44 protein-coding genes (2 of these 44 cut by a window edge) are annotated in these 57,671 nt (G+C 70.6%); 20 read left to right on the top strand and 24 right to left on the bottom strand.

All coding sequences use genetic code 11. The features are described from left to right. Both ABMQ42_RS17855 and ABMQ42_RS17850 read right to left on the bottom strand, forming a co-directional pair. Positions 1 to 843: the 5' portion of an aspartate aminotransferase family protein gene (locus ABMQ42_RS17855; RefSeq protein WP_349724373.1), read on the bottom strand. The gene continues 555 nt to the left of window position 1, outside the view; only the first 843 of its 1,398 coding nucleotides appear in the window; its start codon is at positions 841 to 843; its stop codon lies off the left edge, out of view. Then, on the bottom strand, positions 840 to 1,304 hold the full coding sequence (locus ABMQ42_RS17850; RefSeq protein WP_349724371.1) for an Lrp/AsnC family transcriptional regulator: 465 nt from the start codon (positions 1,302 to 1,304) through the stop codon (positions 840 to 842). Before ABMQ42_RS17850 ends, ABMQ42_RS17855 begins: the two co-directional genes overlap by 4 nt. A gap of 115 nt (positions 1,305 to 1,419) precedes the next feature. On the opposite strand from ABMQ42_RS17850, the gene ABMQ42_RS17845 reads away from it, so the two are divergent. Then, positions 1,420 to 2,775: an NAD(P)/FAD-dependent oxidoreductase gene (locus tag ABMQ42_RS17845; RefSeq protein WP_349724370.1), complete on the top strand. Its 1,356-nt coding sequence runs from the start codon at positions 1,420 to 1,422 to the stop codon at positions 2,773 to 2,775. A 233-nt stretch (positions 2,776 to 3,008) separates the two neighbouring features. Here ABMQ42_RS17845 and ABMQ42_RS17840 read toward each other — a convergent pair whose 3' ends face one another. The 3 genes from ABMQ42_RS17840 to ABMQ42_RS17830 are packed head-to-tail and all read right to left on the bottom strand — an operon-like array spanning position 3,009 to position 7,379. Beyond that, the gene (locus ABMQ42_RS17840; protein WP_349724447.1) at positions 3,009 to 4,427 is read right to left on the bottom strand and encodes an aminobutyraldehyde dehydrogenase; all 1,419 of its coding nucleotides are present in this window, start codon (positions 4,425 to 4,427) and stop codon (positions 3,009 to 3,011) included. A gap of 2 nt (positions 4,428 to 4,429) precedes the next feature. Beyond that, a complete protein-coding gene (locus tag ABMQ42_RS17835) occupies positions 4,430 to 5,797 on the bottom strand; it encodes an aspartate aminotransferase family protein (RefSeq protein WP_349724369.1) in 1,368 nt (455 codons plus the stop codon). 10 nt (positions 5,798 to 5,807) lie between these two features. After that, positions 5,808 to 7,379 (bottom strand): CoA-acylating methylmalonate-semialdehyde dehydrogenase, encoded by a 1,572-nt coding sequence (locus ABMQ42_RS17830; RefSeq protein ID WP_349724368.1) that lies wholly within the window; start codon positions 7,377 to 7,379, stop codon positions 5,808 to 5,810. A gap of 191 nt (positions 7,380 to 7,570) precedes the next feature. On the opposite strand from ABMQ42_RS17830, the gene ABMQ42_RS17825 reads away from it, so the two are divergent. Continuing rightward, the gene (locus tag ABMQ42_RS17825; protein WP_349724367.1) at positions 7,571 to 9,172 is read left to right on the top strand and encodes a PucR family transcriptional regulator; all 1,602 of its coding nucleotides are present in this window, start codon (positions 7,571 to 7,573) and stop codon (positions 9,170 to 9,172) included. A gap of 299 nt (positions 9,173 to 9,471) precedes the next feature. On the opposite strand, the gene ABMQ42_RS17820 is transcribed toward ABMQ42_RS17825, so the two are convergent. The 5 genes from ABMQ42_RS17820 to ABMQ42_RS17800 all read right to left on the bottom strand — a co-directional run bounded on the left by ABMQ42_RS17820 (position 9,472) and on the right by ABMQ42_RS17800 (position 13,295). Then, positions 9,472 to 9,819: a cupin domain-containing protein gene (locus ABMQ42_RS17820; protein ID WP_349724365.1), complete on the bottom strand. Its 348-nt coding sequence runs from the start codon at positions 9,817 to 9,819 to the stop codon at positions 9,472 to 9,474. Beyond that, the gene (locus ABMQ42_RS17815) at positions 9,816 to 11,252 is read right to left on the bottom strand and encodes an NAD(P)/FAD-dependent oxidoreductase (protein ID WP_349724363.1); all 1,437 of its coding nucleotides are present in this window, start codon (positions 11,250 to 11,252) and stop codon (positions 9,816 to 9,818) included. The genes ABMQ42_RS17820 and ABMQ42_RS17815 overlap by 4 nt, the downstream gene beginning before the upstream one ends. A gap of 149 nt (positions 11,253 to 11,401) precedes the next feature. Beyond that, positions 11,402 to 12,175 carry a DNA-formamidopyrimidine glycosylase family protein gene (locus tag ABMQ42_RS17810; RefSeq protein WP_349724361.1) on the bottom strand — a complete coding sequence of 258 codons (774 nt, stop codon included), beginning with the start codon at positions 12,173 to 12,175 and terminating at the stop codon, positions 11,402 to 11,404. Then, on the bottom strand, positions 12,168 to 12,932 hold the full coding sequence (locus tag ABMQ42_RS17805; protein WP_349724360.1) for a class I SAM-dependent methyltransferase: 765 nt from the start codon (positions 12,930 to 12,932) through the stop codon (positions 12,168 to 12,170). Before ABMQ42_RS17805 ends, ABMQ42_RS17810 begins: the two co-directional genes overlap by 8 nt. A 150-nt stretch (positions 12,933 to 13,082) precedes the next feature. Further along, complete coding sequence (locus ABMQ42_RS17800; RefSeq protein ID WP_349724359.1) at positions 13,083 to 13,295, bottom strand: hypothetical protein; 213 nt, start codon at positions 13,293 to 13,295, stop codon at positions 13,083 to 13,085. A 273-nt stretch (positions 13,296 to 13,568) separates the two neighbouring features. Here ABMQ42_RS17800 and ABMQ42_RS17795 point away from each other — a divergent pair, with 273 nt between their 5' ends. Further along, positions 13,569 to 13,823 carry a hypothetical protein gene (locus tag ABMQ42_RS17795; RefSeq protein ID WP_502884764.1) on the top strand — a complete coding sequence of 85 codons (255 nt, stop codon included), beginning with the start codon at positions 13,569 to 13,571 and terminating at the stop codon, positions 13,821 to 13,823. Positions 13,824 to 13,872: 49 nt separating this feature from the next. Here the strand turns inward: ABMQ42_RS17795 and ABMQ42_RS17790 are convergent, their stop codons facing one another. Next, positions 13,873 to 14,406, bottom strand: a complete 534-nt coding sequence (locus ABMQ42_RS17790) for an AAA family ATPase (protein ID WP_349724355.1) — start codon at positions 14,404 to 14,406, stop codon at positions 13,873 to 13,875. A 106-nt stretch (positions 14,407 to 14,512) separates the two neighbouring features. Continuing rightward, entirely contained in the window at positions 14,513 to 19,123 is a 4,611-nt protein-coding gene (locus ABMQ42_RS17785) for an ATP-dependent helicase (RefSeq protein ID WP_349724354.1), read from the bottom strand. A gap of 89 nt (positions 19,124 to 19,212) precedes the next feature. Here ABMQ42_RS17785 and ABMQ42_RS17780 point away from each other — a divergent pair, with 89 nt between their 5' ends. Further along, on the top strand, positions 19,213 to 19,623 hold the full coding sequence (locus ABMQ42_RS17780; protein ID WP_349724352.1) for a GreA/GreB family elongation factor: 411 nt from the start codon (positions 19,213 to 19,215) through the stop codon (positions 19,621 to 19,623). 10 nt (positions 19,624 to 19,633) lie between these two features. Here ABMQ42_RS17780 and ABMQ42_RS17775 read toward each other — a convergent pair whose 3' ends face one another. From ABMQ42_RS17775 to ABMQ42_RS17765, 3 genes are all read right to left on the bottom strand, one after another. Then, the gene (locus ABMQ42_RS17775) at positions 19,634 to 19,816 is read right to left on the bottom strand and encodes a PspC domain-containing protein (RefSeq protein ID WP_349724351.1); all 183 of its coding nucleotides are present in this window, start codon (positions 19,814 to 19,816) and stop codon (positions 19,634 to 19,636) included. A 179-nt stretch (positions 19,817 to 19,995) separates the two neighbouring features. Beyond that, positions 19,996 to 21,648 carry an ABC-F family ATP-binding cassette domain-containing protein gene (locus tag ABMQ42_RS17770; protein ID WP_349724349.1) on the bottom strand — a complete coding sequence of 551 codons (1,653 nt, stop codon included), beginning with the start codon at positions 21,646 to 21,648 and terminating at the stop codon, positions 19,996 to 19,998. A 255-nt stretch (positions 21,649 to 21,903) separates the two neighbouring features. Next, the gene (locus ABMQ42_RS17765; protein ID WP_349724347.1) at positions 21,904 to 23,169 is read right to left on the bottom strand and encodes a TetR/AcrR family transcriptional regulator; all 1,266 of its coding nucleotides are present in this window, start codon (positions 23,167 to 23,169) and stop codon (positions 21,904 to 21,906) included. A gap of 121 nt (positions 23,170 to 23,290) precedes the next feature. On the opposite strand from ABMQ42_RS17765, the gene ABMQ42_RS17760 reads away from it, so the two are divergent. Beyond that, positions 23,291 to 24,595, top strand: a complete 1,305-nt coding sequence (locus tag ABMQ42_RS17760; RefSeq protein WP_349724346.1) for an MFS transporter — start codon at positions 23,291 to 23,293, stop codon at positions 24,593 to 24,595. Positions 24,596 to 24,597: 2 nt separating this feature from the next. Further along, positions 24,598 to 26,355: a glycoside hydrolase family 3 protein gene (locus ABMQ42_RS17755; RefSeq protein ID WP_349724345.1), complete on the top strand. Its 1,758-nt coding sequence runs from the start codon at positions 24,598 to 24,600 to the stop codon at positions 26,353 to 26,355. 49 nt (positions 26,356 to 26,404) lie between these two features. Here ABMQ42_RS17755 and ABMQ42_RS17750 read toward each other — a convergent pair whose 3' ends face one another. Next, positions 26,405 to 27,070 (bottom strand): alpha/beta hydrolase, encoded by a 666-nt coding sequence (locus ABMQ42_RS17750; protein WP_349724344.1) that lies wholly within the window; start codon positions 27,068 to 27,070, stop codon positions 26,405 to 26,407. A 91-nt stretch (positions 27,071 to 27,161) separates the two neighbouring features. On the opposite strand from ABMQ42_RS17750, the gene ABMQ42_RS17745 reads away from it, so the two are divergent. Further along, a complete protein-coding gene (locus ABMQ42_RS17745; protein ID WP_349724342.1) occupies positions 27,162 to 27,809 on the top strand; it encodes an NUDIX hydrolase family protein in 648 nt (215 codons plus the stop codon). 147 nt (positions 27,810 to 27,956) lie between these two features. Then, positions 27,957 to 29,540, top strand: coding sequence for a coiled-coil domain-containing protein (locus tag ABMQ42_RS17740; RefSeq protein ID WP_349724340.1), 1,584 nt, complete (start codon positions 27,957 to 27,959; stop codon positions 29,538 to 29,540). Positions 29,541 to 29,807: 267 nt separating this feature from the next. Here ABMQ42_RS17740 and ABMQ42_RS17735 read toward each other — a convergent pair whose 3' ends face one another. The 4 genes from ABMQ42_RS17735 to ABMQ42_RS17720 form a co-directional block, all read right to left on the bottom strand. After that, positions 29,808 to 30,875 carry a threonine aldolase family protein gene (locus tag ABMQ42_RS17735; RefSeq protein WP_349724339.1) on the bottom strand — a complete coding sequence of 356 codons (1,068 nt, stop codon included), beginning with the start codon at positions 30,873 to 30,875 and terminating at the stop codon, positions 29,808 to 29,810. A 24-nt stretch (positions 30,876 to 30,899) separates the two neighbouring features. After that, positions 30,900 to 31,322 carry a hypothetical protein gene (locus ABMQ42_RS17730; protein WP_349724338.1) on the bottom strand — a complete coding sequence of 141 codons (423 nt, stop codon included), beginning with the start codon at positions 31,320 to 31,322 and terminating at the stop codon, positions 30,900 to 30,902. Between the two features lie 140 nt (positions 31,323 to 31,462). Continuing rightward, positions 31,463 to 32,149 carry an SDR family NAD(P)-dependent oxidoreductase gene (locus ABMQ42_RS17725; RefSeq protein WP_349724337.1) on the bottom strand — a complete coding sequence of 229 codons (687 nt, stop codon included), beginning with the start codon at positions 32,147 to 32,149 and terminating at the stop codon, positions 31,463 to 31,465. Between the two features lie 181 nt (positions 32,150 to 32,330). Beyond that, positions 32,331 to 33,773, bottom strand: coding sequence for a DUF6421 family protein (locus tag ABMQ42_RS17720; RefSeq protein ID WP_349724336.1), 1,443 nt, complete (start codon positions 33,771 to 33,773; stop codon positions 32,331 to 32,333). A gap of 104 nt (positions 33,774 to 33,877) precedes the next feature. Between ABMQ42_RS17720 and ABMQ42_RS17715 the strand changes: the two genes are divergently transcribed. From ABMQ42_RS17715 to ABMQ42_RS17700, 4 genes are all read left to right on the top strand, one after another. Further along, a complete protein-coding gene (locus ABMQ42_RS17715) occupies positions 33,878 to 34,357 on the top strand; it encodes an Lrp/AsnC family transcriptional regulator (protein ID WP_349724335.1) in 480 nt (159 codons plus the stop codon). Between the two features lie 243 nt (positions 34,358 to 34,600). Then, entirely contained in the window at positions 34,601 to 37,402 is a 2,802-nt protein-coding gene (locus tag ABMQ42_RS17710) for an aconitate hydratase (protein WP_349724334.1), read from the top strand. A gap of 68 nt (positions 37,403 to 37,470) precedes the next feature. Beyond that, on the top strand, positions 37,471 to 38,640 hold the full coding sequence (locus tag ABMQ42_RS17705) for a sensor histidine kinase (RefSeq protein WP_349724332.1): 1,170 nt from the start codon (positions 37,471 to 37,473) through the stop codon (positions 38,638 to 38,640). Next, positions 38,637 to 39,275 (top strand): response regulator, encoded by a 639-nt coding sequence (locus ABMQ42_RS17700; RefSeq protein ID WP_349724331.1) that lies wholly within the window; start codon positions 38,637 to 38,639, stop codon positions 39,273 to 39,275. Before ABMQ42_RS17705 ends, ABMQ42_RS17700 begins: the two co-directional genes overlap by 4 nt. A gap of 154 nt (positions 39,276 to 39,429) precedes the next feature. Here the strand turns inward: ABMQ42_RS17700 and ABMQ42_RS17695 are convergent, their stop codons facing one another. Then, positions 39,430 to 40,395, bottom strand: coding sequence for an acetylxylan esterase (locus tag ABMQ42_RS17695; RefSeq protein ID WP_349724329.1), 966 nt, complete (start codon positions 40,393 to 40,395; stop codon positions 39,430 to 39,432). 412 nt (positions 40,396 to 40,807) lie between these two features. On the opposite strand from ABMQ42_RS17695, the gene ABMQ42_RS17690 reads away from it, so the two are divergent. The 5 genes from ABMQ42_RS17690 (at position 40,808) to ABMQ42_RS17670 (ending at position 47,693) form a co-directional block, all read left to right on the top strand. After that, complete coding sequence (locus ABMQ42_RS17690; protein ID WP_349724328.1) at positions 40,808 to 42,256, top strand: GH1 family beta-glucosidase; 1,449 nt, start codon at positions 40,808 to 40,810, stop codon at positions 42,254 to 42,256. Then, positions 42,253 to 43,719, top strand: coding sequence for a glycoside hydrolase family 43 protein (locus ABMQ42_RS17685; RefSeq protein WP_349724327.1), 1,467 nt, complete (start codon positions 42,253 to 42,255; stop codon positions 43,717 to 43,719). Before ABMQ42_RS17690 ends, ABMQ42_RS17685 begins: the two co-directional genes overlap by 4 nt. 265 nt (positions 43,720 to 43,984) lie before the next feature. Further along, positions 43,985 to 44,974 carry an ABC transporter permease gene (locus tag ABMQ42_RS17680; protein WP_349724325.1) on the top strand — a complete coding sequence of 330 codons (990 nt, stop codon included), beginning with the start codon at positions 43,985 to 43,987 and terminating at the stop codon, positions 44,972 to 44,974. Between the two features lie 13 nt (positions 44,975 to 44,987). Continuing rightward, on the top strand, positions 44,988 to 45,908 hold the full coding sequence (locus ABMQ42_RS17675) for a carbohydrate ABC transporter permease (RefSeq protein WP_349724324.1): 921 nt from the start codon (positions 44,988 to 44,990) through the stop codon (positions 45,906 to 45,908). A gap of 30 nt (positions 45,909 to 45,938) precedes the next feature. Beyond that, positions 45,939 to 47,693 carry a type 2 periplasmic-binding domain-containing protein gene (locus ABMQ42_RS17670; protein WP_349724323.1) on the top strand — a complete coding sequence of 585 codons (1,755 nt, stop codon included), beginning with the start codon at positions 45,939 to 45,941 and terminating at the stop codon, positions 47,691 to 47,693. 352 nt (positions 47,694 to 48,045) lie between these two features. Here ABMQ42_RS17670 and ABMQ42_RS17665 read toward each other — a convergent pair whose 3' ends face one another. The 3 genes from ABMQ42_RS17665 to ABMQ42_RS17655 are packed head-to-tail and all read right to left on the bottom strand — an operon-like array spanning position 48,046 to position 51,980. Then, entirely contained in the window at positions 48,046 to 48,651 is a 606-nt protein-coding gene (locus ABMQ42_RS17665; protein ID WP_349724321.1) for a DUF624 domain-containing protein, read from the bottom strand. A gap of 3 nt (positions 48,652 to 48,654) precedes the next feature. Then, positions 48,655 to 49,626 carry a LacI family DNA-binding transcriptional regulator gene (locus tag ABMQ42_RS17660; RefSeq protein ID WP_349724320.1) on the bottom strand — a complete coding sequence of 324 codons (972 nt, stop codon included), beginning with the start codon at positions 49,624 to 49,626 and terminating at the stop codon, positions 48,655 to 48,657. Continuing rightward, positions 49,620 to 51,980: a glycosyl hydrolase family 95 catalytic domain-containing protein gene (locus ABMQ42_RS17655; RefSeq protein WP_349724319.1), complete on the bottom strand. Its 2,361-nt coding sequence runs from the start codon at positions 51,978 to 51,980 to the stop codon at positions 49,620 to 49,622. Before ABMQ42_RS17655 ends, ABMQ42_RS17660 begins: the two co-directional genes overlap by 7 nt. A gap of 87 nt (positions 51,981 to 52,067) precedes the next feature. Here ABMQ42_RS17655 and ABMQ42_RS17650 point away from each other — a divergent pair, with 87 nt between their 5' ends. The 3 genes in view from ABMQ42_RS17650 to ABMQ42_RS17640 are tightly spaced (each overlapping or abutting the next) and all read left to right on the top strand, a layout consistent with a single transcriptional unit that may run on beyond the window. Then, positions 52,068 to 54,080, top strand: coding sequence for a beta-galactosidase (locus ABMQ42_RS17650; protein WP_502884763.1), 2,013 nt, complete (start codon positions 52,068 to 52,070; stop codon positions 54,078 to 54,080). Further along, positions 54,077 to 56,383, top strand: a complete 2,307-nt coding sequence (gene yicI / locus ABMQ42_RS17645) for an alpha-xylosidase (protein ID WP_349724318.1) — start codon at positions 54,077 to 54,079, stop codon at positions 56,381 to 56,383. Before ABMQ42_RS17650 ends, yicI begins: the two co-directional genes overlap by 4 nt. After that, a protein-coding gene (locus tag ABMQ42_RS17640) for a glycoside hydrolase family 3 C-terminal domain-containing protein (protein ID WP_349724317.1) crosses the window boundary here: on the top strand, positions 56,380 to 57,671 show its 5' portion. It continues 1,210 nt past the right edge of the window; 1,292 of the gene's 2,502 nt are visible here — the first part of the coding sequence; its start codon is at positions 56,380 to 56,382; its stop codon lies beyond the right edge, outside the window. Before yicI ends, ABMQ42_RS17640 begins: the two co-directional genes overlap by 4 nt.

The following is a 57,671-nucleotide window of genomic DNA, read 5'->3' as shown; positions in this document are numbered from 1 at the left end:
GCACGCGAAGTAGTCGCCGATGCGGCCGAACGCGCAGATCACCTCGTCGGAGACCAGCAGCACGTCGTACTTGTCGCAGATCTCGCGCACCCGCTGGAAGTAGCCGGCCGGCGGCGGGAAGCATCCGCCCGAGTTCTGCACCGGCTCGAGGAAGACGGCGGCGACGGTGTCGGGCCCTTCGAACTGGATCATCTCCTCGATGCGGTTGGCGGCCCACAGTCCGAACTGCTCGGGGGTTCCGCCGGGGAAGCCCATCTCGTCGGCGCGGTAGAAGTTCGTGTTCGGCACGCGGAAGCCGCCCGGCGTCACCGGCTCGAACATGGCCTTCATGTCGGGCAGTCCGGTGATCGCAAGGGCGCCCTGCGGTGTGCCGTGATAGGCGATGAACCGCGAGATCACCTTGTGCTTGGTGGGCTTGCCCTGCAGCTTCCAGTAGTACTTCGCGAGCTTGAAGGCGGTCTCGACGGCCTCGCCGCCGCCGGTCGAGAAGAACACGTGGTTGAGGTCGCCGGGCGCGTAGCCGGCGAGCCGGTCGGCGAGTTCGATCGCCGAGGGGTGCGCGTACGACCAGATCGGGAAGAACGCGAGCTGCTCGGCTTGGCGGGCTGCAGCATCCGCCAGTCTCTTCCGACCGTGCCCCGCGTTGACGACGAACAGGCCGGAGAGCCCGTCGATGTACTTCTTGCCCTGCGAGTCCCAGATGTGATGGCCCTCGCCGCGCGTGATGATGGGCACGCCGGGCCCGTCGGTCATGACGGACTGCCGCGCGAAGTGCATCCAGAGATGGTCGCGCGCCATCGCCTGCAGTTCGGCCTCGGTGCGGGTGGTGCTCGTGGTGGTCATCGTGTCCCCCAGTCATAGAGCTGTTTGTGGAGTTTGAGGTAGACGAACGTCTCGGTCGATGAGACGGCGGAAAGACCGCGGATGTCGTGATTCAGGATGCCGATCAGCTCGTCATCGCTGGTGCAGACGACCTCCACCAAGAGGTCGAACGAGCCCGCCGTCATCACGACGTAGCTCACGCTCGGAAGCTCGGCCAGCGCGTCGGCGACCGCGCCGATGTCGCCGGACACCTTGATGCCGATCATGGCCTGGCGGGCGAAGCCGAGCTGCATCGGGTCGGTCACCGCGACGATCTGCATCGCGCCGCTCTCGGTCAGCCGCTGCACGCGCTGGCGCACGGCGGCCTCGCTGAGGCCCACGGCGCGGCCGATCTCGGCGTACGAACGCCGGCCGTCGGCCTGCAGCTGCTCGATGATCGCCTTCGATGTGTCGTCGAGCGGGGCGCGCGGTGGTTGCGGCATCCTTCATCTCCTCGCTTGACTCGACGATATCAGCGGTCATGATCGCTGTTCAAGAGGGAATCCGCATCGTAAACTGGATAGAAGCTACGGAAAACGTATCGGCAAGGGAGTCGACGTGCGCAACGGGGATGTCTCGTTCTGGTGGAACCAGATCGGCCTGCCGCAGCCGCGGCCCGCTCTCGACGGCGACCTCGACGTCGACGTGTGCATCGTGGGCGCGGGCTTCACCGGGCTGTGGACGGCGTACTACCTGCGACAGCTCGATCCCTCGGTGCGCGTCGCCCTCGTCGAGGCGCGGTTCGCGGGCTTCGGCGCATCGGGCCGCAACGGCGGCTGGCTCACGAACTCGGTCACCGGCGGACGCGAGCGGTACGGACGCGACGGCGGCATCCGGCAGCAGGCGGCGCTCAACGACGCGGTCGACGAGGTGATCCGGGTGGCGGATGCCGCGGGCATCGACGCCGACATCGCCCAGGGCGGTGAGCTCAACGTCGCCTACAACGACGCGCAGCTCGCGCGCATGCGGGCGTTCGCCGCGGCCGAGGTGGAGTGGCCGGGTGCGGACGTCGTCACGCTGGGCCCCGCGGAGACCGCGGCGCGCGTGGGTGTCGCTTCGCCGCGAGGGTCGGTGTGGCACCCGCACTGTGCGCGCGTGCATCCGGCCAAGCTCGTGCGCGGGCTCGCCGAAGCCGTCGAGCGGGCGGGCGCCGTGATCTACGAGAACACACCGGCGCTGGCGTTGTCGCCCGGTCGTGTGGAGACCACGCGGGGAGTTGTGCGCGCGGACCATGTGATCCGCGCGACCGAGGGCTTCACCGCGAACCTGCGCGGCGAGCACCGCACCTGGCTGCCGATGAACTCGTCGCTGATCGTCACCGATCCGCTGCCGGATGCGGTGTGGTCGGTGATCGGCTGGGAGCACGCCGACACGTTGGGCGATCTCGCGCACGTGTACACCTATGCCCAGCGGACCGCCGACGGTCGCATCGCGTTCGGCGGTCGCGGCATCCCGTATCGCTACGGATCGCGCGTGGACACCGACGGCCGCACGCAGGACCGGACGGTCGCGGGGCTGACGCGGCTGCTGCACACGGCGTTCCCCGCCGCCGCGGACGTGCCGATCGCCCACGCGTGGTCGGGCGTGCTGGGTGTGCCGCGCGACTGGGCGGCGACCGTCGGCTACGACCGCGTGACCGGGCTGGGCTGGGCCGGCGGATACGTCGGCACCGGCGTGACGACCACGAACCTCGCGGGGCGGACGCTCGCCGACCTCGTGCTCGGGCGTGACACCGACCGGGTGTCGCTGCCGTGGGTGGGGCATCGCGCGCACCGGTGGGAGCCCGAGCCGCTCCGCTGGCTCGCGGTCAACGCGATCTACGCGGCGTACGGCCTCGCCGACCGGCAGGAGTCCCGCGGTGGCGCGCGCACGGCGGCCGTCGCGCGGGTGGCCGACCTCATCTCGGGGCACTGAGTTCCGGCGCCACGGGGCGCGGCATCCGCCTCTCCCGCGGCATCCAGCCCTCCGGTTCAGCAGGCGATTTCTGCGACCGATCTCGCGCGAGACCTGCATGAAGTGACTGTTGAACAGGAGGGGCCGGGTTCAACAGTCGATACTTACCGGTCGGGGTCATGGCGACCCGCATTTGGTGACTGTTGAACAAGAGAGAGGGCCGTGTCCAGGGGCAGACGGCGCGGCCGAGCGCCCTACTCCAGGCTCGACATCACGTGCTTGATGCGCGTGTAGTCCTCGAAGCCGTAGATCGAGAGGTCCTTGCCGTATCCCGACTGCTTGAAGCCACCGTGCGGCATGTCCGACACGAACGGGATGTGCGCGTTGATCCACACGCAGCCGAAGTCGAGCACCCGGCTCATGCGCATCGCGGTGGCGTGGTCGGTCGTCCACGTCGAGGCAGCCAGGGCGTAGGGCACCCCGTTGGCGAGGGCCACGGCATCCTGCTCCGTTGCGAACGTCTGCACGGTCAGCACCGGGCCGAACACCTCGGACTGCACGATCTCGTCGTCCTGCCGCACGCCGGTCACGACCGTCGGCTCGAAGAAGAATCCCGCGGAGCCCTGTCGGCGTCCTCCGGTCTCGACCGTCGCGTGCTCCGGCAGCCGTTCGATGAACCCCGCGACCCGCTCGAGCTGCCCGGCGTTGTTGAGCGGCCCGAAGAACGCGCCCGAGTCGGGCGCCCCGGTGGAGATGTTCGCCCGCACGTACGAGACCAGCTCGCGCACGAACGCGTCGTGCACCGACTCGTGCACGATCACGCGGGTGGCGGCGGTGCAGTCCTGCCCGGCGTTGAAGTACGCGGCCTCGGCGATGCCCGCGGCGGCCCGTGCGAGGTCGGCATCGGCGAACACGACCGCGGGCGCCTTGCCGCCGAGCTCGAGGTGCACGCGCTTGAGCTGCGTGGCGGCGGAGGATGCCACGGCCATCCCCGCACGCACCGATCCGGTGATCGCGACGAGCGCGGGGACCGGATGTGCGGTCAGCAGCGCCCCCGTGTCGCGATCGCCGAGCACCACGTTGAACACACCCGCGGGCAGGATCTCGGCGGCGAGCTCGGCAAGGCGCACCGTCGTCGACGGGGTCGTCTCGCTCGGCTTGAGCACGATCGTGTTGCCGGCGGCCAGGGCCGGGCCGATCTTCCAGATCGCCATGTTCAGCGGATAGTTCCAGGGCGTCACCTGCGCCACGACGCCGATCGGCTCGCGCCGCACGTACGACGTGAACCCCTCGGCGTACTCGGCGGCGGCGCGGCCGTTCAGCTCGCGCGCGGCTCCCGCGAAGAAGCGCAGCTGGTCGACCGACTGGTCGATCTCATCGGCCACGAGCGTTGCGCGCGGCTTGCCGGTGTCGAGCGACTCGAGGTCGGCGAGCTCCTCGGCGTGCGCGGCCAGCGCATCGGCCAGCCGGAACAGCGCCAGCTGCCGCGTCGCCGGCGTCGCATCGCGCCAGGCGGGGAAGGCGCGGGATGCCGCGGCGAACGCCGCATCGACGTCCTCGGCCGTCGACACCCCGGCCTGTCCGTACACTTCCCCGGTCACCGGCGACACAAGGTCGAGCAGCGGGCCCGACGGCGCGACCGCGCGACCGTCGATGATGTTGTGCAGGGTCATGGTCACAGGTACTCGTCCGCGGCGTGCAGCGCGCCGTCGATGACGTCGAGCCCGCGGACGAGCTCGCTCTCGTCGATCACGAGGGGCGGCGCCACATGCACGCGGTTGAAGTGGCTGAACGGCCACACGCCGCCCTTCTTGGCCGCCGCCATCACGGCGGCGACGGGCGCAGCATCCGCCCCCGCCGCATTGAACGGCACGAGCGGCTCGCGCGTCTCCTTGTCGCGCACGAGCTCGATGGCCCAGAACAGTCCGCGTCCGCGCACGTCGCCGACCGACGGGTGGCGGCGGGCGATCTCCTGCAGCGCCGGCTCGACCACGCGCGATCCGAGGTCGCGCACCCGCTCGAGGATGCCGTCGCGCTCGAACACCTCGAACGTGGCCACACCGGCCGCGCACGCGAGCGGGTGCCCCGAATAGGTGAGCCCACCGGGGAACGTCACGGTGTCGAAGTGCGCCGCGATGCGGTCGGAGATCACCACGCCGCCCAGCGGCACGTACCCCGAGTTCACGCCCTTCGCGAAGGTGATGAGATCGGGGACCACGTCGAACGCCTGGAACGCGAACCATTCGCCGATGCGGCCGAAACCGACCATCACCTCGTCGGCGATGTAGATGATGCCGTACTTGTCGCAGATCTCGCGGACGCCGGGGAGATATCCCGGCGGGGGCACGAGCACCCCGTTGGTGCCGACGACGGTCTCGATGATGACCGCCGCGATCGTCTGGGCGCCCTCGAGCACGATCGTCTGCTCGAGGTGCTCGAGGGCCCGGGCGGTCTCCTGCTCGGGCGAGTCGGAGTGGAACGGCGACCGGTACGGGTACGGCCCGAAGAAGTGCGCGACCGACCCGTCGCCGGGCTCGTTCGCCCAGCGGCGCGGGTCGCCGGTCAGCGAGATCGCGGTGGTCGTGTTGCCGTGGTAGCTGCGGTACATCGACAGGACCTTGCGGCGCCCGGTGACCTGGCGCGCCATGCGCACGGCGTTCTCGTTCGCGTCGGCGCCGCCGTTGGTGAAGAACACCTTCTCGAACCCGTCGGGTGCCACCTCGCTGATGCGCCGCGCGAGCTCGCCGCGCACGTCGTTGGCCATCGAGGGCTGGATGGTCGCGAGGCGCCCGGCCTGCTTCTGGATGGCTGCGACGAGATCGGGATGCTGGTGCCCCAGGTTCAGGTTCACCAGCTGGCTCGAGAAGTCGAGGTAGCTGTTGCCCGCGTAGTCCCAGAACGTCGACCCCTCGCCACCGGCGACCGGCAGCGGGTCGATGAGCGCCTGGGCGCTCCACGAGTGGAAGACGTGCCCGCGGTCGTCGGCGCGCACGGCGGCGTCGGCGGCGAGGTCGACGGGGGCGGAGGTGAGGGTGTCGCTCATGATGCTCGTTTCAGTTGTTCTGGGGGAAGCCGAGGTTGATGCCGCTGTGAGAGGCGTCGCCGCGGGTGGCGGGGTCGATCCAGCGGGCGGTGACGGCCTTCTCGCGGGTGAAGAAGTCGAAGCCGTGGCGGCCGTAGGCCTTCGCATCGCCGAACAGGGAGTTCTTCCATCCGCCGAAGGAGTGGTAGGCGACGGGGACGGGGATGGGCACGTTGATGCCGATCATGCCCACGTGCACCTCGGACTGGAACCGGCGGGCGGCACCGCCGTCGTTGGTGAAGATCGCGGTCCCGTTACCGAACATCCCGGAGTTGATCAGCTCCACGCCCTGATCGAACGTGTCCACCCGCACGATGGAGAGCACGGGGCCGAAGATCTCCTCGGTGTAGGCGCGGGAGCTGGTCGGGATGTTATCGATCAGGGTGGGTCCGAAGAAGAACCCGTCTTCGTGCCCGTCGACGGTGAACCCGCGCCCGTCCACGACGATCTCGGCTCCGTCGGCCTCGGCGGCATCGACGTAGGAGGCGACCTTGTCGCGGTGCGCAGCCGAGATCAACGGTCCCAGGTCGGGCTCCGCGGCATCCTGCCCGTTCCCCACCCGCAGTTTCGCGATCCGCTCCGCGATCTTGCCCTGCAGCGCGTCGGCGACCCCGCCGACCGCGATCACGACCGACACGGCCATGCAGCGTTCGCCGGCCGCTCCGTACCCGGCGTTCACGGCCTGGTCGGCGACCAGGTCGAGGTCCGCGTCGGGCAGCACCAGCATGTGGTTCTTCGCCCCGCCCAGCGCCTGCACCCGCTTGCCGTGGCGGGAGGCGGTCTCGTAGATGTACTGGGCGATCGGGGTCGATCCCACGAACGACACCGACTGCACCACCGGGCTGGTCAACAGCCCGTCGACGGCCTGCTTGTCGCCCTGCAGCACGGTGAACGCCCCGTCGGGAAGCCCCGCCTCCTGCCACAGTGCCGCCATCCACAGGGCGGCGGACGGGTCCTTCTCGCTGGGCTTGAGCACGACCGCGTTGCCGGTGGCCAGTGCGATCGGGAAGAACCACAGCGGCACCATCGCCGGGAAGTTGAACGGGCTGATGATCGCCGTCACCCCCAGCGGCTGCTTGAGCGTGTACACGTCGATGCCCGTGGACGCGTTCTCACTGAACCCGCCCTGCGTCAGCGTGGGGAACCCGCACGAGAGCTCGACGACCTCCAGCCCCCGGGCGATCTCACCCATCGCATCGGACAGCACCTTGCCGTGCTCGGCCGAGATGATCGCGGCCAACTCGGCCCGCCGCGCGGAAAGCAGCTCACGGAACGCGAACAGCACCGCCTGCCGCTTGGCGATGGAGTACCCGCCCCACACCCGCTGACCGGCCGCAGCCGACGCCAGCGCCGCCGCGATCACATCGTCATCGGCCAGGGCCACCTCGGCGGTGACCTGCCCGGTCGCCGGGTTGAACACGGGGGCGGTACGCCCACCCGCCGGCGCCACCACGGCGCCGTCGATCCAATGGCCGACCACGGGCGCCCCCTCGGTCGCCTGGTCGATGAGCTCGGTCTGCGCTGTGGTCTCGACGCTGGTCATGCACGGTCCTTTCCGAAGTGTCCGGCCGCGGCATCCGGACAGATCGACCGGGCGCGGCGCTGGTGGGTCGCTCCCAGTGTCGCAGCGCGTGTGGTGCGATCGAAGAGCCGGTCCGTCGCGAACCCGGGTTCGGATCGGACGCACTGTCCGGGCTATGCTGGGGCATCCCCGCGACCCGAGGAGGGGAATCGATGCCGATACCCGCTGCGGCGCCCGAACGCCGCGACAGCGACCCGCACGCCGCGCTGCCGACCCTGCGCGAGCTGCTGCGCCTCGACGCCGTGGCCGAGGGGCGGCCCGAGGTGCTCAGCGGCGCCGAGAGCCTCGACGCGCGCGTGCGGTGGGTGCACGTCTCCGACTCGGCCGGCGTCGCCCGGCTGCTCAACGGCGGCGAGCTGCTGCTGTCGACGGGGTCGGGGTGGCCCGCCGAGCCCGACGCCCTGCGCGCGTTCATCGCCGGGCTCGTCGAGGTCGGCGTGGCCGGTCTCGTGCTCGAGCTGGGCACGCACTATCGCTGGGCGCCCGCGGTCATCGTCGAAGCGGCCCGGGCGCACGGGCTCGTGCTGGTCGTGCTGCATCGCGAGGTCAAATACGTCGCGATCACCGAGGCCGTGCACCGGCTGATCATCGACCGGCAGTGGATCGCACTGCGCGCCCGCGACGAGGTGCGCGACCGGTTCACGGCGCTCACGCTGCGCGGATCACCGGCCGACTTCGTCGTGCAGCAGCTGGCTTCGACGCTCGACGCACCGGTCGTGCTCGAGAACCTCGCGCACGAGGTGGTCGCGGCGCAGGTGCCGCCCGCGCAGGAGGAAGAGCTGTTCGCCGCCTGGGAGCGCCGCTCGCGCGCGGTGCACGACGCGGCCGGATGGCTGGTCGTGCCGGTCGAGGCGCGCGGCATCCGCTGGGGGCGGCTGATCGCGCTGCCGGGGCCCGAGCATCCCGCCGGACGCGAGGGCGTGCTGCAGCAGGGCGCGATCGCGCTCGCACTGGGGCGGCTCGCCGACGGGCCCGTCGACGAGTGGGAGCGCCAGGCGCGGCGCCGCCTGCTCGACCGGCTGCTGGCCGGCCGCTTCGCCAGCGTCTCGGGTGCGGCGGCGCGGCTGGGTGCCGCGGGCCTGCCGGTGCAGGGGCGTGTGCTGTACGGGATGGTCGTCACGCGGGCCGCGCTGGAGACGGAGGGCGTGGATGCCGCGGCCCGCGCCCTCGGCGGGCGGGCGCTGGTCGGTGCGGCCCCCGCCGGCACGCCCTGGCCCAGTGCGACGGTGCTGCTGTCGCTGCCGGAGGACGCGCCGTTCGACGACCGGGCTGCGGAGGCGTTCGCGAGCGCGGCGCTCGGGGAGGCATCCGATCGCGCGGCGATCTCGATCGGGTCGCCGGCCGCGGGGCTCGACGAGGGCCTGGTGTCGCTGCAGGAGGCCATCGACCTCTCGCACGGTGGGCTGCGCGGGGATGCTCGCGGCGCGCGGATCCGCCGCGCCGACGCGCGGCCGCTCGTGCGCCTCGTGACGAACCTGCGCGACGACCGCCGGCTGCTCGAGCACGGCGAGCGCATGCTCGCGCCGCTCATCGAGTACGACATGACGCGCGACGGCGACCTGCTCGACGTACTGGGTGCCGTGCTCGCACACCCCGCGAACCGCACGGCGGCGGCTGCGGCATCCCATCTCTCCCGGTCGGTGTTCTACCAGCGCATCGCCCTCATCGAGCGGCTGCTGGGGATGGACCTCGACGACGGCGAGAACCAGACCGCCCTGCACCTCGCGCTGCTCGTGCGCCGCAGCGCGCCGTAGCCCCGCGCGACCTCGCGAAGATGCGTGCGACCTCGCGAGGTCGCACCGGATTTCGCGAGGTCGCACGGGATGTCGCGAGGTCGCGCGGGATCTCGCGAGGTCGCACCGGATGTCGCGAGGTCGCACCGGATGTCGCGAGGTCGCACCGGATGTCGCGAGGTCGCGCGGGATCTCGCGAGGTCGCACCGGATGTCGCGAGGTCGCGCGGGATCTCGCGAGAACACATGCGACCTCGGCGCGGGGGAGCCCGGCGGCAGCGAGCCCGGCGGGGCAGCGAGCGCCAGCGACCGGCGGCGGCCCTACGCCACGTACACCTTGCGCAGCGTCTCGCGGATCGCCCAGACCGTCTGCATCCCCTCGGTCAGCCGCACGATCACCCCGGGCCGCAGCTCGACCGGCGGCAGCGCCGGCTCGGTGAACTCGAGCGTGCCCGAGCCGGCCACGACCACGAACACCTCGTCGGCTTCGACGTCGGTCGAGACACCCGGCGTGTGCTCCCACACTCCGATCGTGCGCTCGCCGGTCTCGTCGAGGTCGATGTACCCCGTCCGCGGCGAACCCGCGTGCACCTGCGACGCGTCGACCGCGTCGGAAGGAAGGACGAGGGATGCCGCGACAACGGCGGCTCCGGCATCCATTCTGCTCATGAGTCGAACCCTAGTCCCAGGGCGTCGAGGGTCTTCAGCAACAGGTTGCGCTTGCCCAGGTTGTGGTCGGCGCGGTCCATCGACCAGCGGGTGGCGTTGATGCCGATCGCGGCGGCCGGCTCGGGCGGGAACGGCACCGGGCGCTTGCGCACCATCTCGAGCGCGGTGCGCTCGTTCTTCTCGCCCGCGAGCAGGTCGAGCATGACGTCGGCGGCGAAGCGGGTCGATCCGACGCCCAGGCCTGTGAAGCCGGCGGCATAGGCGACGCGGCGCTTGCGAGCCGTGCCGAAGAACGCCGTGAACTGCGTGCTCGAGTCGATCGCACCGGCCCAACGATGGGTGAACCGCAGCGCCTCGAGCTGCGGGAACGTCGTGAAGAAGTGGCTCGCGAGCATCTCGTGCGAGGTCATCCGGTCTTCATACTCGGCGCGCACCTTGCGGCCGAAGTGGTAGACGGCGTCGTATCCGCCGAACAGGATGCGGTTGTCGCGCGTGAGCCGGTAGTAGTGGAACTGGTTGGCCATGTCGCCGATGCCCTGCCGGTTCTTCCAGCCGATCGAGGCCATCTGCTCGGCCGACAGCGGCTCGGTCATGAGCACGTAGTCGTACACCGGCACGGTCATCAGCGTGTTGCGCTTGAGCAGCGACGGGAACACGTTCGTCGCCAGCACCGCCTGCTTCGCCTTCACACGACCCCGCTCGGTGACCACGGTCACGTCGTGGTCGGTGGTCTGCAGGTCGGTCACCCGGCTGCGCTCGAAGATCTCGACGCCGCGCGCTTCGACCACGCGCGCCAGCTCTGCGGCGAGGCGGGCGGGATGCAGCATCCCGCACTCTTTCGTCTCCCACATGCCGGCGAGATAGGTCGGCGAGGCGACCTCGGCGCGCACGGCCGCCTGATCGAGGTACACGACGTCTTCGTCGTCGGCGGTCTCGTCGCGCCAGTCGCGCAGCCACTGCAGCTGATGAGGCTCGACGGCGGGGGCGAGCTGCCCGGTGCGCTCGAAGTGGAAGTCCATGCCGTATGTGGCCTCGGATGCCTCGATCGCGTCGAGGTTCTCCCTCCCCAACCGCTCGAGCGTGGGCATCTCGTCGGGCCAGCGCGCCAGCCCGTTCTCGCGGCCATGGGTGAGGCTCGATTCGCAGAACCCGCCGTTTCGGCCGGATGCCGCCCAGCCCACCCGCTGCGCCTCGAGGAGCACGATACGCGCGCCCGGCATGCGCTCACTGGCTTCGAGAGCCGTCCACAGTCCGGTGTATCCGCCGCCGACGATGACGAGGTCGGCGACGTGTGCGGCGCGCAGCGCGGGCCGGTCGGGCAGCAGGTCTGCGGGCAGGTCGTCGCGCCAGAACACCGACAGTTCGGTGTCGGCCAACGAGTGGGCGACGATGGATGCCGCGGGCCGTGCCCGCTCGAAGACCGTGGTTCCCACGGGTATCACTCCCTGTTCGGTGGCGCACGCCACCCCTGGTTCGATTCAATCCTGCGGGCGGGGCGGGTGCAATCGGCGCGGCGCGGGAACGGACGGATCCGCCGGGGCTCGCGGGCGGCCGCACAGACTGTCCGGGGTGGTGTCGTGGATCAGCGCTGGCAGTTCGGGCACCAGAAGACGATGCGCTCCTGCGTCGGGTCGGCGCCCAGGTCGGTGCGCTCGATGAGCGTGCCGCACCGCCGGCAGGGCTGGTGCTCGCGCCGATAGACCCAGCGATCGCGGCCGCGATGCGCATCGCCGGTGAAAGTGCGGACAGGCCGGTCGCGGTTCGCGCGCAGCATCCTCGCCGCCGTCTCGACGAGTGCGGCGGTGTCGACCTCGTTCGCGTTCTTCTGAGGGTGGATGCCGCGGACGAAGAGCACCTCGTTCGCGTATTCGTTGCCCAGCCCGGCGAGATTGCGCTGATCGAGCAGCGCCACGTGGATCGGGCGGGTGTCGGTCGCGAGGTTCTCCGCGGCTCGTGCCGGGTCCCAGTCGGGCTGCAGCGGATCGGGTCCGAGATGCCCGACGAGGGTGTGCTCGCCGCGGGTGGGGACGACCTGCACCTGCGCGATGTCGAACCCGACGGCCTCGAAGTCTGCCGTCTGAAGGATCGCTCGCGCGGTGTGGGCGGGGCGCCGCCAGCGGGCGCCGGCGGGGTGCACGTCCCACACGCCCTCCATCTTGAGGTGCGAGTGCAGGGTGAACTCGCCGGCCCGCAGCAGCAGGTGCTTGCCGCGGGGGACGACCTCGCGGACGGTCTGTCCGGTGAGGTCGAGCGTCGCCTGCCGTGGCACGCGCAGTTCGAAGCGCGTGAGCGTCTTGCCCGCGAGCGCCTCGTGAAGCCGCCGCGCGGTCTGCCAGACGGTGTCGCCCTCAGGCACGGGGTTTCCGCTCGGTCGGTGCGACCCACGACGCGGTGTACCGCCAGAACAGGCGGCGACGCATGCGGACACCTGGAAGCACTTCGCGCGCAACGTCCCGGATCTCGTCGAACGATTCTGCGGGATCGGCCGTCGGCGCCTGCATGTTCTGCGGGCGCGCGTCGGCGCGTCGCCGATGTCGGAGAAGACCCATGACGGGGTTCAGCGCGAGCGATACCAGGGAACGCCATCTGTCAGACGGCGCCTCTCGTGCGAGGCCGACGATCACGATGCGCCCGCGCGGGCGCAGCGCTGTTCGCGCTTCATGGAGAGTCGCGTGCAACGGCATGTGATGGAGCGAGGCGACGAACACGATCAGGTCGTACTGCCGTGGTGCTTCGTCGGCGAACGGCCGCTGATCGATGTGTACGGCGCTCGACGAGCGGAAGCGTTCTGAGGCGATCGCCGCCACCTCGCGATCGGGCTCGATCCCGACCACGACAGGGAGGAAGGCCGACAGCCGACCCACGAGGTTGCCCGTGCCGCACCCGACGTCGGCGGCCCTCGTTCCGCCAGCCCTTCGCACCGCGCGAGCGTGCCTGAGCACGAACGCCGCGAACGCGTCATTGTGCGACCACGGATGGGCGGCGTTGAAGCGGCCGAGCGCGGCGAGGAGCGCGATCGTTGGGCGCCGAGGCGGTCGCGCGGCGGGCTCAGAGGTAGTTCGGGTCACGGAGGCTTCGCGCGTGCTTCGCGAATCACTCGCTTCAGGCCGCATAGATATCCCGCGCGTCGCTGAGTGCTGATGCCCTGAAGAAGGGGGTCTGCACCGCGCGTTCCATCACGAGATCGACCGGTGATTCGCTCCGGTTGGGCTTTGAGATCGGATGTCTTCCATTGCGTCTCGGCTCACGGTCGCTCGCGAGGCTCACTCTGCGCATTCAATGCCGTGTTTGGTTGCTTCGTGTAGCTCCGGCGTGAACCGGTGCGCGGTGATTCGAGCGACAAGGCGGCGCCGGGATTCGATGCCGAGCGCGATGTCCGGTGGGAGGTCAGCGGTGGTGCGATCGCTGACCGAGCCCATGAGTTCTTTGAGTTGACGCAGCTTGGTGGCGTCGGCCGTTACTTTCGTCGTTCCCATTGCGGTCCCATCCCTATGCCGATCGTACGGTGGCTCAGCTCTGTGCGGAACAGCTCACGCTCGGCCGGAGGCATCTGCGAGAGTTGCAGGGTGACCGGTTTTCATCATGCCCGATCACTACGCGGGCTGGCTGGAGAACTCGGCGGGATTCAAGGTCGAGATTATCGGCGACAAGGTCGCATAGAAGCGCACATACGTCGGAGGGGAGACTGAGCTGTGCCTCAACGGCCTGAGATTGTCTGCATCTGTGGCTCCGCCCGGTTCATCGAGGAGATGCGTGAGATCAACCGCCAGTTGACGCTTGCGGGGGTCATTGTTGTCGCGCCCACCGAAGTGTCCGACGACATCACGGCCGAGCAGAGAGCTCTGCTCGGTGAGTTGCACTTGCGAAAGATCGATCTGGCCGACCGCGTCGTAGTCGTCAACACGGGCGGGTACATCGGCGACTCGACGAGCAGGGAAATCGGGTACGCCCGAGCCGCGGGCAAGCCTGTCGCTTTCACGGGCCCGTCGTACGGCCAGCCCTAGGGCGCGTCTCCCATTCGGGGGATGGGGCGTTGGAGTCTGGCGGTGAGGCTCAGTCGACGATCGTGGTGAGGATCTCCTGCGCGACGTTCGCAACGGGCTTGTCGGTCGTGTCGATCCGTAGATCGTTGATGAAGCCCGCTCGATCGAGGATGTCCGCCAGTTCGGGGTGACGCTGGGCGTGCCAGCGCAGCGCGGTCTCGTCGTCGTCGTGCCGTCTCGTCAGCCGGGAAAGGACCGCGTCTGGTGATGCGGTCAGGCGAACGTGCAACATGCTCCTCGCGGCCAGTGCTGCAGCCGCGCGTTCGAGTTCATCTTCGGATTCGACGACGTGTGCGACCACGATCAGCCGTGCTCCTGCGCGGCGAAAGTTCGCGGTGATCGCCTGCATGTTCTCCATTGCCAGCGTGGACTGAAACGGGTCGCCGGCCGGTGAGGGCCACGATCGGCGTAGCCAGTCCACGTCGATCACCGCTCCGGGGATGCCGCGCTGCCTGACCATGCCGCCGAGCATCTCGGCAGTGGTCGTCTTGCCCGTGCCGACGCTGCCGTTGATCAGCACGGTGTCGAACGTCGCTCTGGCCATTGCTCCACGGTATCGTGCGTCAGCGCGCGCGGTTCGAGACCCGAGCCCAGGAGAGGATTGCGCAGAAGGTCACGCCGGCCCGGATGCTCTCGACCACACGGCGGTGTCAGCCGCGCGGCGCCTTGCGCAGCGTCAGCCCGCGCGTCGACTCGACGAAGCCGGCCTGGCGCAGCGCGCGGCCGACGGCCGTGCCGTAGACGATCTCGCCGTTGACCTGCTCGATCGTCAGGGTCTCGAGGCGCCGCGTCTTCGCGGTCTCGGCGAGGCTGCGGCATCCCGCCGCCAGCGTCTCGTCGTCGCTCGAGAACGCGAGCGCGGTCTTGCCCCCGCGCTCGAGATACAGCACGAGCGCGCCGTCGACCAGCACGACCACCGCGCCCGCCTTGCGCCCGGGCCGGTGCGCCGATCCCTCGAGCGCCGGCCAGGCCAGCGCCGCGCCGTACGGGTTGGCCGGGTCGGTGGCGGCGAGCGTGATGCCCGCGCGCGGCGGCGGATCGGCGAGTCCCGAGAACTCGCGCAACCGGTCGATGGTGGTGGATGCCGCGAACTGCGCCGCCCCCAGCTTCTCGATCACGTACCCACGGCGGCAGTGCCCGGCCTCTTCGAAACCGGCGAGCGTGCGGTAGACCTGCGCGAACCCGCCGGGTACCTGCTCGGCCTGCACGGATCCGCGTGTGACGACGCCGTAGCGGTCGAGCAGCAGGCTGCCGGTCGCCGTCGCCCGCACAGCCGGGTCGCCTTCGGGCTCGGGCAGCAGTGACCACCGCCCGCCCAGCGTCGGCGGACGCGGGGGTGAGCTCGGCCGCGGCAGTGACATGCCCCGGTACAGCCGCGCCCGCGGTGTGCGTCGCGCGGCCTTGTGCGCCTGTGACCCGCCCGAGGTCAGAGCCCGCAGCGGCGCGAACGTGTCGTTCGTCACTCGGCCGGACCAGGTCAGCGACCACAGGGCGTCGATCACGTCCTGCTCGGACTCGGCGTCGGCCAGCGTCTTCAGCTGCCCGGTGAAGTACGCGCCGCCCGCGCCGAGGATGTTGATGAGCCGCTCCTCGAGCGACCCCGGCGTGATCTCGCCCTCCGGCTCGGGGAGCGTCAGCGGCGCATCGCCCGCGGGGTGCAGCGCGACCCAGCCGTCGCGGCCCGGCAGCGTCCCGTGCCCCGACCAGATGACCTCACCGGTGGCGGTCAGCTCGTCGAGCATGCCCGACGAGTAATCCTTCACCCGCGAGGGGAGGATGAGCGACTCCCACGCGCTCGCCGGAATCGGCACGCCCGCGAGCTGCTCGATGACCGCGGCCACCCCGTCGATGCCCTCGAGCGGGCGGGTCAGATGCTGCCAGGCCGGCAGGAACCGCGCGAACGCCTGCGGCGAGACCGGCTCGACGCTGCCGCGGATCGCCGCGAGACTGCGCATGCGCAGCCGGCGCAGCACCTCGGTGTCGCACCACTCGGTCTCGTCGGTGGCGGTCGTCTCGGGTAGGAAGAAGCCGCTCGTCACCCGGCCCGCAGCCTCGAGGCGCTGCAGAGTGAGCCGCGCGACGGCGATGCCGACGCCCAGCCGATCGGCGACCGACTCGGCGCGGAACGGTCCGTGCGTGCGCGCGAACCGCGCCACCAGGTCGCCGAGGGGATCGGCGACCGGTTCGAGGAAGGCGGTCGGGATGCCGACCGGCAGCGCCGCACCGAGCGCATCGCGCAGGCGGCCGGCATCTTCGATCGCCGCGGCGCGCGGCGCGCCCCCGATCGTCACGGGGATCGCGCGGTGCGTCGCGATCAGGGTGTCGAGGTGGGCGGTGGCGTCGGCCGGGGCATCCAGCCGCGCGGCGACTTCCGCGGCATCCAACGGTCCCAGCAGCCGTAGCAGGTCGGCCACACCCTCGACACCGCGCACATGCCGCTCGGGGTCGAGGCGCTGCGCCTCGCGCTCGAACTGCGCGATGATCTCGGGGTCGAGCAGCTCGCGCATCTCGACCTTGCCGAGCAGCTCACTCAGCAGCGCGGGGTCGACCGACAGCGCCGCAGCCCGGCGCTCGGCGAGGGGCGAGTCGCCCTCGTACATGAACGCACCGACATATCCGAACAGCAGGTCGCGCGCGTAGGGTGACGGCTGGTTCGTCGTGACCTCGACGAGGCGGATGCGGCGCTCGCCGATGCCGCGGATCACGCGCAGCAGGGCCGGCAGATCGTAGACGTCTTGCAGTACCTCGCGCAGGGTCTCGAGGATGATCGGGAACGTCGGGTACCGGCGTGCCACCTCGAGCAGCTGCGACGCCCGCTGCCGCTGCTGCCACAGCGGGCTGCGGCGCCCGGGGTTCAGCCGCGGCATGAGCAGGGCGCGCGCCGCGCATTCGCGGAACCGCGAGGCGAACAGGGCCGATCCGCCGACCTCTTCGGTGACCATCTGGTCGATCTCGTCGGGTTCGAAGACGAACAGTTCCGCGCCCGGCGGGTCGGCCGTGGCATCCGGAATCCGCGCGATGATGCCGTCATCGCTGGCCACCGCCGATCCGTCGACGCCGAGCCGCTCGCGGATGCGCGCGTTCACCGCCAGCGCCCACGGCGCGTGCACTTGCATGCCGTACGGGGAATGAAGGATGACACGCCAGTCGCCGACCTCGTCGCGGCTGCGTTCGACGGTCAGTGTCTTGTCGGTGGGGAGGGTGCCGGTCGACTCGCGCTGCTCGGCCAGATAGCGCAGCAGGTTGGTGATCGCATTGGCGTCGAGGCCGGACTCCGCCAGCCGCATCTCGGATCTCTCGCGCGGCGCGGTGGCCAGCTCGCGGGCGAACTTCCCCAGCGCCTCGCCCAGCTCGGCGGGGCGCCCGATGCCGTCGCCGTGCCAGAACGGCACCTTGCCCGGCTGCCCGAACGCCGGGACGACGTTGACCCGGTCGTGCGTGATCTCGACGATGCGCCAGCTCGTCGTGCCGAGCGTGAACACGTCGTTGACGCGCGATTCGTAGACCATCTCCTCGTCGAGCTCGCCCACGCGGGCACCGACCTTCTCGCCGGCGACGAAGACGCCGAACAGCCCGCGGTCGGGGATCGTGCCGCCGCTCGTGACGGCGATGCGCTGCGCTCCGGGCCGACCGGTGAGCGTGCCGTGATCGCGATCCCAGACCACGCGCGGGCGCAGCTCGGCGAACTCGTCGGAGGGGAAGCGCCCCGCCAGCAGGTCGAGCGTCGCCTCGTACGCCGAGCGTGGCAGCGTGCGGAACGGCGCGCTGCGCTTGACCGTCTCGTACCAGCCCTCGACGTCGACCGGGCCGGTCGCACAGGCGGCGACCGTCTGCTGGGCGAGGATGTCGAGCGGATTGCCCGGCACCGCGATCGCCTCGATCTGCCCGGCGAGCATGCGCTCGGTCACGACCGCGGTGTGCAGCACGTCGCTGCGGTGCTTGGGAAAGAGGTCGGCGCGACTGATCTCGCCGACCTGGTGCCCGGCGCGTCCGATGCGCTGCAGGCCGGATGCCGCGGATGGCGGCGCCTCGATCTGGATGACCAGGTCGACCGCGCCCATGTCGATGCCGAGCTCGAGGCTGCTGGTCGCCACGACGCAGCGCAGCACGCCCGACTTCAGCTCGTCTTCGACCTGGGCGCGCTGCTCCTTCGACACCGAGCCGTGGTGGGCCTTCGCCAATATGGGCGCCACGCCCGCGGTCGAGCCCGCCTGGGCCATCATCGCCGCAGGCACAGCAGGCTCGGGGATCTCGGCCCCGATGCGCTCGGCATAGATCTCGTTGAGCCGGCCGGTGAGGCGCTCGGCCAGCCGGCGCGAGTTCGAGAACACGATGGTCGACCGGTTCTCGAGCACGCGGTCGACGATCGCCTCTTCGACGTGCGGCCAGATCGAGCCGGTCACCTCGGTGTTCTCGGCAGGTCCGTCGGGGGTGAACCAGTCGTCGTCGACGGCGGTCGCGGCATCCACCGGCACCACCGGAGGGGGATTCTGCATGTCGTCGACGGGGACCACCACGTGCAGCTCGAACGTCTTCGACGCCCGCGGTGCGACGATCTCGACCGGTGCCGCACCGCCCAGGAACCGCGCCACCTCGTCGATCGGCCGCACCGTCGCCGACAGGCCGATGCGCTGCGCCGGCTTCTCCAGCAGGTCGTCGAGGCGCTCGAGGCTCACGGCCAGATGCGCGCCGCGCTTGGTCGCCGCGACCGCGTGCACCTCGTCGACGATGACCGTGTCGACGCCGCGCAGAGTCTCGGCGGCCTGGCTCGTGAGCATGAGATAGAGCGACTCGGGCGTCGTGATGAGGATGTCGGGCGGTGCGGTCAGCAGTTTTCGGCGGTCGGATGCCGGGGTGTCACCGCTGCGCACTCCCACGGTGATCTCGGGCCCGGGCACGCCCAGCCGCCGCGCGGCCTGGGCGATGCCCACCAGGGGCGAGCGCAGGTTGCGCTCGACGTCGACGCCGAGCGCCTTCAGGGGGGAGATGTAGAGGATGCGCGTGCGTTGCGTCTTCGGTCGGGGTGGGGCCACGGCATCCTGATCATGGAACACCCGGTCGATCGCCCACAGGAACGCGGCCAGCGTCTTGCCCGACCCGGTGGGCGCCACCACGAGGGCGTGCTTGCCGCCGGCGACGGCCTCCCACGCCCCGCGCTGGGCATCGGTCGGCGCGCTGAAGGCCGCGCGGAACCACTCCCGGGTCGCAGCGCCGAAGCGGCTCAGCACACGCTGCGCTGAGCTTGCCGAAGTGTCACTCATCCTCTCCATTCTGACCTCGGGGTCAGACATCCGGGATAAGCTGGTCTTTCTTTGCCACCTATGAAGAGTCAGTGGGAAGGGAGCCGATCATGACCGATGTCACCGCTACTCACACCGTTTGGATGACCCCTGCCGCACTCGCGGCCCTGCACGCCGAGCTCGAGCAGCTCACCGCAGCCGGCGATGAGGCCGCGCAGCCGCGGGTGCTCGAGCTGCGAGACCTGATCCGCCGCGCCGAGGTGGGCACCAAGCCCGACGACGGCGTCGTCGAGGCCGGCATGCGGATCACCGTGAAGTTCCACAGCGACGACTCCGTCGAGACGTTCCTGCTCGGCAGCCGCGACCTCGTGCAGGCCGGCGCCGACATCGACGTGTACTCGCCGAGCTCGCCGCTGGGATCGGCGATCGACGGTCGCCGCGTGGGCGACGAAGTCAGCTACGCCGCGCCCAGCGGCGCACAGCTCACCGTCACGATCATCGCGGCCACGCCGTTCGCCTGACCGCTGCGCGTCAGCGCTCGGTCGGCATGACGATCCAGAGCAGCACGTAGGCCCACAGCGACAGGCCGAACACGGCGACCAGCACCACGGCGATGACGCGCATCGCCAACGGGCTGATGCCGAAGCGGCGGGCGAGTCCGGCGCAGACACCGGCGATCATGCGCCCCCGACGGGGCCGGACGAGCGTGTTCATGCACCCATCCTCTCGCGAAGGGTGCTCATGCGCTGGGCGTGAGCGGGGGGGGTGGATGCCGCGGCCCGCGGCATCCACCCCTCACAGGCTTCGGAGGATCGCGCCATCTCCGGACCGTTCGGCCGGAATGCTCCGAGCTCGGCGCGATGCTCCGAAGCCTGTGTGCCCCCGCGGCCGGCTCACCCCCGCTCGACCACGCCCTCGGGCGTGAGCTCGAGCGTCGTGTCGATGCCGAGCCGATCGAGGAACGCGTCGTCGTGGCTCACGACGAGCACCGCGCCGCGATAGGCCGACAGCGCCTCGACGAGCTGATCGACCGTGTCGAGGTCGAGGTTGTTCGTCGGCTCGTCGAGCACGAGCAGCTGCGGCGGCGGGTCGGCCAGCAGCAGCCGGGCGAGCGCGACCCGGAACCGCTCGCCGCCCGACAGTGACCCGACCGGCCGCTCGACGGCGTCGCCGCGGATCAGGAACCTGGCCAGCCGGTTGCGGATCTCGGCGGGCGGCACGGCGGGCGCGGCATCCCGCACATTCTCGAGCACCGATGCCGCGTCGTCGAGCCCGTCCACGCGCTGCGGCAGGTACCCGATGCGGTCGGTGTGGGCCTGCGCGTGTGCAGAACTCAGCACATCCGCGCGCGAGACGCCCGATTCGGCCGTCTGAGCGCCCGAATCGACGAGAATTGCTGAGTTCTGAACGGCCGAGGCCACCAGCCGCTCGAGCAGCGTCGTCTTCCCGATGCCGTTCGGGCCGATCAGGGCGACCCGCTCGGGACCCTGCACGATCCACGCGCGCTCGCCGTCGCCGAGCGTTGCGATGCGGCGGCCCGCGGGCACACCCGGATCGGGCAGGTCGATGACGACCGCGTCGTCGTCGCGCACACGCCGCTCGGCTGCATCGAGCGCGGCGCGGGCGGTGGCCTCCTTCTCGCCGACCTCGGTGCGCAGCTTGCCGGCCGACACCTGGGCGGCGCGCTTGCGGCCGCCGGCGATGATCCCGGGCACGCGCTTCTCGATCTGCGCCTTGCGGCCGACGGCTGCGCGGCGCGCGAGCTTCGTCTCGGCCTCGATGCGCTGCCGCTTCTCGCGCGCGAGCGACTGCGTCGCCGCACGCTCGGCCTGGCGCGCGGCGTCCTGCTCGGTCGCAAGCCACGCGCGCCACTCGGAGTACGGTCCGCCGAACACGCTCAGCGTGTTCTCGTAGAGCTCGGCGGTGTCGTCCATGAGCTCGAGCAGCGCCGTGTCGTGGCTGACCACGACCAGTGTGCCGCGCCACGCGCGCACCAGGTCGTACAGCCGCGCCCGCGCGTCACGGTCGAGGTTGTTGGTCGGCTCATCGAGCAGGGTGATCGGGGCGTTCCGCAGCCGGATGCCGGCCACGGCCGCGAGCACGGCCTCGCCGCCCGACAGCTCGCCGACCGTGCGGCCCAGCGCGTCGTCGGGCAGTCCCGCCTCGGACAGCGCCGCGGTCGTGCGCGCCTCGATGTCCCAGTCGTCGCCGATGGTGTCGAAGTGGCGGGGGTCGACGTCGCCCGACTCGATCGCGCGCACCGCGGCGAGGACGTCGGCGACGCCCAGCAGCTCCGCGACGGAGCGGTCGGTGCCCAGCGTGAGCTGCTGGGGGAGAAGGGCGATGTCGGATGCCGCGGTCACGTGCCCGCTCGTCGGGGTCAGCGACCCCGCGATCAGGCGCAGGAGCGTGGACTTTCCCGAGCCGTTGCGGCCGACCAGGCCGGTGCGGCCGGTGTTGAAGGCGCCGGACACCTCGCGCAGCGCGACGGAGCCGTCGGGCCAGGCGAACGAGACGCGGTCGAGAACGATGGATGGGGTGGGCATGAGGGTCCTCCTCGGGTGTCGGGGTGCGCCGACACCGATGCCCGAGGCAGCCCAGAGGAGGGGAACGAGATCGACGGTCGGCGCGCGAACGTGCTGCAGAGGCAGCGGATTGTTCGGTGACGGCGCGACACGTCGAGAATCGACGGATCAGCGCAGCGTCAGCACGCGGCGAAGATCTCGGTCACTTCATTCCTCACGTCGGGGACAGGGATCGCCCACGATAGCAGACGGGGCCGGGCGCTTGCTGGGCCGGGGTCACGCGGGCAGGACGTCGTCGAGATGCGCGCGCAACTGGGCCGCGACATCCACTCCGTCCCGGTCGTACTGCCACTGGTACTGCAGCCCGTCCCAGAGGGCGAGCAGCCAGGCCGCCTCGTGGGCGGGGTCGCGATGCGAGGGGAGCTCGCCGGTGGATGCTGCGGCCCGGAACATCGCCTCGAAGCTGTCGAGCGCGTGCGTGAAGCGCGCGGTGAAGTAGTCGTGCGCGGGGTGATCGGTGGGGATCCCCTCGCACGAGATCACCGCGTACAGCTCGATGAGGCCGGGTTGCGTGCGGTCGTTCTCCTCGGCCGCGTCGGGCAGCGCGCGCAGGAAGTCGGCGGCGCCGTCCATCGTCAGTTCGCCGATCGCGACGTCGATGAGCCGGTCGCGCTCTTCGAGCACGGCGAGCAGCAGGGCGTCCTTCGAGGGGAAGTGGTGGTAGAGCGCCGACTTCGACACGCCCACCTTCGCCGCGAGGTCGCGCAGGCTGGTGTCGGCGTACCCCTCGCGGGCGAACAGCGTCATCGCGGCGGCGAGGATGCGCGCGCGGCGCTCACGGCCCGAGCGGTATCCGCCCGCGGCCTCGGCGTCGGGCGCGATCTGACTCGTCGCGGCGATCGGGGCCCTGCCGGTCACCGCATCGGACGGGTCGCGCCAGCCGAACGGGTAGGCGAGCAGGCGCTCGTGCTCGGCGATCATGGCGGCGGTGTCGACACGGTCGGGCAGGTAGAGCTCGACGACCTGCAGCGCGTCCCACGCCGCCATCAGGCGGAGGGCCTCGCCGTCGGGGTCGCGGTCCGCCGCCACCGTGCCGTCGATGATCGCCGCGTCGATGACCTCCCGCGCGGCGGGACCGAAGCGCTCGGCGTGGCCGCGCATGACCGCGTGCGCGGGGTGACCGGCGACGGATGCCTCGCCCACGAGTCCGGCGAACAGCGGCAGATACCCGGGGATGCGCGCATTGCGGTCGGCCGCGAGCGAGAAGGCGAGGGCGCCGTCCGCCTCGCTGACCAGCGCCTGCCACGTCTCGGTGTCGGTGCGGTCGTCGAACTCCTTCAGCACGAGGTCGAGCAGCTCCTCCTTGCCCGAGAAATGGCGGAGGAGACCCGGATGCGTGACTCCTGCTTCGGCGGCGATGTCGCGCAGAGAGACCGCGCGGTAGCCCCGCGTCGTGAACAGCAGTCGTGCCGCCGACACGATGCGCGCGCGGGTGAGCCCGGTCTGCTCGGTCCGCGTCTTCTGCGCTGCTGTGGTGGTCACGGTCGCCTCCTCCGCCATCGTACTCGGTAACCATTCGGTCTCTTTTCAGTTACCAAACGGTCGGATTATGTGTATGCTGTCACCCGACCGTCGGAGTCGACGGCAGGAGAGGACCTTTGACATGACAGAGTTGTCGTCGGCCGCCAGCGCGGCCGCCGCGGGGACGACGGGCATCAAGACGCCCGGCACGACTCCCGAGCGCACGCCCCGCGGGTACACGCCGGGCCTGGCCACCGTGAACTTCGGCATCTACCTCGCGTTGCTCACGCCCGTGCTGGTGTCGATGGCGTTCAAGATCCAGCACATCGCCGGTTCCGTCTCAGAGGCCACGGCCCAGCTCGGTCTGGTCCTCGGCGTCGGCGCGATCTTCGCGCTCGTGGCCAACCCGCTCGCCGGGCGCCTCTCCGACCGCACGACCTCGCGCTTCGGCATGCGCCGCCCGTGGATCATCGGCGGCGGCGTCATCGGTGTCGCCGCCCTCGGCCTGATCGGCGCCGCGACCTCGATCTGGGTCGTCCTGGTGGGCTGGTGCCTCGCGCAGGCGGCCCTGAACGCCGTGCTCGCCGCCGCCAACGCGACGCTGCCCGACCAGGTCCCGGTCGCCTCGCGCGGCAGGGTGTCGGGCATCGTCGGCATCACGACGCCCCTCGCGATCCTGGCCGGCAGCTTCCTCATCAACTACATCGCGAGCGACGTCATGCGCTTCTTCGCCCCGGGTCTGGTCGCGCTCGTGTTCATCGTCTTCTTCGTGGTCGTGCTGCGCGACCGCCGCCTCGAGCACAAGCCCGCGCAGCGGTTCACGATCGGCCAGTTCTTCGGCTCGTTCGTGTTCAACCCCGCCAAGCACCCCGACTTCGGCTGGACGTGGCTGACGAAGTTCTTCATCATGTTCGGCTACGCCGGCATCGCGACCTTCCTGCCCTACTACCTCACCGAGCGCTTCGAACTCACCGAGCAGGGCGCGATCACCACGATCCTCATCGCGAACCTCGCCTCGACCGTCATGATGGCGATCTCCAGCCCCCTGGGTGGATTCCTCTCCGACAAGGTCGGCAAGCGCCGCCCGTTCGTCGCCATCGCGGGCGTGATCATGGTCGTGGGCCTGGTCATCCTCGCCTTCGCCCCGACGATCACGGTCGTGATCATCGCGCAGGCGATCATCGGCCTGGGCGCCGGCTCGTTCTTCTCCGTCGACCTGGCGCTTGCCACCCAGGTGCTGCCGAGCCCCGACGACACCGCGAAGGACCTCGGCGTGCTCAACATCGCCAACGCCCTGCCGCAGTCGCTCGCGCCCGCCATCGCCCCCGGCATCATCGCGCTGGGCGCCGGCACCGCCATCGGCGGCTACTCCACCTGGTATCTGTTCGGCGCGCTCGTCGCGCTGGCCGGCGCCGTGCTCGTCTACCGCATCAAGGGAGTCAAGTGACCATGCCCGAGACCACCACCGCACGCCCCTGGCTCGACACCGCGCTGCCCGTCGCCGAGCGCGTCGAGCTGCTGCTCGGCGAGATGACGCTCGAAGAGAAGGCGGGCCTGCTCTTCCAGACCATGATCGGCGTCGCCGAGATGGATGCCGCAGACCCCGTGTTCGGCATGCCCTCGGCCGTCGACCTGGTCGAGAGCCGGCGGATGACGCACGTCAACCTGTTCGGCACGACCACGAGCGCCCGCGAGATCGCGCACTGGCACAACGAGCTGCAGCGGCTCGCGGCATCCACTCGTCTCGGCATCCCCGTGACGGTCTCGACCGACCCTCGGCACTCGTTCACCGACAACCCCGGCACCGCGATGCTCGCGGGCCCGTTCTCGCAGTGGCCCGAGCCGCTCGGGCTGGCGGCGATCGGCGACGAGGCGACCGTCGAGCGCTTCGCCGACATCGCCCGGCAGGAGTACCTCGCCGTCGGGCTGCGCGCGGCGCTGCACCCGCAGGTGGATCTCGCGACCGAGCCGCGCTGGTCGCGGCAGGCGTCGACGTTCGGTGAGGACGTCGCGCTGACCTCGCGCCTGGGCGCCGCGTACGTGCGGGGCTTCCAGGGGGAGTCGTTCGGTGCGGCATCCGTCTCCACGATGACCAAGCACTTCCCGGGCGGCGGTCCGCAGAAGGACGGCGAGGACCCGCACTTCGCCCACGGCCGCGAGCAGGTGTACCCCGGCGGCGAGTTCGAGCGACACCTGAAGCCGTTCGAGGCGCTCATCGCGGCGGGCACCCGCCAGATGATGCCGTACTACGGCATGCCGGTGGGCACCGCGTACGAAGAGGTCGGGTTCGGCTTCAACCGCTCGGTCGTCACCGGGCTGCTGCGCGAGCGCCTCGGCTTCGACGGCGTCGTCTGCACCGACTGGGGCTTGATCAGCGACGCCGAGATCTTCGGTCAGCCGTTCCCCGCCCGCGCCTGGGGCGTCGAGCACCTCACGCCGCGCGAGCGGATGAAGAAGGTGCTGGATGCCGGAGCCGACCAGTTCGGCGGCGAGGCCTGCCCCGAGCTGCTGATCGCACTGGTGAGCGACGGCGAGATCGACGAGGCGCGGCTGGACGTGTCGGCCCGCCGGCTGCTGCGCGAGAAGTTCGAGCTGGGCCTGTTCGAGGACCCGTTCGTCGACGAGGACGCCGCCGACGCCATCGTCGGCAAGGCGGAGTTCCGCGCGGCGGGCGAGGCCGCGCAGCGCGCCTCGATCACGCTGCTGACCAACCGCGACGCCGTGCTGCCGCTGCAGCGGGGACTGCGCGTGTACGTGGAGGGGATGGATGCCGCGGCCGCGGCCGTCTACGGCGAGGTCGTCGAGCGCCCCGAGGACGCCGACGTCGCCGTGCTGCGGCTGCAGGCGCCGTTCGAGGAGCGCGCGACGACGTTCGAGAACTTCTTCCACTCCGGCTCGCTCGACTTCGCGGAGGACGTGCTCGCGCACGTGCGCGACATCGCCGCGCGCGTGCCGACCGTGGTCGACGTGTTCGCCGACCGGCCCGCGATCCTGACGCCGATCGTCGAGGTCGCCGCCGCGGTGACCGTCAACTGGGGCGCGAGCGCCGCCGCGCTGCTCGACGTGCTGACCGGGGTCGTCACGCCCCGCGCCACGCTGCCGTTCGACCTGCCGCGCTCGATGGCGGCGGTCGAGGCATCCCGCCCCGACGTGCCCTTCGACACCGCCGACCCGCTGTTCCGCTTCGGGCACGGGCTGACGTACTGAGGCCCACCCGTCGTCTCGACTCGCGCCCTCGCTCGACGACCGGGAAGCGTCAGATCGCCGCGAGGCGCTTGTCGAGGAAGGCGCGCACGTCGGCCAGCTCCTCCTCCGACACGCTGTGCGTGAGGCCCGGGTAGACCCGGCCCGACAGGTCGCTGTGCGCGGGCAGCCACTGCGCGGTGTGCTCGACGAGCTCGGGCGGGATGACGTCGTCGCGCGCACCGCGCCCCCAGAACACCGGGATGCGCGCCGCGGCCAGCTCGGCGTCGCGCGGCAGATCACCGGGTGCCGCGTAGCCGCTGAGGTTCACGGCGAACGCGAACCGGTCGGGCCGCAGCCGCAGCGACTGCAGCGCGACCGACGCGCCCTGCGAGAAGCCGAGCAGGCCGACCGTCTGCGCGTCGTCGGCTGCGGCATCCAGCCATTCGAGAAAAGTGGATGCCGCGGCCGTCACCCGCGCCGGGTCCCGGCCCGCGAGCTGCACGTCCATGACGTCTTCGATCGGGTACCAGGAGTAGCCCGGGGCCGGCCAGGGCGGGCTGAGCGGGGCGCGGATCGCCGCGCACACGAAATCGTCGGGCAGGAACGGGGTGAGGGCGAACAGGTCCTTCTCGTCGGCGCCGTAGCCGTGCAGCAGCACCAGCAGCGGGCGGTCCGGCCGGTCGGATGCCGGAGCCGACCACAGTGCGACGTCGGGGTCGATGCGCAGCTCGTCCATGCGCCCAGTCTGCCAGGGCGTGTGCGCGCACAGGGGCGGGTCGGCGGGCCGGGTCCGGGCCGATGTCGACCGCGTGGGGTATACAGGAGGCATGCCCCCCGTCCGCACGCCTGACCCCGAGCCGGAGCCCGAAGAGCCCGAAGGCAACGGGCTCGGCGCCGGTGAGCCCTTCGTGCCGGGGTCGCTGGGCTCGTTCGGCACACCCGCGGGCGACGCGGCCGCCAACCCCGGTTGGCTGACGGAGCTCGAGCTGGCCGAGGCACGCCGCCGGCTGCCGATGCTCTACGTCGAGGCAGTGCCGGTGCGCACCGACGGCATGGGCGCGGTCACGCAGGTCGGGCTGCTGTTGCGCGCCACGCCCCTCGGTGAGATCACCCGCACGATCGTGTCGGGCCGGGTGCGCTACGCCGAGACGATCCGCGACGCACTGTTCCGGCACATGGAGAACGACCTCGGGCCGATGGCCTTCCCGCAGCTGCCGCTGCAGCCGGCACCGTTCACGGTCGCCGAGTACTTTCCGCTGCCGGGCCTGAGTGCCTTCCACGACGACCGGCAGCACGCGGTGTCTCTGGCGTTCGTCGTGCCGGTCACCGGCACCTGCGATCCGCGTCAGGATGCGCTCGAGGTCACGTGGATGACGCCCGAAGAAGCGGCATCCGACGCCGTCGCCGCTGACATGGAGGGCGGCCGCGGCACCCTGCTGCGCATGGCGCTGGCCAGCGTCGGCGCGCTGCGCTGATCGACGCCGCGGTCGAAGCGCGGCGGGCAGTCCGGACGGCCACGGAATCGTACGCATTCCTTTTCTTTCACACAGCCGGGCGGGGTAGGGTTCAAGAGCCCGAATTCGCCGCGACGCCGCGGCATCCACCCCCGCCGGAGACCCCCTATGTCCGACCACGCCCCGTCCACTGCGCCCCTTTCCTTCGACAGCCTGCTCGCCGACACCGGCGCGGCGACCTCTGAGTTCACGACCGCCTTCCGCGGCTATGACAAGGATGAGGTCGACGCCACCATCAACGACCTCATGGCGCGCCTGCGCAACAGCGGCGACGAGCTCGCCACCCTGCGCGATCAGCAGCACCGCAGTGCCGGCGCGCAGCAGGAGATCGAGCGCCTGCGCGCCGCGCTCGAGACCGCCGACGCGGTGCGTGCCGACGAGGTCGCGCGGGTGCGCGGCGAGGTCGAGGCCGCGCACGCGGCCGATGCCGAAGAGCTGGCCCGCGTTCGCGCCGAGGCGACCGAGCGCACCGAGCACCTCCGCGCCGAGCTCACGCAGGAGGCCGCCGCCGAGCGTGAGCAGATCGCGACCGAGGCCGCCCGTCTGCAGGGCGAGCTGGGGGCCGCGCAGGCCGAGCTGGCCAACGCCCGCAAGCAGTTGCAGACCCTCACCGAGGAGCTGACCGGCGAGGGCGACTCGCCGAACCGCAAGCACTTCGAAGAGATCCTGCGGGTCGCCGAGGAGCAGGCGTCGACCCTCATCAAGAACGCGTCGGTGCAGGGCGACCGGCTGCTCGAGGCCGCGCGCGGAGAGATCGACAACCGCCGTGCCCAGGCGCAGCAGGAGGCCGACGCGATCATCGCGCAGGCCCAGCACGAGGCGGCCCAGGTGCGGCTGCGCATTGAGACCGAGGTCACGGCGCACGAGGCCCGCATCGAGCGCGAGGCCGCGCACGCGAGCGAGAAGGTCGCGCAGGCGGAGCAGGAGTCGGCGGCGATCCGCGCCGAGGCGGAGAAGGGCGTGGCAGCCCTCCGCTCACAGGTGACCCGCGAGACCACGCGCGACCGCGCCGAAGCCGAAGAGGCCGTGCGCGAGCTGCGCGTGCGTGCGCTCGAGTTCGAGGAGTCGCTGACGCGCCGGCAGGACGACGCGCACCAGGAGTTCCTCGTGCTGCACAACCAGGCCGTCGCGCACGCCGAGCGCATCACGGCGGACGCGAACGAGCAGGTCGCGGCATCCCTCGAGCACTCCAAGCGCGTCTCGGCGAAGGCCGACGACTACGAGCGTCTCGCCCGTGCGCAGGCGCACAAGATCGAGGCCGACGCGCGTGTGAAGTCCGGCGACACGCTCGAGCAGGCGCGTGCCAAGGCCCAGAAGATCATGGACCTGGTCACCTCGCACACGCAGGGCGTGCTGCGCGACGCCGAAGACAACACGCGTCAGCTGCGCTGGCGCCAGCACCAGCTGACGAGCTTCATGGCTGAGGTCAAGGAGCTCATCCGCCCCGAGTCGCTGCTGCCGGCCGGTGCTGCGGGCGAGCCGGTCGTCGAGACGGCTGCTGCGGACGAGCAGGTGGATGCCTCGGCCGAGCCCGTCGCCGAGCACGTCGTCGATGCCGCGGAGGACACCGCCGCCACAGCGGAGGACACCGCCGACACCGCGGAGGCCGACGACGACGAGTCGGCGGATGCCGCGGCCGAGGCCGAGGTCGTCGACGAGGCAGAGCGGATCATCGAGGACGCCCAGGCCTGACCCTCCTCTGACGCGCGGGTGCCGTTTTCGGCGCCCGCGCGCACTGTGTCCCGGCGCCTCACCAGTTGATAACCCTGGCTGATCAAGACGTGAGCGCCGCAGGACCCCCTGTTTCGCTCACCCGTTGATGTTCCTGAGTCATCAACTGGTGAGCGCACGGTTGCTACGCCGTGGCTCACCTCTTGATGCTCCTGAGTCATCAACCGGTGAGGGCCGGCGGACGGGTCCGCGATCCGCGAATTCCCGCGGGCGCAGCGGCCCTGCGCGTCAGGCGCCGGTCTCGCGCGCGATCGCCGCGACGAAGGCGTCGATGTCGTCCTCGCTGGTGTCGAACGAGCACATCCAGCGCACCTCGTTGCGCGCGGCATCCCAATCGTAGAAGCGGAACGACTCGCGCAGCCGGTCCGCGACGCCGTCGGGCAGGGTGGCGAACACGCCGTTCGCCTGCGTCTTCTGCGTGAAGCCCACCCCGCGGATCGACCCGTCGGCCAGGCCCGCCTCCACGCCGGCGCGCAGGCGCTGCGCCATCGCGTTGGAGTGCCGGGCGTTGCGCAGCCAGAGGTCGCCCTCCCACAGTGCGACGAGCTGTGCCGACACGAAGCGCATCTTCGATGCGAGCTGCATGTTGAGCTTGCGCAGATAGGTCAGCCCCGCCGACGCCGAAGGGGTCAGCACCGCGATCGCCTCGGCGCCCATGGCGCCGTTCTTCGTGCCGCCGACGCTGATCACGTCGATGCCGACGTCGCGTGTGAACGCGCGCAGCGGCAGGTCGAGCGATGCGGCGGCGTTGGCCAGCCGCGCGCCGTCCATGTGCACGTGCATGCCGAGCCCGTGCGCGTGGTCGGTGATCGCGCGCAGCTCATCGGGCGTGTACAGCGTGCCGAGCTCGGTCGATTGCGTCAGCGACACGACGAGCGGCTGAGCGCGGTGCTCATCGCCCCAGCCCCACGCCTGAAGGTCGACGAGCTCGGGCGTGAGCTTGCCGTCGTCGGTGGGCACGGTCAGCAGCTTCATGCCGCCCACCCGCTCGGGAGCGCCCTGCTCGTCGACGTTGATGTGGGCGGTGGATGCCGCGACCACCGCGCCCCAGCGCGGCAGCATCGACTGCAGTCCGGTGACGTTCGCTCCGGTGCCGTTGAACACCGGGAACGCCTCGACGCCCTCGCCGAAGTGCGCGGCGAACACCTCCTGCAGACGGGCCGTGTAGACGTCCTCCCCGTAGGCGATCTGGTGCCCTTCGTTGGCCGCGGCGATCGCCGCCAGGATCTCGGGGTGGATGCCGGAATAGTTGTCGCTCGCGAAGCCGCGCAGCTGCGGGTCATGCAAAGGGGTCACGAGTATCCACTCTAATTCGCGCGCCTATGCCTGCACCCACGCGTACCACTCGTCGTCCACCCGCGCGAGCTGCGCGTCGCCGCAGCGCAGGCGGCCGTCGGTGAGCGACGCCTTCGGCCACCAGTCGGTCGTGATCGCCGGCGCGAGCGGTGTGTCACCGGCCACGGCGACGCACGACTTCGAGGCGCCGACACCGTCGGACGACGCGAACTTCATGAGGTAGCCGCCGTCGTCGCCGATGTAGTCGATGACGATCGTCGACGCGTCGGCGGGCACCCACGCGGGAATGTCGGTGCTCGACTCGAGCTCGGCCTCGTGCTTGTCGTCGAACACGAGGCGGCCCATGAAGCCCGAGCTGTCGAGCGCGCCACAGCCCGAGAGGGCGAGGGTGCCGACGAGAACGAGCGGGGCGGCCACGGCGAGGAGTCTCACGGAGTTCTTGTGCATGCCCCTCACGCTATGGAACAGGCCGCCCCCGGCGGATCGGCCTGAAGGATGGCGTCCGTACGCCGGGAGGATGACATGGCCCCGGTCGTTGAGCGAGCGGAGCGAGTCGAAACGCGGCGGGGCGTCGCCGCGCTCCTCGCTCAGCGGCCGGGGGCGAGTTCCACGACGGTGTCGTTGACGTCGGGCGCGTCTTCGTCCCACAGGGCGACGAACCGGTCGGCGACGGTCTGCTCGAGGCCCTCGAGCGTCGTGACGCGGAAGACGGTGGATGCCGCGGCCAGGTCGGCTCCGGCATCCCGTGCCGCCTTCGCGAAGCCCTGCGCGACCGCGCGCATCCAGGCCTCGCTCGCGGCCTTGACCGCGGCGTAGTTCGCCCCGCCCGCCAGCGGGCGCGCGACGGCGGTGGATGAGAGCATCGCCAGACGCCCCGCGCTCGACGCGCGCAGGTCGCCGTCGAACGCCCGCGTCACGAACCGCAGCGCCGTCAGCGACCGCTCGAGGAAGCGGAAGTCCGCGTCGCTCTGACCGGCCAGCCCGCCGCCGCCGCGCCAGCCGCCGACCAGGTGCAGCAGGCCGTCGACGCGCAGGCCGCGGGCGTGCAGCCGCTCGGCCAGTGCGTCGACGGCCTGCTCGTCGGTCAGGTCACAGGCCTCGGTCATCCACGCCGCGTCGGCGGCGAGCTGCTCGGCGAGCTGCTCGAGCTTGACCGGGTCGTGGCCGACCGCGATCACCTGGGCTCCGGCATCCACCAGCGTCCGCGCCGCGACCAGTCCGCTGCGGCTCGTGGCGCCCGCGATCAGCACGGTGCGTCCGGTCAGATCGGTCATGTCAGATGCTCCTTCTCGGTGCCGCCGTTCACAGCGTTCGGAAGATGCAACGAACCTCGGACCGTTCCGGCCAAATCATCCGAGGTTTGCGCGATCCTCCGAATCCTGTGAGCGTAACAACTCGGCGCAGCGCGAGGCGCGGGCCGCGCCCGTAGGGCCGCCCACGCGGCCGCACCCGAACTCAGTCGCGCCCTGTGATGCCCGCGGTCGAGGCGATCACGTCACCCATCTTCTTGCCGAGGGCCTCGTAGAACATCGAGAGCGGGAACTCGTCGTCCAGCACCGCGTCGGTGTAGCCCTTCGGCGCACCCGCGAGGATTTCGTCGGGCAGGCCGCGCGCCCACGCCGAGGCGGGGTTCGGCGCGAGCACAGAGCGCACGAGCTCGTACGCGGCCAGCCAGTGCGCGGTCTTGGGCCGGTCGATCGAGCGCCAGTACAGCTCGTCGATCGCGTCGCCCAGCGCGACGACCGCGGCGGGCACGTTCTCCCAATCGAACGCGAGCGAGGTGTCGGTCCAGTGCAGCACGTCGCGCTGGTGCAGCCAGGCGAACAGCAGCTGCCCGCCCAGTCCGTCGTAGTTGCGCACGCGCGAGCCGGTGAGCGGGAAGCGGAAGATCCGGTCGAAGATGACCGCGTACTGCACGAGCCTCGCGTGATCGAGGATCTGCCGCTCGACCTCGGTGAGCTCGTCCTGCGCCTCGAGCCGGTGCTGGATCGCGACCGATTCGCGGAACGCCGTCATGTCGCAGCGCATCTCCTCCAGCGAATAGAGGAAGTACGGCATCCGCTGCTTGATCATGAACGGGTCGAACGGCAGGTCGCCGCGCATGTGCGTGCGGTCGTGGATGATGTCCCACATCACGAACGTCTCCTCGGCGAGGTTCTGGTCGTCGAGCAGGCGTGCAGCGTCGTCGGGCAGGTCGAGCTTCGTGATGTCGGATGCCGCGCGCACGACGCGCCGGTAACGTGCCGCCTCGCGGTCCTGGAAGATCGCGCCCCAGGTGAACTGCGGGATCTCGCGCATCGCCACGGTCTCGGGGAACAGCACGGCCGAGTTCGTGTCGTAGCCGGGAGTGAAGTCGACCAGGCGCAGCGAGACGAACAGCTTGTTCGAGTAGTCGCCGGCCTGCAGCTCGGCGATGAACTCGGGCCAGATGACCTCGGCGATCAGCGCCTCGACATAGCGGTTGCGCGACCCGTTCTGCGTGTACATCGGGAAGACGACCAGGTGCCGCAGCCCGTCGACGCGGTGCTGCTCGGGGTGGAACGCGACGAGCGAGTCGTAGAAGTCCGGAACGCCCAGGCCCTCGCTCTTCCAGCGCTCGAAATCGGCGATGGATGCTGCGAGGTAGGCCTCATCGTGCGGGAAGAGCGGCGCCAGCTCGGTGATCGACGCGATGACCACATCGACGAGCTCACCGGCGCGGTCGGTGTGCTCGGCGACCGAGCCGTCCTGCTCCTGGAGCTGCTGCAGATCGATGGCCGCCTGCTTCAGTGCGAGCCACGCGGGGGAGGTCTCGACCCCGGCGGCCGTGCCGTCCAGGGTGCGGCCGTCCTCAAGGACCTCGGGCTCTCCGACGACGGCCTTGGTCGCACGAACGTCGTGCGTCTGGCTGATGGACATTGGAACCTCCGATCGTTGAGGGTCGGGCCGCTGGGGGTGTCCTCCTGCGGCGCATCCTGGAATATTTACGGCGATAACGCCATCACACCGATAATATTACGGTCATGGCGGATGTGACACCCGAACACCTCGACGCGGTCGACACCGGCCTGCTCGCCGCCCTCTCGCGTGACGCGCGCGCCACGCTCACCCAGCTCGCCGAGGAGGTCGGGCTGTCGATCTCGGCCGTGCAGGCGCGGCTGCGCCGCCTCGAGTCGCGCGGGGTGATCACGGGATACCGACCGACCGTCGACCCCGAGGCCGTCGGCAAGCCGCTCGCCGCGTTCATCGAGATCTCGCCGCTCGACCCGGCCCAGCCCGACAACGCGCCCGAGCTGCTCGAGCACCTGAGCGAGATCGAGGCCTGCCACTCGATCGCGGGCGAGGCGAGCTACATGCTCTTCGTGCGCGTCGCCTCGCCGCGCGAGCTCGAGCGGCTCATCGGGCAGATCCGTCAGGCAGCCTCCGTGCGCACGCGCACGACGATCGCCCTGCAGACGTTCTACGAGTACCGGCCGCTCGTGCCCGCGGCATCCGCTTCCTGATCGGGTCTGCGCGCTCATCCGCTGAAACGCCCGCAGCATCTGTCGCTGTTGCGCACGAGTCGGCCTGCGCCCGTGCAACAGCGACGGATGTGCGGCGACGGCAGCCGGTCGGCCCGCCGCGCTTCGGCCGGCGGCGAATGCGCAGGGGGTGGCCGAGGGCCCTGATTCCGGAGCATGATGGGCCATAGGTCACGGCGTCGCCGGGTGGGCGGCGTCGAACGCTCGTGCCGGGAGGCGATATCGATGACGAACAGCTTCGGAGCGAAGGACACGCTCACCGTCGGAGACAAGCAGTACGAGATCTACCGATTGAGCAGCATCCCGAACAGCGAACGACTGCCGTACAGCCTGAAGATCCTGCTCGAGAACCTGCTGCGCAACGAAGACGGTGTCACCGTCACCGCCGACCAGGTGCGCGCGCTCGCCGCGTGGAGCGCGCACGACGTCGGGCACTCCGAGATCCAGTTCACGCCCGCCCGCGTGCTGCTGCAGGACTTCACCGGCGTCCCGTGCGTGGTCGACCTCGTCGCGATGCGCGACGCGATGGACGACCTGGGCGGCGACCCGCAGAAGGTGAACCCCCTGATCCCCGTCGAGCTGGTCATCGACCACTCGGTCATCGCCGACAGCTTCGGACGCCCGCAGTCGGCCAAGATCAACGCCGACCTCGAGTTCGAGCGCAACCGCGAGCGCTACCAGCTGCTGCGCTGGGCGCAGCACGCCTTCGACGACTTCGTCGTCGTGCCGCCCGACACCGGCATCTGCCACCAGGTCAACCTCGAGTACCTGGCGCGTGTCGTCTTCGGCGCCGACGACAATGGTGAGGGGATGCCGCAGGCCTACCCCGACACGCTCGTGGGCACCGACTCGCACACCCCGATGGTCAACGGCCTGGGAGTCGTCGGCTGGGGCGTCGGCGGCATCGAGGCCGAGGCCGCCATGCTCGGCCAGCCGGTGTCGATGCTGCTGCCCGAGGTCATCGGCCTCAAGCTCACCGGCGAGCTGCGCGAGGGCGTGACCGCCACCGACATGGTGCTCACGGTCGCAGAGCTGCTGCGCAAGACCGGCGTCGTCGGCAAGTTCGTGGAGATCTTCGGCCCCGGAGTGGCGAACGTGCCGCTGGCCAACCGCGCCACGATCGGCAACATGAGCCCCGAGTACGGGTCGACGATCACGATCTTCCCGATCGATCAGGAGACCCTCGACTACCTCACCTTCACCGGTCGCAGCCCCGAGCGCGTCGCGCTCGTCGAGGCGTACGCCAAGGAACAGGGCCTGTGGCACGACCCCGATCACGAGCCGGAGTACTCGCAGATCGTCGAACTCGACCTCGGCACGATCGAGCCGTCGATCGCGGGCCCCAAGCGTCCGCAGGACCGCATTCCGCTCGCCCTCGCGCGGCACACCGTCGAGCACCTGCTGGCCGACCCCACCGCCGACGTCACGACGCTGACGGCACTGGACGATGCGATCGACGACACGTTCCCGGCATCCGACCCCTTCCTCGGCGAGGAGGACATGTTCGAGCCCGCCGCGGCCGTCATCGAGCGGGACGACGACCTCGAGTCGGTGCCCTGGCCGTCGAACCCGCAGCAGCTGACCATGAACGGGCAGCAGACCCGGGTCGACAACGGCGACGTCGTGATCGCCGCCATCACCTCGTGCACGAACACCTCGAACCCGTCGGTCATGATCGGTGCGGCGCTACTGGCGCGCAACGCCGTGCAGAAGGGACTGAAGTCCAAGCCGTGGGTGAAGACGTCGCTGGCGCCCGGGTCGCGCGTGGTCACCGACTACTTCGAGCGGTCGGGGCTGACCCCCTACCTCGACGAGCTGGGCTTCAACCTCGTCGGCTACGGCTGCACGACGTGCATCGGCAACTCGGGCCCGCTGCCCGATGAGGTCAGCGCCGTGGTCGACGAGGGCGACCTGACCGTGGCATCCGTCCTCAGCGGCAACCGCAATTTCGAGGGCCGCATCCACCAGCAGTCGCGGATGAACTTCCTCGCCTCGCCGCCGCTCGTGGTCGCCTATGCGCTCGCGGGATCCATGCACGTCGACCTCACCCGCGACCCGCTGGGCGAGGGCAGCGACGGGCAGCCGGTGTACCTGAAGGACATCTGGCCGACCGGCAAGGAGATCAAGGAGGTCGTCGACTCGTGCGTCGAGGCGCGCATGTTCACCGAGGGCTATTCGGACGTCTACGCGGGCGACGAGAACTGGAACTCGCTGCCGGTGCCCGAGGGCGACCGCTTCGACTGGGACGACTCATCGACCTACGTGCGCAAGCCTCCGTACTTCGACGGCATGGGCGTCGAGCCCGGCACGCTGCACGACATCACCGGCGCGCGGGTGCTCGCCAAGCTCGGCGACTCGGTCACCACCGACCACATCTCGCCCGCGGGCACCATCAAGCGGGATTCGCCCGCCGGCACGTACCTCACCGATCACGGTGTCGAGCCGCGGCAGTTCAACTCGTACGGGTCGCGGCGCGGCAACCACGAGGTGATGATCCGCGGCACGTTCGCGAACATCCGGCTGCGCAATCAGCTGGTGCCGGGCGTCGAGGGCGGGTTCACCCGCGTGCTGCCCGGCGACGAGCAGACGACGATCTACGAGGCCTCCGAGCAGTACGCGACCGACGAGACCCCGCTGATCGTGCTGGCCGGCAAGGAGTACGGCTCGGGATCATCGCGCGACTGGGCGGCCAAGGGCACGCTGCTGCTGGGGGCGAAGGCGGTGCTGGCCGAGTCGTTCGAGCGCATCCACCGCTCGAACCTCATCGGCATGGGCGTGCTGCCGCTGCAGTTCCGCGAGGGCGAGAACGCGGAGTCGCTCGGCCTGGACGGCACCGAGACCTACGCGGTCGTCGGCATCGAGGGGCAGGATCAGGTGCCGCACGAGGTCACGGTACGAGTGCAGCCCGACGGCGGCGACGCGCGCGAGTTCACCGCGGTGGTGCGCATCGACACCCCGACCGAGCAGGAGTACTACCGCCACGGGGGCATCCTGCAGTACGTGCTGCGCCAGAGGCTGGAGGCGTGAGGACCTGACCGGCGGAATACATCGAGGGGTGGATGCCGCGGGTCTGGCCCCTCCCGTAGCGTGAGGGTGTGCTCCGTCCGCTGCAGTCGTATCAGATCGTCGTCGACGTCGTCATCGCGGCGTTGTTCGCGCTGGCGACGGCGCCGATCGAGATCGCCGTGAACACCTCGCAGCAGTGGAGCCTGCCGATCGGCCTGCTGGCCGGCGTCGTCTTCGGCTCGGCGCTCGCGCTGCGCCGGCTGTCACCCGGGCTCGCGCTCGGCATCGCCTGGGCCGGCGCTCTCGTCGAGATGACGTTCGGTCGCGTGCCGGGACCGGCGTCGCTGGCCGTGTTCGCGGTGCTCTACACCGCGGCCGCCTACGGCACGATCCGCGTCTTCTGGTTCGGGTTCGGCTCGGCGATCGCGGGCGCCGTGGTCGCCGTGCTCTACCTGTACATCGTGCCCGGCAACATCGACTTCACAGCGACCGGCGTGAGCGTCATCGTCGCGATCGTGATCGCCGCGATCTTCGCGTTCCTGCTCGCCTGGACCGTCGGTGCCCTTGTGCGGTCGACCCGTCGATCGCGCGTCGACCGGGCGGCCCAGCAGCGTGCACAGGCCGACGCCATCGCCGAGCAGGAGCGCACCCGCATCGCCCGCGACATGCACGACGTCGTCGCCCACTCGCTCGCGGTCGTGATCGCCCAGGCCGACGGCGCGCGCTATGCCGCGGCATCCGACTCCGCCGCACAGTCCGCCGCGCTGGGCACCATCTCGTCCACCGCGCGCTCGGCGCTCGCCGATGTACGCCTGCTGCTCGCGCAGCTGCGCCACAGTCAGGAGAACGGCCCGCAGCCTACGATCGCCGACCTCGACGGGCTCTTCGGCCAGGTCAAGGCTGCGGGGCTCGACATCCGGGTCACTGTCGATCCGGCGCCGCGCGGCGAGGTGCCCGCGGCCGTGCAGCTGGCCGTCTACCGCATCCTGCAGGAGGCTCTCACCAACGCGCTGCGCCACGGCGGCACCGGACCCGTGGACGTCGGCCTGGCCTGGCTGCCCGCGCGGGTCGATGTCGTCGTGCGCAACGCGCTGCCCGCCCCCGCGGCGCCGCCTTCCGCACCCGTCTCCGGCTCGCACGGGCACGGCCTCATCGGCATGCGCGAACGGGCGCTGCTGGTGGGTGGCACACTGGATGCCGGAGCCGAGGCCGGCGCATTCGTGGTGCGTGCCGGCATCCCGATCGGAGGACCCGGATGATCCGCGTGGTGCTGGCCGACGACCAGGCGCTGTTCCGCGCCGGCATCCGCATGGTGATCGACTCGCAGCCCGACCTCGAGGTCGTCGGCGAGGCGTCTGACGGACGTGAGGCGATCGACGTCGTGCGCGCGACGCACCCCGATGTGGTGCTCATGGACATCCGCATGCCCAACATGGACGGGCTCGCCGCCACGGCCGAGCTGCTGCGCGACGACGACGCACCGCGCATCGTGATGCTGACGACCTTCGACCTCGACGAGGCGGCGGCGCGGGCGATCCGGCAGGGGGCGAGCGGCTTTCTGCTGAAGGACGCCGACCCCGAGTTCCTGCTGGCGGCGATCCGCACCGTGCACGCGGGCTCGGCCGTGATCGCGGCATCCGCCACCCGCGACCTGTTCGCGCAGACGATGGATGCCGCGACCCAGCCGGTGCCGCCGTCGTTCGGCGAGCTCACCGAGCGCGAGAAGCAGATCTTCGCGCTCGCCGCGCGCGGACTCTCGAACGCCGAGATCGCGGCGCGCGAGTACCTCTCCGAGGCGACAGTGAAGACGCACATCAGCCGCATCCTCACCAAGCTCGCCCTGCGCGACCGCGTGCAGCTGGTCGTGTTTGCGTTCGAACACGGCCTCACCTGAGGCGCCGCACCGCGGCATCCCGCCCCCGCCTGCCCCGCCTCTCGAACCGTGAGAGTGCAGCGGGTGGACGAGGATGCGGTTGCTTCCCTATCTCTCGTCTACCAGCTGCACTCTCAGCGACGCGGGCGAGAGGCAGCGGGGTGGATGCCGCGGCTCAGACGCGCTCCGCGAGCCAGCGGGCCTGGCGCAGCCACTGCTCGGTCTGGCCGCCCTCGTGGCCGTTGAACTCGTAGACCTCGATGTGCTTGTCGTCCGATCCGCAGTGGTTGAACGCGGCGAACACGCTCGAGGGCAGCACGATGCCGTCCATGAGTCCGACCGAGAACAGCGCGGGTGCGGTGATGCGGCGCGCGAAGTTCACGCCGTCGAAGTAAGACAGCGTCTCGAACACCCGGTCGACCTCGGTGCGGTGCACGGCGAGGTAGCGCTCAATCTCCAGGAACGGGTGGTCGGGCGTCATCTCGACCGAGCGGCGGAAGTGGCACAGGAACGGCACGTCGGGCATCGCGGCCTTCACGGCCGGGTGCAGCGCGGCGGCGGCCAGCGTGATGCCGCCGCCCTGGCTGCCGCCGGTCACGCTGATGCGCTCGGCATCGACGAAGGGCAGCGCGGCGGCGGTGTCGATCGCACGCACGGCGTCGGTGAACACGCGGCGGTAGTAGTACGTGTCGGGTTGCCGGATGCCGCGGGTCATGAACCCGGGCACGGCCCCGTCGGATCCGTGCGGGTCGGGGGTGTCGCCGCCGGTGCCCCAGCCGCTGCCCTGCCCGCGCGTGTCCATGAGGATGTGCACGTAGCCGGCCGCGGCCCACTGCAGGCGCTCGCCGGGCACGCCGCGCCCGCCGTTGTAGCCGATGTACTCGACGATCGCCGGCCGCGGCTCGTCGGTGCGCGGACGCATGATCCACGCGCGGATCGGCTCGCCGCCGAAGCCGCTGAAGGTGAGGTCTTCGACGATCAGCTCGGTGACCGGCGAGTCGACGGCGACCACGACGGGGTCGGATGCCGCGGCCCGGGCCTCGTCGAGCGTGCGACGCCAGAACGCGTCGAAGTCGGCGGGCTCGGCCACATCGGGCAGGAAGGTGCGGAGGTCTGCGAGGGGGAGGTCTGTCAGCGGCACGACCGCCAACGTACACGATGTCGGGCGCGCCTTCGCGCACGCGCCGCGCCGCGGCATCCCGCCCCGACGCCCCCGTTCGCGTGCCCGCCGGACCGCGAGAGAACAGCTGCCCGCCGAGGATGCGGGCAATACCCGTTCTCTCGGCCGGCAGATGTTCTCTCGGCGGGTAGATGTTCTCTCGGCGACGAGCGCGCGCCTCCCGACGCTGAGAGTGCAGCGGGTGGACGAGAGGTAGGGAAGCAACCGCTCCCTCGTCCACCTGCTGCACTCTCACGGTGCGCGAGAGGCCGCGCGGCGGCGGGTGCTTGCGCGAAGCGCGGGGAGGCCCTACTGTAAGTCGAAGCGTTTCGACTACGGATGCCGCAGAAGGCTCCGAGCGGACGTGGACATCGACGTGACGAACGGGAGACCAGTGAGCACCGACGCTTCGCCCCAGGTCCGCAGTGCGGACTTCCGAGACAGTGGCCTGCGCTTTCCGGCCGGGTTCACCTTCGGCTCGGCCACGGCCTCGTACCAGGTCGAGGGCGCCGCGAACGAAGACGGCCGCGGCCCGTCGATCTGGGACACGTTCAGCCACACGCCCGGCAAGGTCTGGAACGGCGACACCGGTGACGTCGCGTGCGACCACTACCACCGCTGGGAGTCGGACCTCGACCTGATGGCCGACCTCGGCCTGGGCGCCTACCGCTTCTCGATCGCGTGGCCGCGCATCATCCCCACCGGCCGCGGCGCGGTCAACCAGGCGGGTGTCGACTTCTACTCGCGTCTGGTCGACGGCCTGCTCGCGCGCGGCATCCGCCCCGTCGCAACGCTGTACCACTGGGACCTCCCGCAGACGCTGGAGGATGCCGGGGGCTGGCCGGTCCGCGAGACCGCCGACGCCTTCGCCGAGTACGCGTCGGTCCTGGGTGCGGCGCTCGGCGACCGCGTGCACACCTGGACGACCCTCAACGAGCCGTGGTGCACGGCCTATCTCGGCTACGGCCAGGGCGGGCACGCACCCGGGCGTCGTGAGCCCGCCGCCTCGCTGGCCGCCGCCCATCACCTCAACCTCGCGCACGGCCGCGCGCTGCAGGCGCTGCGTGCGACCTCGACGGGTTCACCCGAGTACTCGGTCACGCTCAACCTGCACGTGGCCCGCGGCGAGGCCGAGGCCGTGCGCCGCATCGACGCCGTGGGCAACCGCGTGTTCACGAGCCCCATGCTGCGCGGCGTGTACGACGACGACCTCATCGCCGACACCGCGGCGCTCACCGACTGGTCGTTCGTGCAGGACGGCGATCTGGCCGAGATCCACCAGCCGATCGACGTGCTGGGCGTCAACTACTACTCGACGAACGCGGTGCGGCTGTGGAGCGGCGACGCCCCGCGGCAGAGCAACGACGGCCACAAGCCCGCCGACGGCGGCACCGCCTGGCCGGGCAGCGACGACGTCGTGGAGTTCCTCCCGCAGCCGGGCCCGCACACGGCCATGGACTGGAACATCGCCCCCGACGGACTGCTCGAGCTGCTGCACACGCTGCGCGACCGCTTCCCCGAGCAGCCGCTCATGATCACCGAGAACGGCGCCGCGTTCGACGACGCGGTCTCGGGCGACGGCGCCGTGCACGACCCCGAGCGCGTCGACTACCTGCGTCGGCACCTCACCGCCGCGCACCGTGCGATCGAAGACGGCGTCGACCTGCGCGGCTACTTCGTGTGGTCGCTGCTCGACAACTTCGAGTGGGGCTACGGCTACGCCAAGCGCTTCGGTGTGGTGCGCGTCGACTTCGACGATCAGACCCGCACCGTCAAGGACTCGGGACACTGGTTCCGGCAGCTGGCCACGACCGGCGTCATCCCCTCAGCGACGGTCGAGTGACCGCGGTGGACCTGCGCGAGGCGGCGACGACGCCGATCATCCCGGGGTTCTTCCCCGATCCGAGCGTCTGCCGCGCCGGTGACGGCCTGTACCTCGCGAACTCGTCGTTCGAGTACTCGCCGGGCGTGCCGCTGTGGCGCAGCGACGATCTCGTGACCTGGCACGAGGCCGGGCACGCGCTCGACGGCGACCCGGCCTTCGCGGCGGGGGATGCCGCGGCCGGCGGCGGCGTGTACGCCCCGACCCTGCGCCACCATGACGGTCGCTTCTGGATGATCACGACCAATGTGTCGGGTGCGCCCGGGCAGCTCGTGACCTCGGCGTCCGCGATCGAGGGGCCCTGGGCGCCCGCGCGGGTGATCGCCGGCATCCCCGGCATCGACCCCGACCTGGCGTGGGACGACGACGGCACCTGCCTCGTCAGCTACAGCTCGAACACGGCCGAGGTGCCCGGCATCGGCCAGGTCCCCGTCGACCTGGAGCGGGGAGAGGTCATCGGACCCGCACGGTCGATCATGCCCGGCACGGGCCTCGCCTACCCCGAGGGGCCGCACGTCTTCCGGCGGGGCGACTGGTGGTACCTCCTCTTCGCCGAGGGCGGCACCGAGCGCGGCCACTGCGTGAGCGTGGCGCGCGGGCCCGCGGCATCCGGCCCCTTCGAACTGTGCCCCGCGAACCCGATCCTCACCCGGCGCAGCACGACCTTCCCGGTGCAGAACACCGGCCACGCCGACATCGTCGAACTCGCCGACGGCACCTGGGCGATGGTCTACCTCGGCGTGCGTCCGCGCGGGGCGACTCCGCTGTTCCACGTCAACGGGCGCGAGACGTTCGTCGCGGGCATCGACTGGATCGACGACTGGCCGGTCGTCGTCGCGGACCGATACGAGATCCCCGCGCCCGAGACGGCCTTCGTCGACCGGTTCGAGTCGCTGCACCCGCGCTGGATCTCGCCGGGCGCGGCACCCTCGGCCTTCGCGAGCGTGGGCGGCGGGGTGACCCTGCGCCCGGCCGACTCGCCCGGCGGCGCGCCCGCCATGCTCGGCGTGCGCGCCCGTGACCCGTACTGGCGCTTCGCCGCCGTGACCGAGGCGCGCGACGGCGCGGCCGTGCGCGTGCGCATGGACGAGCGCCACTGGTATGAGCTGCGGCTGACCGGCGGCCGCGCACTCGTGCACGCGCAGGTCGGGCCGGTGGCGCAGCAGTTCTCCGGCGAGCCGCTCGCGGCCGACGGCGCGATCGAGCTGCGGGTGCGGGCGGATGCCGCGACCACGGGTGGACCGGACGACCTCGTCTTCGAGGTGGCCGATGCCGACGGCATCCACCCCCTCGCCCGTCTGGACGGGCGCTATCTCTCCACGGAGGTGGCGGGCGGATTCGTCGGCCGCGTCATCGGTCTGCGGGCCGTCGACGGGCCCGTGCGGTTCAGCGAGGCGCGCTATGCGCCGGAGGCCGCGGGCTGATGGCCGGCGTCGTGGCGTGCGAGGTCTCGCAGCCGCGTCATGGGAGCGCTCTCTATCGTTATCACGGCGTTACGCGTCCGGAGTTGACGAATCGGCGGGCGCGTGGTTTCTTTGTTCCAAGCCGTAATCGAAGCGGTTCGACAACGGGCCTTCCCGACCCCGTCGAACACGGCTGCGGACCGACGCCCGGCGGCGCGGTCCCGAACGCACGAAGGAGTGAGATGCGAGCAGTGAGCACCTGTGGCGATGAACGGGTGATCCTCCGATGACCGTTCAGGCGGCCATGGTCCAGGAGGTGACCGCGGCCGGCATCGAATCGACGACGGGCGGCAAGCGCACGCGTCGGCGCGGCAAGCCGTCGCGCAAGTCGATCGGGATGTTCCTGTGCATCGTCCCGTTCCTGGTGCTGGTCTTCCTGTTCTCGTACTTCCCGCTGTACGGCTGGATCTACTCGCTCTTCGACTACAAGCCGGCGCTGGGACTGTCGGGCAGCGAGTTCGTCGGACTGCAGTGGTTCCGGATGCTGGTGAGCTCGCCGACGCAGCTCGCGGAGATCCTCCAGGTGCTCGTGAACACCCTGGCCATCAGCTTCCTCGGGATCGCGACATCCATCCTCCCGCTCGCCTTCGCGGTGTTCCTCAACGAGGTGCGCACCCCCTGGTTCCGCAATGCGGTGCAGACGCTGACCACCCTGCCGAACTTCATCTCGTGGGTGCTCGTCTACATGATCGCGTTCTCGCTCTTCTCGAGCACGGGGCTGGTCAACAGCGTGCTCAACGACTGGGGGCTCATCTCGACCCCGATCAAGTTCCTCGACACCGACCAGCACATCTGGCTCACGATGACCCTCTGGAGCATCTGGAAGGGCCTGGGCTGGGGCGCGATCATCTACCTCGCGGCGATCTCAGGCATCGACCAGTCGCTGTACGAGTCGGCACGCATCGACGGCGCCGGGCGCTTCCAGACGATGTGGTACATCACGATCCCGCAGCTCATGCCGACCTACCTGGTGCTGTTGCTGCTGTCGGTCGCGAACCTGCTGAACAACGGCATGGAGCAGTACTTCGTGTTCCAGAACGCATTCAACAAGGAGCACATACAGGTGCTCGACCTGTACGTCTACAACATCGGCATCACCGGCAACAGCCTGTCGATGGCGACCGCGATCGGCATGCTCAAGAGCGTCATCTCGGTCATCCTCCTGTTCACCGTCAACGCGATCGCCAAGCGCGTCCGCGGCACGTCGATCGTCTGAGAGGCACCGAACGATGAGCACCGTCTCCGCCGGAGTGCACAGTCGCCGCGCCGGCGACATGATCTTCACGATCATCAACTACGGGGTCTTCCTGCTGCTGGTCTTCCTGTGCGCATACCCCTTCTACTACCTGATCATCAACTCGGTCAGCGCCAACGACGTCTCGGCGCTCGGCGACGTGCGCTGGTGGCCGGTCGGGTTCCACCTCAACAACTACAAAGAGGTGTTCCACCTGCAGGGGCTGCCGCTGGCCGCCGTGGTCAGCGTCGGCCGCACCGTGATCGGCACCGCGGCCACCGTGCTGGCCTCGGCGTTCCTGGGCTTCATGTTCACGCAGAGCAAGATGTGGGCCCGGCAGTTCTGGTACCGCTTCATCATCGTCACGATGTACTTCAGCGCCGGCCTGATCCCGGTGTTCATCATCATGAAGACGCTGGGCCTGACCAACAACTTCTGGGTGTACGTGCTGCCGTTCATCGTGCAGCCGTTCTTCATCATCCTGGTGAAGACCTACGTCGAATCGATGCCCGAGTCGCTCCAGGAGGCCGCGGAGGTCGACGGCGCGAACATCGTGCAGATCTTTTTCCGCGTGTACCTGCCGAACATGACGCCGATCCTGGCGACCGTGGCGATCTTCTCGGCCGTGGCGCAGTGGAACAGCTTCCAGGACACGCTGATCTACATCACCGACCAGAGCCTGTACACGCTCCAGTACCTGCTGTACATGTTCATCAACCAGGCGAACAGCCTGGCCCAGGCGGCGCAGAACTCCGGCGGCGATCTGTCGTCGATCATCTCCGCGGCGACCTCGCAGACCCCGACCTCCATCCGGATGACGGTCTCGGTGATCGTCGTGCTGCCGATCATCTTCATCTACCCCCTGTTCCAGCGCTTCTTCGTGAAGGGCATCATGCTGGGCGCCGTCAAGGGTTGACGGCGGCCGGTCCCACCAGAAAGGAATGCAATGAAGCTGAAGAGGAAGGTGGCCTTCGCGGCCGTCGCACTCCTCGCCGCCGGACTCCTCTCCTCCTGCAGTGGAGGCGGGTCGTCCACGGGTGACACGAAGGCAGTGAGCTCTTTCCCCGCCAAGTGGGACAAGGAGATCACGATCGACGTCTTCGACGGGCTCGCGAACTACATGGGCATGCAGAAGGGCTGGTTCGCGAAGATCGTCAAGGACAAGTTCAACATGAAGTTGAACATCATCGCCCCCAACGTGGCGGGCGGCGGCGACACGCTCTACAACACCCGCGTCGCGGCGGGCGACCTGGGCGACCTGATCATCACCGACCAGGGTGAGAAGCTCGACGACCTCGTCCAGGGCGGGCTTGTGCAGGATCTGTCGAAGTACTACCCGGCGATGAAGAACGTCTCGAAGTACCAGGCGGCCGTCGACTACGTCAACAAGGGCAAGGACGGCGTCTACGGCCTGCCCACGCAGGTCTCATCGATCAAGCCGACGGAGTCGTCGGAGGGCCTCGACCCCACGTTCGGCCCGTACCTGCGCTGGGATCTGTACAAGAAGCTCGGCTACCCCCAGGTGAACACCCTCGAAGACCTGCTGCCGGTGCTCAAGCAGATGCAGGACCTCGAGCCGACCGCACCCAACGGCAAGAAGGTCTACGCCCTCTCCCTGTTTAAGGACTGGGACGGCAACATGATGAACAACGCGAAGCAGCCGACGACGTACTACGGGTACGACGAGCTCGGCTTCGTGCTGGCCAAGGCCGACGGCTCTGACTACCAGAGCATCCTCGACCCGAATGGCCAGTACATGCGCACGCTGAACTTCTTCTACAAGGCCAACCAGATGGGCCTGGTCGACCCCGAGTCGACGACGCAGAACTACGACACGCTGTTCTCGAAGTACCAGAACGGCCAGGTGCTGTTCTCGTGGTGGCCCTGGCTCGGCCAGTCGGCGTACAACACCGAGGCGAACACGACCGCCGGTCGCGGCTTCGAGATCGCACCGCTGAAGGACATGGACGTCTTCTCGTACGGCGCCTCCGCCTACGGTGGCAAGCAGGTGCTCTCGATCGGCTCGAAGGCCGAGGACCCCGAGCGCATCGCGGCCTTCATCGACTGGCTGTACTCGCAGGAGGGCACGTACTCCAACGGCAGCCAGACCGGTGCCGCCGCGGGTCCGCAGGGCCTGACCTGGGATCTCGGCAGCGACGGCAAGCCGGCGCTCACCGACTTCGGCAAGCAGGTGTTCATCGAGGGCAAGGGCACCGTCCCGGCCGAGTGGGGCGGCGGCGACTACACCGACGGCGTCTCGACGCTGAACGTGAGCCTCGTGCTGCCCAACGACGTCGACGAGAAGACGGGCTACCCGTACAACTACCAGTTCTGGCCGTCGTACCAGAAGCTCACGTCGACGGCGCTGAGCAAGGACTGGTCGTCGCACATGGACGACGCGACCTCGACGATGGACTACCTGAAGAAGAACGACCAGCTTCTGGTGGCGCCCGGTGCCAGCTACACGGCGCCGACCGACAGCTCTGAGATCCAGACGCTGCGCAACCAGATCAAGGCTGTCATCGTCCAGTACTCGTGGAAGATGTCGTTCGCCAAGAACGACGCCGAGTTCGCGTCGCTGCAGAAGGAGCTCATCTCCAAGGCGAACGGTCTGGGCTTCGACAAGGTGCTCAAGGTCGACATGGACAACGCGAAGGCCCAGAACACGGCCCGCGTGGACGTCGCCAAGAAGCTCGGCTGACCCGAAGCCGACACCCGGGGCCCGGGGCGCGCAAGCGCTCCGGGTCCCTTGTCGTGGCCGCGCCTCGCGTCGTGACCGCCGCGGCCCGTGCACACGGTAGGGGATCGTCGGCGACACGCCGTGAGGGTGGTGGATGCCGCGGTGCGCCGCGCCGGTGGCCCGACGCTGTGCCCGCGGCCGGCGCGGAGGGGCCGGATCGGGGTGGATGGCAGGGTGCCGGCGCCTCACCTCTTGATGTCTCAGGAACATCAGCTGGTGAGCTCAGCGGGAGGGGTGCCACGGGGCGCCGATCCGGGCGGGTGCACCACGTGCACCGGGGCGGGATGCCACGGGCCCGCGGCATCCCGCCCCCTCAGGAGAGGTGGCGGGAGAACACCGACCGGAACAGGAACGCCGTGGCGTACGCGCCCACCGAGTACCCGACCGTGAGCAGGATGAACACGAAGGGGTGGAACAGCAGCGTGATGCACACCAGCGCGACGGGGATGAGGATCATCCCGAAGGTGCGCGACGGCTCGGCGCCCGGCAGCAGCAGCGCGTTCTTGAGAGTCTGCTTCAGGGGCGCGGTGAACCATGCGACCAGCGCCATGGCGTACATCCACGCGATGAACAGGTACAGCGCGGCGACGGCCGCGATCACGGCGGCGACGCCGCTGAGCGCCCCGGGGTTCGCCCACCAGAAGATGACGCTGTAGGCGAGCAGCAGCGCCGGCAGCAGCAGACACAGCGATGCCAGCGACGCGCGGCCGAAGTTGCGCCCGAAGGCGGGCAGGTAGTCCTTGAGCGGATGCCCGCTCTCGTCGTCCGCGAAGCGGATCGTCACCTCGTACAGCGCGGACGTCGCCGCCCCGATCGTCACGACCGGCAGACAGGTCACCAGGTACAGCAGGTTCAGCCCGACGAACGCGAGGAACGTCGTGACCCCCTGTGCGGTCTTGCCCCCCGGATCGATCGGCATCGGCTACGCCCCCGCCGAGGCCAGCACCGGCGGCAGCAGCACGACCTTCTCGCGCTGCTCGCCGGCCAGTATGGCGCGCAGCGCGTCGGCGGCGGCCGCGCCGATGCCCTCGGCGGGGATGGCGATGCTGTCGGCGAGCCCCGTCACGGTCTGCGCCATCTCAGCCGGGCACAGCGCGACCAGGTCGAGCTCGTGCGAGCTCGTCGCGACATGCGCGGCGATGTGCGCGAGGGCGCCCTCGTTGTGGATCAGGATGCCGCTGAGCCCCGGTTCGGCGGCGAGCACCGCGTCGACGACCTGGGTCGATTCGGCTCCGGTCGGGCAGGCGTGCACGCTGCCGACGACGCCGAGCTCGTCGCACGCCGACAGGAACCCGCGCACGAGGCGATCGGCGTACGAGGTGTGCCGTTCGAGCACCTCGGCGGGCGCGCCGAACAGCGCGATGCGCCGGTGGCCGAGCGCGGCCAGTCGCTGGGCGGCCAGGCGCCCTGCGGCCTCGAAGTCGAAGTCGACGCACACCAGTCCGTCCGCGCCCGCGGGCAACCCGATGAGCACGCTCGGCACATCGAGCCCCTCCAGCGTCTTGATGCGGGGGTCGTCGGACTCGACATCCATCACCAGCAGGGCATCGACCATCGAGGCGCGTGCCGCGTGACTCAGACCCGCCGCGTCGTCGCTGGTCAGCAGAAGGATGTCGTACTGCAGCGACCGGGCCTCGGTCACGATGCCCGCGACGATCTGCATGACCACGTGCACGTCGACGCCGGCGCGCAGCGGCGCCTGCAGGCCGATCACGTTCGTCGAGCGCGACGCGAGCGAGCGGGCGCTCGCGTGCGGGCTGTACTCCAGATCGGCGATCGCCTGGGCGACGCGGTCACGGGTCTCCTGCGAGATCGTGCGCTTGCCGCTCATCACGTACGACACGGTCGAAATGGAGACGCCGGCGGCGCGCGCGACGTCCGCGATGGTCACCATGCGGTCTCCCTCGAATCGATGGTCAGCGGGTCGCCGGGAGCAAGGTCCACCCGGCGGTGGCCCCAGCCCGGAACCCGCACCTCTATTGTGGTGGGTCTCTCGGCGTGGAGCCGGATGCGGCGGGCCCGGCCGTCCGCCCACGAGACGTCGATACTGACACCGCCGCGGGCGCGCAGCCCGTGCACGGCGCCGTCGGGCCAGCCTGCCGGCAGCGCGGGCAGGATGCGCAGCACTCCGTCGTGCGACTGCACGAGCGCTTCGGCGATCGCGGCGGTCACGCCCAGGTTGCCGTCGATCTGGAACGGCGGGTGCGCGCTGAAGAGGTTCGGATACAGGCCGCCGCGGTGACCGCCGTCGCCGTTCTCGGCGGGGCCGCCGGCGGGGCTGGGGACAGGGCGCAGCGACATCGCGAGCTGCTCGGCGAAGCGCTCGCCGTCGCCCAGCCGCGCCCACATCGCCGCGCGCCAGGCCAGCGCCCATCCGCTGGACTCGAGCCCGCGCGCGGCGATCGTCTCTCCGGCGGCCGCAGCCAGCGCGGGAGTGCGCTCGGGCGTGATCTGCGCGAACGGGAACAGGCCGACCAGGTGCGAGAGGTGCCGGTGATGCGGGTCTTCGTCGTCGCGCGGCGGGTTCCACTCCTGCACGCGCCCGTCGGTCACGGCGTACTCGGGCAGCAGGGCAGTCACGCGCCCCAACGCGCCGACCCAGCCGTCATCGCGGCCGAGGGCGGCCGCGGCATCCCGGCACACCCGCGCCAGCTCACGGAAAAGGGCGACGTCCATCGTCGACGTCGTGCCCACGCCGTATACGGTGCCGCTCTCGACGAAGCGGTTCTCAGGCGAGGTCGACGGGCTCGTCCACGCGGCGGCGCCGTCGGTTTGGATCCATGACAGGGCGAAGCGCGCTGTCGCCTCGAGCACGGGCCACGCGCGGGTGCGCAGCGCGTCGAGGTCGCCGCCGAACGCGAACCGGTCCCAGAGGTGCAGCGCCAGCCACACCCCGCCCACCGGCCAGAACGCCCACGACACGTCGCCGTGCCCCGCACCCACCGGGGCGGCGTGCCCCCACGGGTCGGTGTTGTGGTGCAGCACCCAGCCGTCGGCGCCGTGCAGGCGCCGGGCGACCTCGGCCCCGGTCGTGGCCGAGACCCGCTCGACGAAGCGCAGCAGCGGCTCGTGGCACTCGGGCAGGGCCGTCGTCTCGGCCGGCCAGTACGCCATCTGCAGGTTGATGTTGGTCGTGTAGGCGCACGACCACGGACCGGGCAGCTCGGCGTTCCAGAGCCCCTGCAGCGTGAGCGGGATCGGGCTGTCGCGAGTGGATGCCGCGAGCAGATATCTCCCGTAGTGGAAGACGAGGGCGGCAAGTCCCGGATCGTCGCGGGTCAGCGCCCGGGCGACGCGCTCGTCGGTGTCGAGCTCGCCGGCGTCGGCGGGGGAGGGCAGCTCGAGCACGCAGCGGTCCATGAGGACGGCGTGCGCGGCCGCGTGCGGTTCGTGCGCGGTGGCGGCCTCGGCGGGGGCGAAGGCGTCGAGCACGGCGGTCGCGCGGGCGGCGGCATCCCGCTCGTCATCGTCGCCGGGCAGCCCCGGCGCGGTCGCCGTGCCGATCACGATCAGGTGCGTGCGGGCGGGGGTCAGGACGAGTCGATCTCCGTCGAGGCGCCCCTGCGAGCGGATCGCCACCGCGCCGGTGCGCCCGCGCGCGGGGTCGTAGCGGATCGGCTCGGCGGGGTGCTCGTGCCCGGGGGCGACGTCGACCGGCAGCATCCACTCGGCGACGACATCGCCGTCTTCGTCGCGCGGCGCCTGAACAGCCCGCAGCAGGCTGTCGATCGTCACGGTCACGGCGACCGGGGCGTCGGCGGTGATGCGGTGCACGAGAGCGCCCGAGGGGATGCCGGCCCAGGTCTCATGGACGACGGATGCCCCGCCCGCCGTGTACGCGAGGGTCGTGATGCCGCGGTGCAGGTCGAGTTCCCGCTCGCAGTCCGGTCCCGAAGCGCCGTCGACTTCGACGTCGAGGTGCGCGAGAGGCAGATACGCCTGCACCCACGGGGTCTGCTGCCGCTGCAGCAGCCGCTCGGCCTCGGCGAGGTCGCCGCGCGCGATGGCGGCGCGCACGGCGGCGAGGGCTGCGGGTCCGGCGTCCTGCACGCCCGCGAGCGGGTCGTCGGCGGTCGATCCCGACCATGCGGTGATGTCGTTGAGCCACAGACGCAGCCCGCCCGGGCGTCCGCCGCACATCGCGCCGCGGGTGCCGTTGCCCACCGGGAGCGCGTCGGTCCAGGCGTGCGCGGCGCGCGTGTAGCGCAGTGCGAAGAGAGCATCGCGGCTCGGCGTGGACAGCGGCACGAAAGCTAGTATATGGTCTGGTTGTTGAAACGCTTCGACAGTTACAGAACACTGCCGACGACCACCCTCGACTTTGAGCTGGAGCCCATGTCACCGATGACGCGCGATCCCGCCCGTTTCGCCGCTCTCACCGCAGAGCTCGGCATCTGCTTCGGCGGCGACTACAACCCCGAGCAATGGCCCCGCGAAGTGTGGGCCGAAGACGTCGCGCTCATGCGCGAGGCCGGCGTCAACCTCGTCACGGTCGGCGTGTTCAGCTGGGCCGTGATCGAGCCCGAGCCGGGCGCCCGCGAGTTCGGCTGGCTCGACGAGATCCTGGGCCTTCTGCACGAGGCGGGCATCTCCGTCGACCTGGCGTCGCCGGTGGCCTCGCCGCCGCCGTGGCTGGGGGTGCGGCATCCCGAGACCCTGCCGGTGGACCGCGACGGCGTCGCGCTCGTGCCGGGCTCGCGCAACCAGTTCACGCCGGCGTCGCGCGTCTACCGCGAGCATGCGCTGGCGATCACCCGCGACCTGGCGGAGCGGTATGCGCAGCACCCCGCCGTGCGCATGTGGCACGTGGGCAACGAGTACGGCCAGCTCGACCACGGCCCCGAGGCCGAGCGCGAGTTCCGGCTCTGGCTGAGGGCGCGCTACGGCACCATCGAGGCGCTCAACGAGGCGTGGGGCACCACTTTCTGGTCGCAGCACTACGCCGACTTCGACGAGATCACCCCGCCGCGGCGCATGCCCTACGTCATCAACCCGTCGCAGGCCGTCGACTTCCGCCGCTACACCTCCGACCAGCTGCTCGCGTGCTACCGCGAGCTGCGCGACGCCATCCGCGAGGCGGGGGCGACGCAGCCGATCACGACCAACTTCATGGGCTTCTTCGACCACGCCGACTACCGCTCGTGGGCCGGCGACGTCGACGTGATCGCCGACGACCAGTACCCCGACCCCACCTCGCCCACCTCGCCGGCCGACATCGCCCTCGTGCAGGACCTCATGCGGTCCCTCGGCGACGGGCAGCCGTGGCTGCTCATGGAGCAGTCGGTCAGCGCCGTCTCGTGGCGGCCGCACAACCCGCCCAAGTCGCCCGCGCACGCCCGTCTCGACTCCTTGCAGGCGGTGGCCCGCGGCGCCGACGGCATCTGCTTCTTCCAGTGGCGGCAGTCGCGCGCCGGTGCCGAGCGCTTCCACTCCGCGATGGTGCCGCACGCCGGGGCCGACACCGAGGTGTTCCGCGGCGTCGTGCGCCAGGGTGCCGACCTCAAGCGCCTGCGCCCGGTCGCAGGCGCCCGGATCGACGCCCCGGTCGCGATCGTCTTCGACTGGGCGTCGTGGTGGGCCGCCTCCGAGCCCGCCCTCCCGACCGAGCGGCACGACACCGTCGCCGAGGTGAAGCGCTGGTACCGCGCGCTGTGGCGGCGGGGACTCGCCGCCGACATCGTGGCACCGGGGGCCGATGTGTCCGCATACCCGCTGGTGCTCGTGCCGCACTCCTACGTGATCGAACCGGATGCCGCAGCCGCCCTCACCGCGGCAGCCGTAGCCGGCGCGCAGGTCGTGATCGGCGCGTTCAGCGGCGTGGCCGACGACAACGGGCACGTGCGCACCGGTCGCTCGCCCGCGCTGCTGCGCGAGCTGATCGGCGCCAGCGGCGAGGAGTGGTGCGCGATCCCCGTCGTGCGCCTCGACGGCTACCCCGACGCCACCGCGTCGACGCTCGGCGAGCGGCTGCGCAGCGACGGCGCCGAGGTGCGCGCGACGTACGCGACGGGTCCGCTCGCAGGGCTCCCCGCCGTCACCCGCAACGCACGCGGCACGGGTGCCGCGTGGTATCTGGGGGCCGTTCTGGACGATGCGACCCTGGATGCCGTGCTCGGCGAGGCCGCGGCATCCCTCTCCCGTCCCGTTCCCGGCGTGAGCACGCTGCCCGACGGCTGCGAGGCCGTGCGCCGCGGCGACGCCCTGTTCCTCCTCAACCACGGCGAGCAGCCCGTGCAGGTGCCGGTGGCCCCGGGCCTGGTGGATCTGCTGACCGGCGAAGAGACCGAATCCGTCGTGGCCGTCGCGCCCGACGACGCACGAGTGCTGATCGAAAGGCAGGACCGGTGAAGTTCACCGACGGCTACTGGCTGACCAAGCCCACCCTCACCCCGCTGTACGCGGTCGAGGTCGATGACATCCGCATCGACGAGACCGCGGGCACCATGACCGTGTACGCGCCCACCGCGAAGATCCGCGACCGGGGCGACACGCTCAACCGGCCCATGCTGACCGTGCAGTTCTCGTCGCCCGCGCCGGGCGTCGTCAAGGTGCACCTCGCGCACCACGCCGGCAGCGTGCATCCCGGTCCCGACTTCACCGTGCACAGTGAGCCCGGATACCGCCCCACGCTGCGGCTGGACGACGAGCACGGCGTGCTCGAGGCAGGTCCCCTCAGCGTGCGCGTGGCGCGCACGGGCGGCTGGCAGGTCGACTTCGTCGAGGAGGGCGGCCGGGTGCTCACCCGCTCGCTGCCCCGCTCGATCGGGCACATGACCGGCACCGGTCAGCTGCGGGCCCCCGTCGACCCGACGTGGATCCACCAGCAGCTGAGCATCGAGCCGGGCGAGCGCGTCTACGGGCTCGGCGAGCGGTTCGGCGCATTCGTGAAGAACGGGCAGACCGTCGAGAGCTGGAACGAGGACGGCGGCACCTCCAGCGAGCAGTCGTACAAGAACGTGCCGTTCTACGTCTCCAGCCGCGGCTACGGCGTGTTCGTCGACGATCCCGGACGTGTGTCGTTCGAGGTCGGCAGCGAGGTCAACTCGCGCGTGCAGTTCTCGGTGCCGGGGGAGGAGCTCGACTACTACGTCATCGCCGGCCCCGAGCCCAAGGACGTGCTGCGCCGCTACACCGCGCTGACCGGGCGCCCCGCACGGGTGCCGGCCTGGTCGTTCGGCCTGTGGCTGACGACCTCGTTCACCGCGAGCTACGACGAGAAGACCGTCACCGGCTTCATCGAGGGCATGGCCGAGCGGCACCTGCCGCTGAGCGTGTTCCACTTCGACTGCTTCTGGATGCGCGAGTACCAGTGGGTCGACTTCACCTGGGACGAGCGGGCCTTCCCCGACCCCGACGGCCAGCTGCGCCGCCTGCACGAGCGCGGCCTCAAGGTCTCTGCCTGGATCAACCCCTACATCGCGCAGCGCTCGCCGCTGTTCGCCGAGGCGGCCGAGAACGGGTATCTGCTGCGCCGCACCGACGGCAGCGTCTGGCAGTGGGACATGTGGCAGGCCGGCATGGGCATCGTCGACTTCACGAACCCCGACGCCGCCGACTGGTACGTCGGGCACCTCGAGCGGCTCATGGAGCAGGGCGTCGACAGCTTCAAGACCGACTTCGGCGAGCGCATCCCCGTCGAGGGGGTGGCCTGGCACGACGGCTCCGATCCCGACCGCATGCACAACTACTACCCGTGGCTGTACAACGAGACCGTGTTCCGCGCCCTCGAGCGCCGGCGCGGTGCCGGCGACGCGGTGGTGTTCGCCCGGTCGGCGACCGCGGGCACGCAGCAGTTCCCCGTGCACTGGGGTGGTGACAGCGACTCGACGTTCCTGTCGATGGCCGAGACGCTGCGCGGCGGCCTGTCGCTGGCGATGAGCGGCTTCGGCTACTGGAGCCATGACATCGGCGGCTTCGAGGGCACCCCCGATGCGGGACTGTTCAAGCGCTGGGTCGCCTTCGGGCTGCTCTCGTCGCACTCGCGCCTGCACGGCTCGTCGTCGCTGCGTGTGCCGTGGGAGTTCGATGAGGAGGCCGTCGAGGTCACCCGCCTGTTCACGAACCTCAAGCTGCGCCTCATGCCGTATCTGGCGCGGGTCGCCGATGAGGCGCACACCGACGGCATCCCGATGATGCGTCCGATGGTGCTCGAGTTCCCGAGCGACCGCTCGGGCTTCGACGCCGACACGCAGTACATGCTGGGCGACGCGCTGCTGGTGGCCCCCGTGTTCGACGCCGACGGGCATGCCGAGTACTACGTTCCCGAGGGGGAGTGGGCCTCGCTGCTGCACGGCGATGTGGCGAGTGGATGCCGCTGGCTCACCGAGACGCACGGCTACGACTCCCTCCCGCTGCGGGTGCGGCCCGGCACCGTGCTGCCGTGGGGCGCCGTCGACGACCGGCCCGACTACGAGTGGGCCGACGGGGTCACGCTGCGCTGCTTCGCGCTGCCCGACGGGTTCGACGAGGTCGTCACCGTGCCGGGGTATGAAGGAGCGGCCACGACGTTCCGGGTGCGCCGGACCGGCGACACCATCACCGCGGGCAGCACCGACGCGCGGGCCGCGTGGTCGCTGCAGGCCGGTGCCCAGACCGTGTCGGCGCCCGGCGCCGGCGAACTGACGATCACGATCCAGGAGAGCGACCGATGACCGACGAGCTGTTCCGCGACATCCACGCCCCGCTGCCCGAGCGCGCCCGCGACCTGCTGGCACGGCTCACCCCCGACGAGCGGATCGCCCTGCTGCACCAGAGACAGCCGGCGATCGAGCGCCTGGGCATGGCCGAGTTCCACACCGGGTGCGAGGCGCTGCACGGCGTCGCATGGCTGGGCCGGGGCACGGTGTTCCCGCAGCCGGTCGGCATGGCCGCGACCTGGAACACGGAGCTGCTGCGCCGCATCGGCGATGTCACCGGCACCGAGGTGCGCGCCAAGCACGCCGAGAACCCGCTGGTGAGCCTGAACGTGTGGGCCCCGGTCGTCAACACGCTGCGCCACCCCGGGTGGGGCCGCAACGAAGAGGGCTACAGCGAAGACCCGCACGTCACCGCCCACTTCGGCACGGCATACGCCCGCGGCATGCGCGGCGACCACGAGCGCGTCTGGAAGACCGTGCCCACCCTCAAGCACTTCCTCGCGTACGACAACGAGACCGACCGGTCGACCACGTCGTCCGAGATGTCGCTGCGCACCCTGCACGAAGAAGAGCTGGCCGCGTTCCGCGAGCCGCTCGAGACGCAGGCCGCGGGGGCGATCATGCTCGCGTACAACCGGGTCAACGGCATCCCGGCCCACACCCAGCCCGAGCTGGTCGGCGAGGCGCGCACGTGGAGCGACGAGTCGATCGCCGTGGTCTCGGATGCCGGGGCCCCGACCTTCGTCGTGACGCTGCAGCACGCCCAGCCCGACCATGCGCACGGGGCCGCGGCGCTCATCCGCAGCGGCATGGACTCGTTCACCGACCACGACGCTGACGCGAACCCGACGATCACGCACGTGCGCGAGGCGCTCGCGCAGGGGCTGCTGACCACCGACGACGTCGACCAGGCGGTGCAGCGTCTGCTCGAGCTGCGGCTGCGCACCGGCGAGTTCGACGGCGCCGACGACCCGTTCGGCGCGATCGGCGCCGACGCGATCGACGCGCCCGGCGCCCGCGAGCTCGCCCGTGAGGCCGTCGCGCGCTCGGTCGTCGTGCTGCGCAACGACGCCGCGGTACTGCCGCTGGCCGAACCCGCGCGGGTCGCCGTGGTGGGCCCGATGGCCGATGTCGTGCTCACCGACTGGTACGCGGGCACCCCGCCGTACTCGGTCGGCATCGCCCGGGGCTTCGCCGACCGGTACCCGGCAGCCCGGGTCGAGACGGTGACCGGTGCCGACACCGTTACCCTGACGGCGCCCGACGGCGGCTACGTCGCCTCGAATGCCGACGGCTCGGTCGT

Source organism: Microbacterium sp. KR10-403 (assembly GCF_040196215.1).
Classification (GTDB): Bacteria; Actinomycetota; Actinomycetes; order Actinomycetales; family Microbacteriaceae; genus Microbacterium.
The sequence above is the reverse complement of the archived record's forward strand: the minus strand, read 5'-3'. Positions and strand labels throughout refer to the sequence as shown.

Excerpts from the sequence above, each read along its gene's own strand:
- ABMQ42_RS17850 (WP_349724371.1), bottom strand. The coding sequence starts at position 1,304 with ATGCCGCAACCACCGCGCGCCCCGCTCGACGACACATCGAAGGCGATC.
- ABMQ42_RS17840 (WP_349724447.1), bottom strand. The coding sequence starts at position 4,427 with ATGACCCTGCACAACATCATCGACGGTCGCGCGGTCGCGCCGTCGGGC.
- ABMQ42_RS17835 (WP_349724369.1), bottom strand. The coding sequence starts at position 5,797 with ATGAGCGACACCCTCACCTCCGCCCCCGTCGACCTCGCCGCCGACGCC.
- ABMQ42_RS17830 (WP_349724368.1), bottom strand. The coding sequence starts at position 7,379 with ATGACCAGCGTCGAGACCACAGCGCAGACCGAGCTCATCGACCAGGCG.
- ABMQ42_RS17825 (WP_349724367.1), top strand. The coding sequence starts at position 7,571 with ATGCCGATACCCGCTGCGGCGCCCGAACGCCGCGACAGCGACCCGCAC.
- ABMQ42_RS17820 (WP_349724365.1), bottom strand. The coding sequence starts at position 9,819 with ATGAGCAGAATGGATGCCGGAGCCGCCGTTGTCGCGGCATCCCTCGTC.
- ABMQ42_RS17805 (WP_349724360.1), bottom strand. The coding sequence starts at position 12,932 with ATGCGGCCTGAAGCGAGTGATTCGCGAAGCACGCGCGAAGCCTCCGTG.
- ABMQ42_RS17800 (WP_349724359.1), bottom strand. The coding sequence starts at position 13,295 with ATGGGAACGACGAAAGTAACGGCCGACGCCACCAAGCTGCGTCAACTC.
- ABMQ42_RS17795 (WP_502884764.1), top strand. The coding sequence starts at position 13,569 with ATGCGTGAGATCAACCGCCAGTTGACGCTTGCGGGGGTCATTGTTGTC.
- ABMQ42_RS17790 (WP_349724355.1), bottom strand. The coding sequence starts at position 14,406 with ATGGCCAGAGCGACGTTCGACACCGTGCTGATCAACGGCAGCGTCGGC.
- ABMQ42_RS17785 (WP_349724354.1), bottom strand. The coding sequence starts at position 19,123 with ATGAGTGACACTTCGGCAAGCTCAGCGCAGCGTGTGCTGAGCCGCTTC.
- ABMQ42_RS17780 (WP_349724352.1), top strand. The coding sequence starts at position 19,213 with ATGACCGATGTCACCGCTACTCACACCGTTTGGATGACCCCTGCCGCA.
- ABMQ42_RS17775 (WP_349724351.1), bottom strand. The coding sequence starts at position 19,816 with ATGAACACGCTCGTCCGGCCCCGTCGGGGGCGCATGATCGCCGGTGTC.
- ABMQ42_RS17770 (WP_349724349.1), bottom strand. The coding sequence starts at position 21,648 with ATGCCCACCCCATCCATCGTTCTCGACCGCGTCTCGTTCGCCTGGCCC.
- ABMQ42_RS17760 (WP_349724346.1), top strand. The coding sequence starts at position 23,291 with ATGACAGAGTTGTCGTCGGCCGCCAGCGCGGCCGCCGCGGGGACGACG.
- ABMQ42_RS17755 (WP_349724345.1), top strand. The coding sequence starts at position 24,598 with ATGCCCGAGACCACCACCGCACGCCCCTGGCTCGACACCGCGCTGCCC.
- ABMQ42_RS17750 (WP_349724344.1), bottom strand. The coding sequence starts at position 27,070 with ATGGACGAGCTGCGCATCGACCCCGACGTCGCACTGTGGTCGGCTCCG.
- ABMQ42_RS17745 (WP_349724342.1), top strand. The coding sequence starts at position 27,162 with ATGCCCCCCGTCCGCACGCCTGACCCCGAGCCGGAGCCCGAAGAGCCC.
- ABMQ42_RS17740 (WP_349724340.1), top strand. The coding sequence starts at position 27,957 with ATGTCCGACCACGCCCCGTCCACTGCGCCCCTTTCCTTCGACAGCCTG.
- ABMQ42_RS17730 (WP_349724338.1), bottom strand. The coding sequence starts at position 31,322 with ATGCACAAGAACTCCGTGAGACTCCTCGCCGTGGCCGCCCCGCTCGTT.
- ABMQ42_RS17725 (WP_349724337.1), bottom strand. The coding sequence starts at position 32,149 with ATGACCGATCTGACCGGACGCACCGTGCTGATCGCGGGCGCCACGAGC.
- ABMQ42_RS17720 (WP_349724336.1), bottom strand. The coding sequence starts at position 33,773 with ATGTCCATCAGCCAGACGCACGACGTTCGTGCGACCAAGGCCGTCGTC.
- ABMQ42_RS17715 (WP_349724335.1), top strand. The coding sequence starts at position 33,878 with ATGGCGGATGTGACACCCGAACACCTCGACGCGGTCGACACCGGCCTG.
- ABMQ42_RS17710 (WP_349724334.1), top strand. The coding sequence starts at position 34,601 with ATGACGAACAGCTTCGGAGCGAAGGACACGCTCACCGTCGGAGACAAG.
- ABMQ42_RS17700 (WP_349724331.1), top strand. The coding sequence starts at position 38,637 with ATGATCCGCGTGGTGCTGGCCGACGACCAGGCGCTGTTCCGCGCCGGC.
- ABMQ42_RS17680 (WP_349724325.1), top strand. The coding sequence starts at position 43,985 with ATGACCGTTCAGGCGGCCATGGTCCAGGAGGTGACCGCGGCCGGCATC.
- ABMQ42_RS17675 (WP_349724324.1), top strand. The coding sequence starts at position 44,988 with ATGAGCACCGTCTCCGCCGGAGTGCACAGTCGCCGCGCCGGCGACATG.
- ABMQ42_RS17670 (WP_349724323.1), top strand. The coding sequence starts at position 45,939 with ATGAAGCTGAAGAGGAAGGTGGCCTTCGCGGCCGTCGCACTCCTCGCC.
- ABMQ42_RS17665 (WP_349724321.1), bottom strand. The coding sequence starts at position 48,651 with ATGCCGATCGATCCGGGGGGCAAGACCGCACAGGGGGTCACGACGTTC.
- ABMQ42_RS17660 (WP_349724320.1), bottom strand. The coding sequence starts at position 49,626 with ATGGTGACCATCGCGGACGTCGCGCGCGCCGCCGGCGTCTCCATTTCG.
- ABMQ42_RS17650 (WP_502884763.1), top strand. The coding sequence starts at position 52,068 with ATGTCACCGATGACGCGCGATCCCGCCCGTTTCGCCGCTCTCACCGCA.